At 62.2% G+C, this 50,783-nt stretch carries 50 protein-coding genes and 3 pseudogenes; 34 read left to right on the forward strand and 19 right to left on the reverse strand.

The annotated features are described in order from the left end of the window. Positions 1 to 236 precede the first annotated feature (236 nt). Entirely contained in the window at positions 237 to 710 is a 474-nt protein-coding gene (locus AC0L16_RS29435; RefSeq protein ID WP_023799250.1) for an Lrp/AsnC family transcriptional regulator, read from the forward strand. On the opposite strand, the gene AC0L16_RS29440 is transcribed toward AC0L16_RS29435, so the two are convergent. Further along, the gene (locus AC0L16_RS29440) at positions 707 to 1,366 is read right to left on the reverse strand and encodes a 5-formyltetrahydrofolate cyclo-ligase (RefSeq protein ID WP_473624918.1); all 660 of its coding nucleotides are present in this window, start codon (positions 1,364 to 1,366) and stop codon (positions 707 to 709) included. The two genes, AC0L16_RS29435 and AC0L16_RS29440, sit on opposite strands and share 4 nt — an antisense overlap. Positions 1,367 to 1,608: 242 nt before the next feature. Here AC0L16_RS29440 and AC0L16_RS29445 point away from each other — a divergent pair, with 242 nt between their 5' ends. From AC0L16_RS29445 to AC0L16_RS29455, 3 genes and pseudogenes are all read left to right on the forward strand, one after another. Beyond that, entirely contained in the window at positions 1,609 to 1,827 is a 219-nt protein-coding gene (locus AC0L16_RS29445; RefSeq protein ID WP_473624919.1) for an FAD-dependent oxidoreductase, read from the forward strand. Continuing rightward, a pseudogene (locus tag AC0L16_RS29450) lies at positions 1,823 to 2,374 on the forward strand (NAD(P)/FAD-dependent oxidoreductase); the annotation flags it as partial. The gene AC0L16_RS29445 and the pseudogene AC0L16_RS29450, both read left to right, overlap by 5 nt. 134 nt (positions 2,375 to 2,508) lie before the next feature. Continuing rightward, positions 2,509 to 2,719, forward strand: a pseudogene (locus AC0L16_RS29455) (2',3'-cyclic-nucleotide 2'-phosphodiesterase); the annotation flags it as partial. On the opposite strand, the gene AC0L16_RS29460 reads toward AC0L16_RS29455, so the two are convergent. Beyond that, positions 2,720 to 3,976, reverse strand: a complete 1,257-nt coding sequence (locus AC0L16_RS29460; RefSeq protein ID WP_473624920.1) for a class I SAM-dependent methyltransferase — start codon at positions 3,974 to 3,976, stop codon at positions 2,720 to 2,722. A 243-nt stretch (positions 3,977 to 4,219) separates the two neighbouring features. On the opposite strand from AC0L16_RS29460, the gene AC0L16_RS29465 reads away from it, so the two are divergent. The 16 genes from AC0L16_RS29465 (at position 4,220) to AC0L16_RS29540 (ending at position 17,876) form a co-directional block, all read left to right on the forward strand. Further along, positions 4,220 to 4,354, forward strand: a complete 135-nt coding sequence (locus AC0L16_RS29465; protein ID WP_274609392.1) for a hypothetical protein — start codon at positions 4,220 to 4,222, stop codon at positions 4,352 to 4,354. A gap of 124 nt (positions 4,355 to 4,478) precedes the next feature. After that, positions 4,479 to 4,769, forward strand: a complete 291-nt coding sequence (locus tag AC0L16_RS29470) for a Dabb family protein (RefSeq protein WP_473624922.1) — start codon at positions 4,479 to 4,481, stop codon at positions 4,767 to 4,769. 200 nt (positions 4,770 to 4,969) lie between these two features. Then, positions 4,970 to 5,881, forward strand: coding sequence for a VOC family protein (locus AC0L16_RS29475; RefSeq protein WP_473624923.1), 912 nt, complete (start codon positions 4,970 to 4,972; stop codon positions 5,879 to 5,881). After that, a complete protein-coding gene (gene kdsA / locus AC0L16_RS29480; RefSeq protein ID WP_473624924.1) occupies positions 5,878 to 6,708 on the forward strand; it encodes a 3-deoxy-8-phosphooctulonate synthase in 831 nt (276 codons plus the stop codon). Before AC0L16_RS29475 ends, kdsA begins: the two co-directional genes overlap by 4 nt. A gap of 102 nt (positions 6,709 to 6,810) precedes the next feature. Beyond that, positions 6,811 to 7,014, forward strand: coding sequence for a dodecin family protein (locus AC0L16_RS29485; RefSeq protein ID WP_254026191.1), 204 nt, complete (start codon positions 6,811 to 6,813; stop codon positions 7,012 to 7,014). Between the two features lie 97 nt (positions 7,015 to 7,111). Next, the gene (locus AC0L16_RS29490; RefSeq protein WP_254021018.1) at positions 7,112 to 7,477 is read left to right on the forward strand and encodes a PRC-barrel domain-containing protein; all 366 of its coding nucleotides are present in this window, start codon (positions 7,112 to 7,114) and stop codon (positions 7,475 to 7,477) included. A gap of 403 nt (positions 7,478 to 7,880) precedes the next feature. Continuing rightward, a complete protein-coding gene (eno, locus tag AC0L16_RS29495) occupies positions 7,881 to 9,155 on the forward strand; it encodes a phosphopyruvate hydratase (RefSeq protein ID WP_473624925.1) in 1,275 nt (424 codons plus the stop codon). Positions 9,156 to 9,339: 184 nt separating this feature from the next. Continuing rightward, on the forward strand, positions 9,340 to 9,663 hold the full coding sequence (locus AC0L16_RS29500) for an FtsB family cell division protein (RefSeq protein WP_128187469.1): 324 nt from the start codon (positions 9,340 to 9,342) through the stop codon (positions 9,661 to 9,663). A 172-nt stretch (positions 9,664 to 9,835) separates the two neighbouring features. After that, positions 9,836 to 10,882: a pyruvate dehydrogenase (acetyl-transferring) E1 component subunit alpha gene (pdhA, locus tag AC0L16_RS29505; protein WP_473624927.1), complete on the forward strand. Its 1,047-nt coding sequence runs from the start codon at positions 9,836 to 9,838 to the stop codon at positions 10,880 to 10,882. 15 nt (positions 10,883 to 10,897) lie between these two features. Further along, positions 10,898 to 12,283 carry a pyruvate dehydrogenase complex E1 component subunit beta gene (locus tag AC0L16_RS29510; RefSeq protein WP_473624928.1) on the forward strand — a complete coding sequence of 462 codons (1,386 nt, stop codon included), beginning with the start codon at positions 10,898 to 10,900 and terminating at the stop codon, positions 12,281 to 12,283. Between the two features lie 18 nt (positions 12,284 to 12,301). Next, a complete protein-coding gene (locus AC0L16_RS29515; RefSeq protein WP_473624929.1) occupies positions 12,302 to 13,684 on the forward strand; it encodes a pyruvate dehydrogenase complex dihydrolipoamide acetyltransferase in 1,383 nt (460 codons plus the stop codon). 146 nt (positions 13,685 to 13,830) lie between these two features. Continuing rightward, the gene (locus AC0L16_RS29520) at positions 13,831 to 14,469 is read left to right on the forward strand and encodes an SGNH/GDSL hydrolase family protein (protein ID WP_473624930.1); all 639 of its coding nucleotides are present in this window, start codon (positions 13,831 to 13,833) and stop codon (positions 14,467 to 14,469) included. 19 nt (positions 14,470 to 14,488) lie between these two features. Beyond that, positions 14,489 to 15,952 (forward strand): dihydrolipoyl dehydrogenase, encoded by a 1,464-nt coding sequence (gene lpdA, locus AC0L16_RS29525; RefSeq protein WP_473624931.1) that lies wholly within the window; start codon positions 14,489 to 14,491, stop codon positions 15,950 to 15,952. 96 nt (positions 15,953 to 16,048) lie between these two features. Next, positions 16,049 to 16,306, forward strand: coding sequence for a GlsB/YeaQ/YmgE family stress response membrane protein (locus AC0L16_RS29530; RefSeq protein WP_254026183.1), 258 nt, complete (start codon positions 16,049 to 16,051; stop codon positions 16,304 to 16,306). Between the two features lie 133 nt (positions 16,307 to 16,439). Further along, positions 16,440 to 17,405 carry a lipoyl synthase gene (lipA, locus tag AC0L16_RS29535; protein WP_473624932.1) on the forward strand — a complete coding sequence of 322 codons (966 nt, stop codon included), beginning with the start codon at positions 16,440 to 16,442 and terminating at the stop codon, positions 17,403 to 17,405. A 12-nt stretch (positions 17,406 to 17,417) separates the two neighbouring features. Continuing rightward, positions 17,418 to 17,876: a type II toxin-antitoxin system RatA family toxin gene (locus AC0L16_RS29540; protein WP_473624934.1), complete on the forward strand. Its 459-nt coding sequence runs from the start codon at positions 17,418 to 17,420 to the stop codon at positions 17,874 to 17,876. On the opposite strand, the gene AC0L16_RS29545 is transcribed toward AC0L16_RS29540, so the two are convergent. Together AC0L16_RS29545 and AC0L16_RS29550 are read right to left on the reverse strand one after the other, a co-directional pair. Next, entirely contained in the window at positions 17,852 to 18,361 is a 510-nt protein-coding gene (locus AC0L16_RS29545; protein WP_473624935.1) for a CinA family protein, read from the reverse strand. The genes AC0L16_RS29540 and AC0L16_RS29545 overlap by 25 nt on opposite strands. Continuing rightward, positions 18,358 to 19,587 carry a bifunctional 2-C-methyl-D-erythritol 4-phosphate cytidylyltransferase/2-C-methyl-D-erythritol 2,4-cyclodiphosphate synthase gene (locus tag AC0L16_RS29550; RefSeq protein ID WP_473624937.1) on the reverse strand — a complete coding sequence of 410 codons (1,230 nt, stop codon included), beginning with the start codon at positions 19,585 to 19,587 and terminating at the stop codon, positions 18,358 to 18,360. The genes AC0L16_RS29545 and AC0L16_RS29550 overlap by 4 nt, the downstream gene beginning before the upstream one ends. Positions 19,588 to 19,804: 217 nt before the next feature. Here AC0L16_RS29550 and dusB point away from each other — a divergent pair, with 217 nt between their 5' ends. The 8 genes from dusB to hflX all read left to right on the forward strand — a co-directional run bounded on the left by dusB (position 19,805) and on the right by hflX (position 30,066). Next, complete coding sequence (gene dusB, locus AC0L16_RS29555) at positions 19,805 to 20,833, forward strand: tRNA dihydrouridine synthase DusB (protein ID WP_473624938.1); 1,029 nt, start codon at positions 19,805 to 19,807, stop codon at positions 20,831 to 20,833. Beyond that, complete coding sequence (locus tag AC0L16_RS29560) at positions 20,830 to 21,972, forward strand: two-component system sensor histidine kinase NtrB (RefSeq protein WP_023799225.1); 1,143 nt, start codon at positions 20,830 to 20,832, stop codon at positions 21,970 to 21,972. Before dusB ends, AC0L16_RS29560 begins: the two co-directional genes overlap by 4 nt. Next, complete coding sequence (ntrC, locus tag AC0L16_RS29565; protein ID WP_473624939.1) at positions 21,969 to 23,429, forward strand: nitrogen regulation protein NR(I); 1,461 nt, start codon at positions 21,969 to 21,971, stop codon at positions 23,427 to 23,429. The genes AC0L16_RS29560 and ntrC overlap by 4 nt, the downstream gene beginning before the upstream one ends. Positions 23,430 to 23,552: 123 nt before the next feature. Continuing rightward, positions 23,553 to 25,883, forward strand: coding sequence for a sensor histidine kinase NtrY-like (locus tag AC0L16_RS29570; protein ID WP_473624941.1), 2,331 nt, complete (start codon positions 23,553 to 23,555; stop codon positions 25,881 to 25,883). Then, positions 25,873 to 27,234 carry a nitrogen assimilation response regulator NtrX gene (ntrX, locus tag AC0L16_RS29575; protein ID WP_254021031.1) on the forward strand — a complete coding sequence of 454 codons (1,362 nt, stop codon included), beginning with the start codon at positions 25,873 to 25,875 and terminating at the stop codon, positions 27,232 to 27,234. The genes AC0L16_RS29570 and ntrX overlap by 11 nt, the downstream gene beginning before the upstream one ends. A 188-nt stretch (positions 27,235 to 27,422) precedes the next feature. Continuing rightward, entirely contained in the window at positions 27,423 to 28,283 is an 861-nt protein-coding gene (locus tag AC0L16_RS29580; protein WP_473624942.1) for a D-amino-acid transaminase, read from the forward strand. A 145-nt stretch (positions 28,284 to 28,428) separates the two neighbouring features. Continuing rightward, on the forward strand, positions 28,429 to 28,674 hold the full coding sequence (gene hfq, locus AC0L16_RS29585) for an RNA chaperone Hfq (protein ID WP_006202172.1): 246 nt from the start codon (positions 28,429 to 28,431) through the stop codon (positions 28,672 to 28,674). Next, entirely contained in the window at positions 28,675 to 30,066 is a 1,392-nt protein-coding gene (gene hflX, locus AC0L16_RS29590) for a GTPase HflX (protein ID WP_473624944.1), read from the forward strand. It abuts the gene before it with no gap. A gap of 6 nt (positions 30,067 to 30,072) precedes the next feature. Here the strand turns inward: hflX and mazG are convergent, their stop codons facing one another. The 3 genes from mazG to AC0L16_RS29605 form a co-directional block, all read right to left on the reverse strand. Beyond that, positions 30,073 to 30,897, reverse strand: a complete 825-nt coding sequence (gene mazG, locus AC0L16_RS29595; RefSeq protein ID WP_473624946.1) for a nucleoside triphosphate pyrophosphohydrolase — start codon at positions 30,895 to 30,897, stop codon at positions 30,073 to 30,075. 87 nt (positions 30,898 to 30,984) lie between these two features. Continuing rightward, on the reverse strand, positions 30,985 to 32,169 hold the full coding sequence (locus AC0L16_RS29600; RefSeq protein ID WP_473624947.1) for an amino acid aminotransferase: 1,185 nt from the start codon (positions 32,167 to 32,169) through the stop codon (positions 30,985 to 30,987). Positions 32,170 to 32,351: 182 nt separating this feature from the next. Beyond that, a complete protein-coding gene (locus AC0L16_RS29605) occupies positions 32,352 to 33,503 on the reverse strand; it encodes an OpgC family protein (protein ID WP_473624948.1) in 1,152 nt (383 codons plus the stop codon). A gap of 365 nt (positions 33,504 to 33,868) precedes the next feature. On the opposite strand from AC0L16_RS29605, the gene AC0L16_RS29610 reads away from it, so the two are divergent. The 4 genes from AC0L16_RS29610 to AC0L16_RS29625 all read left to right on the forward strand — a co-directional run bounded on the left by AC0L16_RS29610 (position 33,869) and on the right by AC0L16_RS29625 (position 36,594). Beyond that, positions 33,869 to 34,387, forward strand: coding sequence for a sigma-70 family RNA polymerase sigma factor (locus AC0L16_RS29610; RefSeq protein ID WP_287220868.1), 519 nt, complete (start codon positions 33,869 to 33,871; stop codon positions 34,385 to 34,387). An 8-nt stretch (positions 34,388 to 34,395) separates the two neighbouring features. Then, complete coding sequence (locus AC0L16_RS29615; RefSeq protein WP_473624975.1) at positions 34,396 to 35,169, forward strand: anti-sigma factor family protein; 774 nt, start codon at positions 34,396 to 34,398, stop codon at positions 35,167 to 35,169. Positions 35,170 to 35,190: 21 nt separating this feature from the next. Continuing rightward, complete coding sequence (locus AC0L16_RS29620) at positions 35,191 to 35,907, forward strand: Bax inhibitor-1/YccA family protein (protein WP_473624950.1); 717 nt, start codon at positions 35,191 to 35,193, stop codon at positions 35,905 to 35,907. A gap of 123 nt (positions 35,908 to 36,030) precedes the next feature. Beyond that, positions 36,031 to 36,594: a DUF2076 domain-containing protein gene (locus tag AC0L16_RS29625; protein ID WP_473624951.1), complete on the forward strand. Its 564-nt coding sequence runs from the start codon at positions 36,031 to 36,033 to the stop codon at positions 36,592 to 36,594. Between the two features lie 101 nt (positions 36,595 to 36,695). Here AC0L16_RS29625 and AC0L16_RS29630 read toward each other — a convergent pair. Beyond that, a pseudogene (locus AC0L16_RS29630) lies at positions 36,696 to 36,902 on the reverse strand (arginase family protein); the annotation flags it as partial. Positions 36,903 to 37,054: 152 nt separating this feature from the next. Continuing rightward, positions 37,055 to 38,002 (reverse strand): homocysteine S-methyltransferase family protein, encoded by a 948-nt coding sequence (locus AC0L16_RS29635; RefSeq protein ID WP_473624953.1) that lies wholly within the window; start codon positions 38,000 to 38,002, stop codon positions 37,055 to 37,057. 243 nt (positions 38,003 to 38,245) lie between these two features. Between AC0L16_RS29635 and AC0L16_RS29640 the strand changes: the two genes are divergently transcribed. After that, the gene (locus tag AC0L16_RS29640) at positions 38,246 to 38,899 is read left to right on the forward strand and encodes a TetR/AcrR family transcriptional regulator (RefSeq protein WP_473624954.1); all 654 of its coding nucleotides are present in this window, start codon (positions 38,246 to 38,248) and stop codon (positions 38,897 to 38,899) included. 80 nt (positions 38,900 to 38,979) lie between these two features. Here AC0L16_RS29640 and AC0L16_RS29645 read toward each other — a convergent pair whose 3' ends face one another. The 8 genes from AC0L16_RS29645 to AC0L16_RS29680 all read right to left on the reverse strand — a co-directional run bounded on the left by AC0L16_RS29645 (position 38,980) and on the right by AC0L16_RS29680 (position 47,030). Then, entirely contained in the window at positions 38,980 to 39,450 is a 471-nt protein-coding gene (locus AC0L16_RS29645) for a YbaK/EbsC family protein (RefSeq protein ID WP_473624956.1), read from the reverse strand. A gap of 15 nt (positions 39,451 to 39,465) precedes the next feature. After that, positions 39,466 to 40,284, reverse strand: a complete 819-nt coding sequence (locus tag AC0L16_RS29650; RefSeq protein ID WP_473624957.1) for an MBL fold metallo-hydrolase — start codon at positions 40,282 to 40,284, stop codon at positions 39,466 to 39,468. A 3-nt stretch (positions 40,285 to 40,287) separates the two neighbouring features. Then, complete coding sequence (locus AC0L16_RS29655) at positions 40,288 to 41,082, reverse strand: TatD family hydrolase (RefSeq protein ID WP_473624959.1); 795 nt, start codon at positions 41,080 to 41,082, stop codon at positions 40,288 to 40,290. Then, a complete protein-coding gene (metG, locus tag AC0L16_RS29660) occupies positions 41,082 to 42,635 on the reverse strand; it encodes a methionine--tRNA ligase (protein WP_473624961.1) in 1,554 nt (517 codons plus the stop codon). Before metG ends, AC0L16_RS29655 begins: the two co-directional genes overlap by 1 nt. Before the next feature lie 81 nt (positions 42,636 to 42,716). Next, positions 42,717 to 43,772: a DNA polymerase III subunit delta' gene (locus AC0L16_RS29665; protein WP_473624963.1), complete on the reverse strand. Its 1,056-nt coding sequence runs from the start codon at positions 43,770 to 43,772 to the stop codon at positions 42,717 to 42,719. Beyond that, positions 43,769 to 44,440, reverse strand: coding sequence for a dTMP kinase (gene tmk, locus AC0L16_RS29670; protein WP_473624964.1), 672 nt, complete (start codon positions 44,438 to 44,440; stop codon positions 43,769 to 43,771). The genes AC0L16_RS29665 and tmk overlap by 4 nt, the downstream gene beginning before the upstream one ends. 64 nt (positions 44,441 to 44,504) lie before the next feature. Further along, entirely contained in the window at positions 44,505 to 45,671 is a 1,167-nt protein-coding gene (locus tag AC0L16_RS29675; RefSeq protein WP_473624965.1) for a D-alanyl-D-alanine carboxypeptidase family protein, read from the reverse strand. A gap of 129 nt (positions 45,672 to 45,800) precedes the next feature. Then, positions 45,801 to 47,030, reverse strand: a complete 1,230-nt coding sequence (locus AC0L16_RS29680; protein WP_473624967.1) for a septal ring lytic transglycosylase RlpA family protein — start codon at positions 47,028 to 47,030, stop codon at positions 45,801 to 45,803. 667 nt (positions 47,031 to 47,697) lie between these two features. Here AC0L16_RS29680 and AC0L16_RS29685 point away from each other — a divergent pair. After that, a complete protein-coding gene (locus AC0L16_RS29685; protein ID WP_473624969.1) occupies positions 47,698 to 48,150 on the forward strand; it encodes a hypothetical protein in 453 nt (150 codons plus the stop codon). A gap of 98 nt (positions 48,151 to 48,248) precedes the next feature. Here the strand turns inward: AC0L16_RS29685 and AC0L16_RS29690 are convergent, their stop codons facing one another. Both AC0L16_RS29690 and gltS read right to left on the reverse strand, forming a co-directional pair. Continuing rightward, positions 48,249 to 48,542, reverse strand: coding sequence for a hypothetical protein (locus tag AC0L16_RS29690; RefSeq protein WP_473624971.1), 294 nt, complete (start codon positions 48,540 to 48,542; stop codon positions 48,249 to 48,251). 391 nt (positions 48,543 to 48,933) lie between these two features. Then, entirely contained in the window at positions 48,934 to 50,148 is a 1,215-nt protein-coding gene (gene gltS / locus AC0L16_RS29695; RefSeq protein WP_473624973.1) for a sodium/glutamate symporter, read from the reverse strand. Positions 50,149 to 50,783: the final 635 nt, after the last annotated feature.

A 50,783-nucleotide genomic window follows, 5' to 3' on the forward strand; every position in this document is an offset into this window, starting at 1 on the left:
TATTCGCGGACCGATCCCGGCGTCAGGCCGACGCGGTATTCGTGGTTCTTGATTTCCCGGGGGCAGCCGACGCGCATCTTCTTCTCCTCCTGATCCAGCCTTTTGGGGCATGTTCGCTGTTGACAGACAGTGAACCACGAATCGTCGCGTAGGTGTTTGCGAATGCGCTTGCGCAAGACGGCACGGTTCGATAATTGTTGCGCAAAACAGCTGGATTGTCGCAGGAATCCCGAAAAATGCCGCTCGACAGGATTGATATCGCCATCCTCGAAACGTTGCAACGGGATGGGCGGATACCCAACGCGGCGCTTGCCGAGAAGGTCGGTCTGTCGCAGTCGGCCTGCTCGCGGCGGCTCGACAATCTGGAGAAATCCGGAACCATCCGCGGCTACCACGCCCGGCTTTCCAATGCCGCTCTTGGCCACCAGATGACGGCGATCGTGCATATATCGCTGTCGGGGCAATTCGAGAAGACACTGTCGGATTTCGAGGCGGCGATAAAGCGCTGCCCGAATGTGTTGTCCTGCCACCTGATGTCGGGTGAATACGATTATATCCTGCGCATCGCGGCAAAGGACCTCGTCGACTATGAGCGCATCCACAAGGAATGGCTGTCGGCGATGCCGCATGTGACGAAGATCAACTCGTCGTTCGCCTTGCGCGAGATCGTCGACCGGACGGCGGTCGGGATGAAGCCGGAACTTGCCTAGGCTTTGAAAGCCTCCGTTACCACGCCGTCCATCGGGATATCATGCGGCTGCGGGTAGATGGTGGCGATGCGCTGCAGTTCGTAGCCGACACCGATGACCAACGGTTTGAACGGCATCGCCGCCAGCGTGCGGTCGAAGAAGCCGCCGCCATAGCCCAGCCGATACTGTCTCGGATCGATGCCGACGACAGGCGAAATGACGATGTCGGGCAGCACCGGATCGCCTCCAGCCGGGATCGGGATGTTCCAGACGCCCTTCTCAAGCCGGTCGCCCGGCGCGTAGGCGCGAAAGATGAGCGGGCGGCCTTTTTCGACGACAACAGGCAGCGCGGTACGGCCGCGGCGCTCATTGACAGAAGCCATCCAGGCCCGCAAATCCGGCTCGCCGCGGAACGGCCAGTAGAGGCTGACCATGCGGCCGGCAATGTCGCCGATCACCGCGTCGAGGCTTTCGCCGATGCGCTTCGACATTGCCGACCGCACGTCAGCCGGGACAGCGAGGCGCGCCGCAATCAGCCGCTCGCGCTCGGCCTTGCGCCATCGTTTCACGTCGTTCCAATCGGCTAGGGGCGCCCGGAATTCCGGGTCGAGCTCGTGCATGAAGCAAGGCGGCGAGGAATATTGTCCCGGACCGTCGTCGTCATGATCGCTAGCCAACTTTCACTCCTGTCGTCTGCTTCGATGAAATTATACTCGGCGGCAGGATGGGGCATGTGCAACAGCGACATCTCTTGGCGGGCAGTCAGCAAAGTCGGAAGTTGTTGCGGTGCACAAAGTAGCTACATCAGCCTTGGCGAAATTGCTCCCCAGCCTGCTCTCGTGGCCAACTGCCCTCGCGGCCCAGCCTGCTCTCCCGGCCCACCTGCTCTCCCGGCCAACCTGCTCCCGGAGTGAATGAGATGAACAAATCCAGCCATCATGTCGTCGTCGTCGGAGCCGGCTTTGGGGGTCTCGAATTCACCCGCGCGCTTGACGGTGCGCCGATGCGCATCACCATGATCGACAAGCGCAACCACCATCTTTCCAGCCGCTGCTCTATCAGGTGGCGACCACCGCACTGGCGACCTCGGAAGTCGCCTGGCCGATCCGCCATCTCCTGCGCAAGCGCAAGGATGTGACGACGCGGAGGGTGTCGTCTTCGGCGAAACGTATCTGCCGGCCAGGACGATCCTGTGGGCAGCAGGCGTCGCCGCTTCGCCGGCCGCCGAATGGCTGGGGGCGGCAGCGGACCGCGCCGGCAGGGTGCTGGTCGAGCCCGATCTGACCGTGCCGGGCAGCCCGGAGATTTTCGTCGTAGGTGACGCTGCGCACGTCCTGCGGCCGGATGGCCGCATGATGCCCGGCGTAGCACCCGCCGCCAAGCAGCAGGGCCGGCATGTCGCCGCGACGATAAAGGCCCGACTTGCCGGCGACGCAACCCCGCGGCCTTTCCGCTATAAGCATGACGGCGATCTGGCGACGATCGGCAAGCGCGCCGCCGCGATCGACTTCGGCTGGATCAAGCTCACCGGCCGGCTGGCCTGGTGGCTTTGGGGCCTGGCGCACATCTATTTCCTGATCGGCTTCCGTAACCGGCTTGCGGTTTCGCTGAGCTGGCTATGGATCTACCTGACAGGGCAGCGCAGCGCGCGGCTGATCACCCAAGGCGACGACGACAGGCGCTGACGTTTCCGCCGGCGCGCATTCATCCGCACGTCATCTGTTCCTTGTGGACTCGACCGGATTCAGGCGCGAAGCTCTGCTTCGGGCAGGACCTGGTACGCTGTTGAAGGCTGGCGCGTCGTTGAACAGGAGCCGGCTCGAACCGCATCATCGACTTGATGTTCGACGGAGAACCAATTGTTCCCATGCGGAAACTGGTCGTCGCCACCAACAACTACCGCGCCGGCGGCGCGGCAATTTCCCGGAGACCATCACCTCGAAGATCATCTGCAAGGGCGCCGGACACCAACCGCGACGTGATTGTGCTACCGCATCAGCCAGGGCACGATCAACCCGTCGGCGGTTGCCCTAAGCCCTGTAAACCACCTGGCGGACATCGATATAGCTGGCGCGGAAGCCGGCTTCGCAATAATGCAGGTAAAACTCCCAGAGCTTCTTGAAGCGGTCGTCGAAACCGAGCGGGACAATCTTTTCCCATGACCCCCAAAAGCGGTGGCGCCATTCGGCGAGCGTGCGGGCATAGTCGTCCGGGAAAATGCGCTCGCGCAGATGATCAAGACCATGGTCTCTGCCGAGCGTTTTCAGGATCGACGGCGTCGGCAGCATGCCGCCCGGGAAGACGTAACGCTGGATGAAATCCGGCCGGGCGCGATAGGTATCGTAGGCTTTCTCGTTGATGGTGATGATCTGCAGGCCGGCAGTGCCGCCAGGCCGCAGGCAGTCCTTCATCTTGCCGAAAAACACAGGCCAGTACTTTTCGCCGACCGCCTCGAACATCTCGATCGAAGCGATGCGGTCGTAGGAACCGGTTTCGTCGCGGTAGTCCTGCAGCTTGATGTCGACCTTGTCGGCAAATCCAGCCTTCTGGACGCGTGCTCTGGCGAAATCATGCTGTTCGTGGCTGATCGTCAGCCCGGTGACGCGGCAGCCGATCTCGCGCGCCGCGAATTCGGCAAAGCCGCCCCAGCCGCAGCCGATTTCAAGCACGTGGTCGTTCGCGCCGATGCCCGTGTCCTTGGCCAGCGCGCGATATTTGGCGGCTTGCGCGCTTTCCAGATCGTTGGCGCCAGCCGCATAGAGCGCCGACGAATAGGTCATGCTCGGATCCAGCCATTCCTTGTAAAAGGCGTTGCCGAGATCGTAATGGGCCGAAATGTTGCGCTTCGAGCCGGTGCGGGTGTTTTGGTTGAACCAGTGGCGGACACGCTGGATGGCGTTGATCAGCCAGCTGGCGCCGCCGGCGATGCGCTCTCCGATTTCTGAATTGACCACGAACAGTTCCAGGAAACTGGTCACATCGGGACTGTCCCAATCGCCGTCGATGTAGGATTCGGCGATGCCGATGGTGCCGCCGGTGAAGGCACGGCCGGGCAAACGCCAGTTCTTGAGCACCAGTTCGGCGTCCGGACCCGGGCCCTTGCCGCCGACGAGGACGGCGCGGCCGTCCGGCAACCTCACCTTGAGCGAGCCACGCGGCAGGTTCATCGCCGCCGACAGCACCATGCGCGCCTTGGCCGGCAGGCCTTTGACGGTCTCGGCGAAATTGAATTCGTCCAATTTGACCGCGTCGCCCGACGCAACGCCGGTGTCTTCCTTGTGAGCCATGTCATGCCCCCGGGACTTCTGCGGCGCCGGCGCAAAATCGCCGGTTTCCAACTCTCGCAGTTCATTCGGCAGGGCGCGAACGCCGCTTCCCGATGAATCCCCGCAGCAATCTCTCACGCCATCAAAGGGAACTTCAAGAGCCAAGGCAAGCGAACACGGATCAATGGATAGATTTTGGGGGAGGGCGCTGATCAACGCCGGAATCACTATGGTTGCAGCCACCCGGATGCAGTAGTTTTAGCCATGCGTTATGTCATTGTCATCTGCGCCGTCACGTTCTTCCTGATCTGGGATGGGCTCTACAATCAGGGCAGCTATCTCGACACCACGGTCAGGGAGATAACGCGCATCGTGCGCTACATCACCAGTATGATGTAGTTTCCTCTCCTCGCCCAACGCGTTGTTGCCGCGACATCATTGCCGGTTGACGCGCCCGTGTTGCCCACACAAAACACGGTCGCCCACACAAAACACGCTTGCACATCGATCGAGGAGGCTGGGGTTGATCCGGCATATCGTTTTCTTCAGCGCACGGCATAAAGAGGATGTCGAGGCCGTACGCACCGGCTTGCTGGCACTGGGCAACATCCCCCATTCTCGTCGGTTCGAGGTGACGCTCAACAACAAGGTCGACCCGCTTTCGGACGAGATCGACGTGGTCGTTTATGCCGAGTTCGAGGATGACTCCGCTCTGGCCGCCTACAAGGCGCATCCGCTCTATGCCGAGACGACCAGCCAGGTCAAACCGCTGCGCGAATTGCGCTATTCGGCGGACATTGTGGCTGCGACTTGAAGTGAAACTGACCGAACAGGAGCGCACCCGTCTGCGGCGGTTGGTTCGGTCGGGGCGGCCGCTTTGGCGCGCCCCAAGCCAGCATGGCGAAGAGCAGCCATCGGCGACGACCGCTGCCGCTATGAAATCCCTTCGCGTCAGGCGAGGGCACTTGAACCAACTTCCGGAATGATGCACACCGCGCCGGCATGATCGAGACGATGCCAGCACGCCCTCCTTCGCCCGGCGCTTGTCCGCCCGGAGCTTATCGGCTTGACCATCTTGTGCTGCCGACCGCGAGCCTCGACGTGGCGCGGGCGCGGCTGGTTTCGCTTGGCTTTGTTGTGGCGCCGACGGGCATCCATCCTTTCGGCACGGAAAACTGCTGCGTCTTCCTTGAGGACGGCAGCTATCTCGAGCCGCTGGCAGTGGGCAATGCGCAAGCGGCGGCGAAAGCAATCGCTGACGGCAACGTCTTCGTCGCGCGCGATCGCGCCTATCGCGACAGCTGCGGCAATGAGGGATTTTCCGCCCTTGTCCTGGGCACCCAAAATGCGGATGCCGACCACGCGCGCTATGTCGAAGCCGGCCTGTCGGCTGGAGACATGCTGAGCTTTTCGCGCGCCTTCACCGACGCGGCGGGAAACAGCGACACGGCATCGTTCAAACTGGCCTTCGCCTCCGGCACCGGGGCGACGGACGCATTCCTGTTTGCCTGCGAGCGGATCAATGCGCCGAAAGTGGACCGCGGTGCGCTGCAGGTCCACGCTAATGGCGCAACCGGCATTGTCGAAGTCGTGGCGGTCAGCACCGAGCCATCCGAACAGCGCCGATTGATTTCGATCGCGACGCGCAGTCCGGCGACCGGGCAGGGGAGCGGCACTGCGCTTGACCTGCCGAACGCGACCTTGACCCTGCGTGACCCCGTCGCTTTCGAAACGCGCTTCGGCATACCTGCCGGCGCGCCATCGGAACTCCGCTTCGCGGCGATCGTCTTTTCAGTTGGTTTCGCCGACACGGTCGCCAAGCTGCTTGCAGCAAATTCCGTCGAACACGACATACGCGGCGATGATATTGTCGTGCGGCCGGCATCCGGGCAGGGTGCGGCCTTGGTTTTCCAGGAGAAAGCATGAGCAAGCCCAATTCGTCCGTAACCGTCGGCAATGTCGTCTTCGGCAACACCGCGCCGCTGTCGCTGATTGCCGGCCCGTGCCAGCTTGAATCGCGCCAGCACGCCTTCGACATGGCTGGCGCGCTGAAGGAACTGACCGAGAAGCTCGGGCTGGGCCTCGTCTACAAGACCAGTTACGACAAGGCCAACCGCACCTCGCTTGGCGGCACGCGCGGCGCCGGGCTCGATGCGGCACTGCCCGTCTTCGACGATTTGCGCAAGGCGTTTTCGCTGCCGATCCTGACCGACGTTCACACCGAGGAACAGTGCGCGCTCGTGGCGCCGCATGTCGATATCCTGCAGATTCCGGCTTTCCTCAGCCGCCAGACCGATCTGCTGATCGCGGCGGCAAGAACCGGCAAGGTCGTCAATGTGAAGAAGGGCCAGTTCCTCGCACCGTGGGACATGAAGAACGTCGTCGCCAAGGTCACCGGCTCCGGCAACGCCAATGTGCTGGTCACCGAGCGCGGCGCGTCCTTCGGTTACAACACGCTGGTGTCCGATATGCGCGCCCTGCCGATCATGGCCGAGATCGGCGCGCCGGTGATTTTCGACGCCACGCATTCGGTGCAGCAGCCGGGCGGGCAGGGCGGCTCCTCGGGTGGCGATCGGCGCTTCGTCGAGACGCTGGCGCGCGCCGCGGTTGCGGTCGGTGTCGCCGGCGTCTTCATCGAGACGCATCAGGATCCCGACAACGCCCCCTCCGACGGTCCCAACATGGTGCCGCTGAAACACCTTCGGCCGCTGCTTGAAAGGCTGATGGCATTCGATCGCGTCGCCAAGGGCTGAGCAAGTTCAGCGGTCCAGCCCTAATTCCGACCCCGAAACTTGTGATCAACAGGCGCCGGTTGTACGCTGCCCGGGCAACCGAGTGCCTTGGAGGAGGAAGCCATGTCCGTCGCCCGCGTCACCGAAATCACATCATCGTCGAATAACAGCTTTCAGGACGCCATCGAACAGGGGATTGCCCGCGCCGCAAAGACATTGAAGAACGTCGAAGGCGCCTGGATCCAGGACCAGAAGGTCGTCGTCGAGAACGGCAAGATCTCCGCCTACCGCGTCAATATGAAGGTCACCTTCATCCTCGCTGAGTGATCAGCCCTGCACGTATGATCGCGTCCATAAAAGTCTGGAACCTTCGCAGCCCTTTCCTCATTGTCGAACCTGAAGTGAACGACAAAAGGAGCACATCATGACAACCCAGACAGGACACACTGAAGCCATCGCTGCCTCGCGGGTGATCGGCACTTCCGTCTACAACACGGAAGGCACGCACATCGGCGACATCGAGGATGTCATGCTCGACAAATTATCGAATGGAATCATGTTTGCCGTGATCGGCTTTGGCGGATTTCTCGGCATCGGCGAGAAGTACCACGCCATTCCGTGGGCGAGCCTCGACTATGACGAGGACAAGGGCGGCTATGTCGTGCCGTTCACGAAGGAGCAACTGAAGGCAGCTCCCGCCTATTCGATCAACGAATTGACGGGCGCCGACGGCCAGGCCGCGCGTGATGCGTCATACAGTTACTACAAGGTCGAGCCTTACTGGCATTGATCTTGCTCTGCCGGAATCAAAAAGGCCCCCGGTTGAACCGGGGGCCTTTTCCGCAGGATAACTACTCCGCTGCAAGGGTCGACAACTCTACCGCGCCCTGTTGAGGCTGCTGAGTGTCACACGACGTCAAAAACGCCGCCGCGATCAGGAACAAACTCACGATACCGCTCAACTGAGACATGGCGAAACTCCTCCTGTTTCGCCCCGCGCAGCTGTGAGCATAACCAGAAAGCCGCACGCCGCCAAGACCTCTGGCTGACATGACTTATGATGACAGCAATTTGTGCTTCGTGATTCGATGTGGTGGAAGTGGCGGCAATATTTGCGGACGCCACGATTGCGTTTTGCAGCACTTTGGCTAAGACGTGCGCGACGCTTCGTCAGATCAATCGGGGACATCGCAATGACTGCCATCATCGACATTGTCGGGCGTGAAATCCTGGACAGCCGCGGAAACCCGACCGTCGAGGTCGACGTCGTGCTCGAAGACGGCTCGATGGGCCGCGCTGCGGTGCCTTCCGGCGCCTCGACCGGCGCGCATGAGGCGGTCGAACTGCGCGACGGCGGCGCCCGCTACCTCGGCAAGGGCGTCCTGCGGGCGGTAGAGGCCGTCAATGGCGAGCTGTTCGAAGCTATCGGCGGCATGGAAGCCGAGAACCAGATCCACATCGACCAGACCATGATCGAGCTCGACGGCACGCCCAACAAGAGCCGCCTCGGCGCCAATGCGATCCTTGGCGTGTCGCTGGCGGTGGCCAAGGCTGCGGCGGAAGCGTCTGGCCTGCCGCTCTACCGCTATGTCGGCGGCACCAAGGCGCACGTGCTTCCGGTGCCGATGATGAACATCATCAACGGTGGCGCCCATGCCGACAACCCGATCGATTTCCAGGAATTCATGATCCTGCCGATCGGTGCGCCGACACTGCGTGACGGCGTGCGCTGGGGTTCGGAAATCTTCCATACGCTGAGGAAGCGGCTGAAGGACGCCGGCCACAACACCAATGTCGGTGACGAGGGTGGCTTCGCTCCCAACTTGAAAAGCGCGCCCGCCGCGCTCGATTTCATCATGGAATCGATCGAGAAGGCCGGCTTCAAGCCGGGCGAAGAGGTTGCGCTCGGCCTCGACTGCGCCGCGACCGAATTCTTCAAGGACGGCAACTACGTCTATGAAGGCGAGAAAAAGACCCGCGATCCGAAGACCCAGGCCAAGTATCTGGCCAAGCTCGCAGCGGACTATCCGATCATCACCATCGAGGATGGGCTGGCCGAAGACGACTGGGACGGCTGGAAAACGCTGACCGAGCTCATCGGCAACAAGACCCAGCTGGTCGGCGACGATCTGTTCGTCACCAATACGGCGCGGCTGCGCGACGGCATCCGCATGGGCGTCGCCAATTCTATCCTGGTCAAGGTCAACCAGATCGGCTCCCTGACCGAAACGCTCGACGCCGTCGAGACCGCGCACAAGGCCGGCTACACCGCGGTCATGTCGCACCGCTCGGGCGAAACCGAAGATTCGACCATCGCCGATCTCGCCGTCGCCACCAATTGCGGGCAGATCAAGACGGGTTCGCTGTCGCGCTCGGATCGCATGGCCAAGTACAACCAGCTCATCCGCATCGAGGAAGAGCTCGGCAAGCAGGCGCTCTACGCCGGCAAGTCGATCGTGAAGGGCTGAGCCGCAGAAAATCCGAAAACGAAAGGGCGGGGCATTCTCGCCTTTTTTGTTTCAGCACCGCCAGATCCGGTCGTCCGTAACCGTCCATTAAGCACAATCGGGCGAGAAAGGGTGAGGTCGCAGAATGGTTAGAGCGCCCCTTGCGCATCCAAGCGGGCGCCCGGCGCTCTAAGGGATTTGGATCATGTGGACACGTCAGCACAAGCAGAGAAATACCGGTCGGCTGATCATCCCGTCGCTCTGCGTGGCGTTCCTCGCCTATTTCGGCTTTCACGCCTATCACGGCGAATTCGGCATCTATTCCAAATACCGGTTGGAAGCCGAAGCCGTCGACCTGCAAGGTAAGCTCGACGCCGTCAAGGCCCGCCGGCTCGACCTGCAGCGGCGTGTTCAGCTGATGCATCAGGGCACGCTGGAGAAGGACATGCTCGACGAGCAGGCGCGCAAGGCGCTCAATGTGTCCCACGCCGACGAAATCACCATCATGTTGCCGGCTACGGCAAGATAACCAAATTCAAGTTAATCGCCGATATTTTCAACGATTTCAATCGCTTAGACGCATGTCAGCCATGCATTTTTCAGCATGGCGAAACGCTTTCCCGCGTGTTAGCCTTTGCCAAATCGGTGGGGAGAACTGATCTCCCTCAGTGTCCGCAAGAGACGCCAACAGGGAGTGATGCATGGCCACCGCCGCCAGAAAAGCGCCTGCCAAAACCAAACCCAAATCCGACGGCAAATCGGCAGGGCTTTCAGCCCCCAAGCCTGTCGACTTCACCAAGGATGAGGAGCTTGACGCCTACCGGCGCATGCTGCTTATTCGCCGCTTCGAGGAAAAGGCCGGCCAGCTCTACGGCATGGGCTTCATCGGCGGCTTCTGCCACCTCTATATCGGCCAGGAAGCAGTTGTCACCGGCATGAAGATGGCGCTGATCGACGGCGACCAGATGATCACCGCCTACCGCGACCATGGTCATATGCTGGCGATGGAACTGTCGCCGCGCGGCGTCATGGCCGAATTGACCGGGCGCCGTGGCGGCTTGTCCAGGGGCAAGGGCGGCTCCATGCACATGTTCTCCAAGGAGAAGCATTTTTACGGCGGCCACGGCATTGTCGGCGCGCAGGTTTCGCTCGGCACCGGCCTCGCCTTCGCCAATCGTTATCGTGGCAACAACAATGTGACACTGACCTATTTCGGCGACGGCGCCGCCAATCAGGGCCAGGTCTATGAGAGCTTCAACATGGCCTCGCTGTGGAAGCTGCCGGTGATCTTCATCATCGAGAACAACCGCTATGCCATGGGCACCTCGGTAACGCGTTCGTCGGCCGAGACGGATTTTTCGCACCGCGGCGCCTCCTTCAAGATCCCCGGCATCCAGGTCGATGGCATGGACGTCCGCGCGGTCAAGGCAGCCGGTGATCTCGCCACCGAATGGTGCCGTGACGGCAAGGGGCCGCTGATTCTCGAAATGCAGACCTACCGCTACCGCGGCCACTCGATGTCCGATCCGGCAAAATACCGTTCCAAGGAAGAAGTGCAGAAGATGCGCTCCGAGCGCGACCCGATCGAGCAGGTCAAGGCGCGCCTGCTCGACAAGAAGTGGGCTGATGAGGACGAGCTCAAGACAGTCGATAAGGAGGTTCGCGACATTGTCGCCGACGCCGCCGAATTTGCCCAGAACGACGCAGAGCCGGATCCGTCCGAGCTCTGGACCGACATCGTACTGTAACGAGAGGGCAAAGACATGCCGATCGAAATTCTCATGCCCGCTCTCTCGCCGACCATGGAAGAGGGCAATGTTTCCAAATGGTTGAAGAAAGAGGGCGATAAGGTTGTCGCTGGTGATGTCATCGCCGAGATCGAGACCGACAAGGCCACGATGGAAGTCGAGGCCGTCGACGAAGGCACGCTAGCCAAGATCGTTGTTCCTGCCGGCACCGAAGGTGTCAAGGTCAACACGCTGATCGCCGTGCTCGCCGTTGATGGTGAAGACATCGGCAAGGCAGGCGAAGGCATCGGCGAGGAACCTGCCAAGGCTGAAACAGCAGCGCCAGCGCCTGCTGCGGCCAAAAGCGAGGGCGCAGCACCTGTCGCCGCGGCGCCGAGAACCGAAATCGCCGCCGATCCCGACATCCCGGCCGGCACGGAAATGGTCTCGACCACCGTGCGCGAAGCGCTGCGTGACGCGATGGCCGAGGAGATGCGCCGTGACGATGACGTCTTCGTGATGGGCGAGGAGGTCGCCGAATACCAGGGCGCTTACAAGATCACGCAAGGGCTGCTGCAGGAATTCGGGCCGCGTCGCGTCGTCGACACACCGATCACCGAGCACGGTTTTGCCGGCGTCGGCGTTGGCGCGGCGATGGCCGGCCTGAGGCCGATCGTCGAGTTCATGACCTTCAACTTCGCCATGCAGGCGATCGACCATATCATCAACTCCGCCGCCAAGACGCTCTACATGTCCGGCGGCCAGATGGGCGCTCCCATCGTCTTCCGCGGGCCAAACGGCGCGGCCGCACGCGTCGCCGCCCAGCATTCGCAGTGCTATGCCGCCTGGTACAGCCACATTCCAGGCCTGAAAGTGGTGATGCCCTACACTGCCGCCGACGCCAAGGGGTTGCTGAAGGCTGCGATCCGCGACGCCAACCCGGTCATCTTCCTCGAGAACGAAATCCTCTACGGCCAGTCCTTCGATGTGCCGAAGATCGACGATTTCGTGCTGCCGATCGGCAAGGCGCGCATCCACAAGTCGGGCAAGGATGTCACCATCGTCTCCTTCGGCATCGGCATGGCCTACACGGTGAAGGCCGAGGCCGAATTGCGCGGCATGGGCATCGATGCCGAGATCATCGACCTCAGGACCATCCGCCCGCTCGATTTCGACACCATCATCGCCTCGGTCAAGAAGACCAATCGGCTGGTGGTGGTGGAGGAAGGGTTTCCGCAGAGCTCGGTCGGCGACCATATCGCCAGCCAGGTGTCGCAGCGCGCCTTCGATTTCCTCGACGCGCCGGTCATCACCATTGCCGGCAAGGACGTGCCGATGCCCTATGCGGCAAACCTCGAAAAGCTGGCGCTGCCCAATATCGGCGAGGTCGTCGGGGCGGTCAAAGCCGTCACATATCGCTGAGCAGGGCGGGAGGACAAAATGCCGATCAACATCACCATGCCGGCCCTGTCGCCCACGATGGAAGAAGGCAACCTTGCCAAGTGGCTGGTCAAGGAGGGCGACAAGGTTTCGCCGGGCGACGTGATAGCCGAGATCGAAACCGACAAGGCGACGATGGAAGTCGAAGCCGTCGATGAGGGCACGGTAGCCAAGCTGGTGGTTCCGGCCGGCACCGAAGGCGTCAAGGTTAATGCGCTGATCGCTGTTCTCGCAGCCGAAGGCGAGGATGCGGCGGCTGCCGCCAAGAGCGGTGACGGCGCTGCCGCTTCGGCAAAAGCCGAGGCAGCAAAAACAGAAGCCCCCAAAATTGAAGCGCCAAAGGCGGAAACCTCAAAGCCGGAAGCGCCGAAACCTGCGGCCGCACCGGCGCCCCAGGCGGCTCCGATTGCCAATGGCCATGCAGTCGGCGAACGGGTCTTCGCCTCGCCACTGGCCCGTCGCATCGCCCGGGAAGCCGGTGTCGATGTCTCCGCGGTGACCGGCTCCGGTCCGCACGGCCGCGTGGTCAAGGCCGATGTCGATGCAGCGATTTCCGGTGGCGGCGCCAACGCGGCACCAGCCGCGAAAGCCGCACCTGCCGGCGCCCCGGCACCGGCGGCCGCAGCCAAGCCAATGTCGGACGACCAGGTGCTGAAACTGTTTGCCGACGGCTCCTACGAGCTTGTCCCGCATGACAACATGCGCAAGACCATTGCGCGCCGGCTTGTCGAGGCCACGACCACCATCCCGCATTTCTACCTGACGCTCGACTGCGAGCTTGATGCGCTTCTGGCCCTGCGCACGCAGATCAACGGTGCCGCCCCGGTGAAGAAGAGCGACAAGGGCGAGGCGCCGGCCTACAAGCTGTCGGTCAACGACATGGTCATCAAAGCGATGGCAATGGCGCTGATGGCGGTGCCGGATGCCAATGCGTCATGGACCGAGAGCGCCATGGTCAAGCACAAGCATGCCGACGTCGGTGTCGCCGTGTCGATCCCCGGCGGGCTGATCACGCCGATCATCCGGCGCGCCGACGAAAAGACGCTGTCGGTCATCTCCAACGAGATGAAGGATCTTGCCAGCCGCGCGCGCAGCCGCAAGCTGAAGCCGGAAGAATACCAGGGCGGCACCACGGCGGTGTCCAATCTCGGCATGTTCGGCATCAAGGACTTTGCCGCCGTCATCAACCCGCCGCATGCGACGATCCTGGCGGTCGGCGCCGGCGAGGAGCGCGCGGTGGTCAAGAACGGTGAGATCAAGATCGCCACCATCATGTCGGTGACATTGTCGACCGATCACCGCGCTGTCGACGGCGCGCTCGGCGCCGAACTCCTCGGCGCCTTCAAGCGCATGATCGAAAACCCGATGGGCATGCTGGTCTAGAGGGGAAACAAGGCGGTGCGGGAACTCTTCACCAGCCTTTTTGCCTTCAGCCTTTCCAGCGTTGCAACGATCGTCGTGCATTGGCTGTTCGTGGGCTGGCGGGTGAGGCGCGCGCCGGCGGATTTCGGCCGGAGTGGGGCAAACGCATGAAAACAGTCCTTTGCTACGGCGATTCGCTGACCTGGGGCTATGATGCGGCAAGTCTGGATCGCCACCCGCTCAAGGACCGCTGGCCGAGTGTGCTGCAGGCGACGTTGGGAGCCAGCGTCGAGGTCATAGCCGAAGGCTTGAACGGCCGCACAACGGCTTTCGACGACCATCTCGCCGGGGCCGACCGTAACGGCGCAAGAGTGCTGCCGACGATCCTGATGACGCATGCGCCGATCGACCTGGTCATCATCATGCTCGGCGCCAACGACATGAAGCCGTGGATTCACGGCAATCCGGTCGCCGCCAAGCAAGGCATGCAGCGCCTGATCGATATCGTGCGCGGTCACGACTACCCGTTCGATTGGCCGTCGCCGCAGATCTTGATCGTCGCGCCGCCCGCCGTCAGCCGCACGGAAAACGCCGAATTCAAGGAAATGTTCGCCGGCGGCGATGAAGCGTCGAAGCGGCTGGCACCGCAATATTCCGCCCTTGCCGACGAGGTCGGCTGCGGCTTCTTCGATGCGGGCTCGGTGGCCGAGACCACGCCACTCGACGGCGTCCATCTCGACGCAGAGAACACGCGCAAAATCGGGCAGGCATTGGCGCCAATCGTGCGCGTCATGCTGGAACTCTAGAGAATCAGAGGAGAAATCCGTGGCTGAGAACTACGACGTCATCATCATCGGCTCCGGCCCCGGCGGCTATGTCACGGCGGTGCGTTCCGCCCAACTCGGATTCAAGACAGCGATCGTCGAGCGCGAGCATCTCGGCGGCATCTGCCTCAACTGGGGTTGCATCCCGACCAAGGCGCTGCTGCGTTCGGCCGAGATCATGCACTATTCGGATCATTTGAAGGACTACGGCTTGAAGATCGACGGCAAGGTCAGCGTCGATACCGCTGCCGTGGTCGACCGCTCGCGAAAGGTCTCGCTGCGGTTGAACGGCGGCGTCGCCTTCCTGATGAAGAAGAACAAGGTCGATGTCATCTGGGGCGAAGCCAAGCTGTCCAAGGCAGCTTCCAGCGATAGACCGGGCGAGATCGTCGTGTCGAAATCGTCGAAGAAGCCGATGGAGCCACAGCCGCCGGCGCCCAAGGGCGCCAAGGGCGAGGGCACGTACACTGCCAAGCACATCATCCTGGCGACCGGCGCCAGGCCGCGGGCGTTGCCCGGCATCGAGCCCGACGGCAAGCTGATCTGGACCTATTTCGAAGCGATGGTGCCGAAGGAGGTGCCGAAATCGCTGCTGGTGATGGGTTCGGGCGCAATCGGCATCGAATTCGCCTCATTCTACCGCACCATGGGCGCGGAGGTGACTGTGGTCGAGTTGCTGCCGGCGGTGATGCCGGTCGAGGACGCAGAGGTCTCGAAATTCGCGCAAAAGCAATTCGAGAAGCAAGGCATGAAGATCATCCTCGATGCAAAGGTCACCAAGGTCGAAAAAGCTGCGAACTCGGTAACCGCGCATGTCGAGATGAAGGACGGCAAGGTCGAGAAGATCACCGCCGACCGGATGATCTCGGCCGTCGGCGTGCAGGGCAATATCGAGAATCTCGGCCTCGAAGCGCTCGGCGTGAAGACCGATCGCGGCTGCGTCGTCGTCGACGGCTACGGCAGCACCAATGTGCCCGGGATCTATGCCATCGGCGACGTTGCCGGCCCGCCTATGCTCGCCCACAAGGCCGAGCATGAAGGCGTGGTCTGCGTGGAAAAGATCGCCAATGTCCCCGGCGTGCACGCCACTGACAAACTGAAAATTCCGGGCTGCACCTATTGCAACCCGCAGGTTGCCTCCGTCGGGTTGACCGAAGCGAAAGCCAAGGCCGAAGGCAAGGACATCCGCGTCGGCCGCTTTCAGTTCGCCGCCAATGGCAAAGCCATTGCGCTCGGCGAGGACCAGGGTTTTGTCAAGACCATCTTCGACAGCAAGACCGGGCAGTTGCTCGGCGCGCATATGGTCGGCGCCGAAGTGACCGAGCTGATCCAGGGCTTTGTCATGGCGATGAACCTGGAGACCACCGAGGAAGAACTGATGCACACGATCTTCCCGCATCCGACGCTGTCGGAGATGATGAAGGAAAGTGTGCTCGACGCCTATGGTCGCGCTCTGAACGCATGATAAATTGACCGCGTGAGACTCGGCACGTGAGAGCCAAGGAACTCAACGGCAAGGTAATTCGTTTCCGAATGCATTCGTCACCAGAGGAGAGGGCATATGGACGTGAATGGCGTGGGCTGGATCGCAGCCATCATCATCGGCGGACTGGCAGGCTGGCTTGCCGAGATGTTCATGAAAAGCAACATGGGCGTCTTGATGAACATCGTTCTGGGCATCGTCGGCGCGATCGTGCTGAATGCCATCCTGCAGGCGCTCAACATCGGCGCCTTCGGCGCCGGCTGGATCGCCTATTTGATCACCGGTTTCATTGGCGCCTGCCTGCTGATCTGGGTAGGGCGCCTGGTGCGCCGTTAGTTGCTGAACTCTTGCCATGCGAAAATGGCTGTGGCGGCATGCGTCGCGGCGGCCTTTTTCTTCGCAGCGAAAAGTCCTAGATGACTTGTGAAAGCGAACGCCGGAAGGCGATCGCGAATGAACTGGATTTCTGATGGTCACCGTCCTCGACACGATCGCCAATGCGCCGCGCCTGCGGCATCCTGAAAAGGCGCACAAGCCTGACCAGGATGTGCTGCGCAAGCCCGACTGGATTCGCGTCAAGGCGCCGATGTCGAAAGGCTATGCCGAGACGCGCGACATCGTGAAGTCGCACCGACTGGTGACGGTGTGCGAAGAGGCCGGGTGCCCTAATATCGGTGAGTGCTGGGAGAAGAAGCACGCCACCTTCATGATCATGGGCGAGATCTGCACGCGCGCCTGCGCCTTCTGCAACGTCGCCACCGGCATTCCGACCGCGCTCGATCCCGATGAACCGGCGCGCATCGCCCACGCCGTCAAGCAAATGGGTCTAACCCATGTCGTCATCACCTCAGTCGATCGCGACGATCTCGCCGATGGCGGAGCTCAGCACTTTGCCGAGGTCATCGGCGCCATCAGGGCGGCAACGCCTTCGACGACAATCGAAATCCTGACGCCCGACTTCCTGCGCAAGGAAGGCGCGCTGGAGGTCGTGGTGGCGGCTAAGCCGGATGTGTTCAACCACAATCTGGAGACCGTTCCGTCGAACTATCTGACAGTCCGGCCGGGCGCCCGCTATTTCCATTCGATCAGACTGCTGCAGCGGGTCAAGGAACTCGATCCCTCGATCTTCACCAAATCCGGCATCATGGTTGGCCTTGGCGAGGAGCGGAACGAGATCCTGCAATTGATGGACGATCTGCGTTCGGCCAATGTCGACTTCATGACCATCGGCCAGTATCTGCAGCCGTCGAAGAAACACCACCCGGTGATCCGTTTCGTCACGCCGGAGGAATTCAAGTCCTTTGAGACGATCGGCAAAACCAAGGGCTTCCTGCTGGTGGCATCGAGCCCGCTGACGCGTTCGTCGCATCACGCCGGCGACGATTTCGCCAAGCTGCGCGCGGCACGGGAAGCGTTTCTCAGGAAGTCCGCCTAACACACTGGTTTCATGCCACAATTCGAAGCCCATCGCCGCGTTGCGCATACGCCGGAACAGATGTTCGCCCTGGTCGCCGATGTCGAATCCTATCCGCAATTCCTGCCGCTTTGCGAGGCGCTGACGGTTCGCTCGCGCAAGCAACGCGACGGACGCACCCTCCTCGTCGCCGACATGAGCATTGGCTACAAGGCGATCCGCGAGACGTTCACCACGCAGGTGCTGCTAAAGCCCGACGACAAGGCCATCGACGTCAAATATATCGACGGTCCGTTCAAATATCTGAGCAATGCCTGGCGTTTCGAGCCGGCCGACGGCGGTTGCAATGTCTGCTTCTTCATCGACTACGAATTCAAGAGTCGTATTCTGGGTGCGGTGATGGGAGCGATGTTCGATCGCGCCTTCCGCATGTTCTCCGAGGCGTTCGAGAAGCGCGCCGACGTCATCTATGGCGCAGCGCCGGCAGCCTGATCCGCAGCGAGCGCGCGCAAGCCCAGTTCAAGCGCATGCCTGACCGTCTCCTGGCGGATGAAATTGCGGCCTTTGTCGTCAAACAACTGGCATTCGCTGACGACCGGCCGGCCGGTCAAGGCGATACCGAACCAGACCAGGCCGACGGGCTTTTCCGTCGAGCCGCCGCCCGGACCGGCAATGCCGGTGACGGCAAGGGTTAGCCCGGCGCGCGAATGGTCCAAGGCGCCGGCTGCCATCTCGACCGCCGTTTCCCGTGAGACCGCGCCGTGCGCCTCGAGCGTGGCGGCGGAAACGCCAAGCATCTCAGTCTTGGCCTCGTTGGAATAGGTGATGAAACCCCGGTCGACCACTGTCGAAGAGCCGGCGATGTCGGTCAGGGCGGCGATGATCATGCCGCCGGTGCAGCTCTCGGCCGTCGCCAGCATGATTCCGCGCTGTTGGCAGGCTTGAAGCAGGGCATCTGCGAGATCGCTGTTGCTCATTCGGGGACATCCCCTGGAAACACCACGCTGGCGGTCGCGATGGCGGCTATGCCTTCCTCGCGTCCGACAAAGCCGAGCTTTTCGTTGGTTGTCGCCTTGATCGAGATGCGATCCCGGGAAATTGCCAGTATTGCCGAAAGGATTTCGGTCATCGCTTCGCGATGCGGGCCGACGCGCGGCGCCTCGCAGATCAGCGTGATGTCGGCATTGGCGATGCGCCCACCGCGCGCGCGCACCAGTTCTGCCGCATGCTCGACGAAGATCCGCGAGGCCACGCCTTTCCACTGCGGGTCCGATGGCGGGAAATGCGTGCCGATGTCGCCGGCGCCGCAAGTGGCGAGCAGCGCGTCGGTCAAGGCGTGCAGGCCGACATCCGCATCCGAATGGCCGGACAGTTTCTTGTCGTGCGGGATGGAGACGCCGCACAGGACGACATGATCGCCGGGCTCGAAGGCATGAACGTCGTAGCCATTGCCGGTGCGGATGTCCGGAAAACGCGGCCGTTTGCCGGAAAGCCGCTGATCCGCCATCGAGATATCCCTTGCCCAGGTGAGTTTGACATTGTCCGGCGAGCCCGGAACGATTTTCACCGGAATATTCGCCCATTCGGCAATCGCGGCGTCGTCGGTGAAGTCCGCCTTGCCCAGATGATGGGCCTTTTCATGGGCGGCCAGGATCGGCCAGAACGGAAAGCCCTGCGGCGTCTGGGCGGCATGAAGCCCGTTCCTGGAAACCGTCTCGCCGATCATGCCGGCGGCCGATTCACGTTTCAGCGTATCGGCGACGGGCAGGGCAGGCAGCGCTGCCTGGCGCTCGCCGATGGCGGCGACCGTGCGGTCTATCAATTCCGCGTCGACGAACGGGCGGACGGCGTCATGGACCAGAACCCGGCGCGGCGCATGGCCTCTCAGCGCAAGCAATCCGAGCCGGACGGAGTCCTGCCTGGACGCCCCACCCGTCACGGTGACCACCCGATCGGCATTGGCGCCCGCGGCGCTGCGAAAAAGCCCGCTGTCGTCGGCATGAATGGCGACGACGACAGGACCGATTCTCGGATGCGCCAAAAACACGTCCAATGTGCGCGCGATGACGGCACGGCCGCCGATCCTTTGGTATTGTTTAGGCCCGTCGGCCTGACCGGCGCGCGCGCCGCGGCCGGCGGCGACGATAACGACAGCAACCTTGTCGTCTGCAGCCAAAGCCGGCTTTTCGCTTGCGTCTGTCATGCCGAGACGCTTAGCGCATCATCCCGAAAAGTGGAATCGCTTTTCGGAACAGATCATGCGCAGATGCAAAGTGCCAAAGCGCCCCAAGCACGCACGGCGCTTTGGCTAGTGCCGGCATTTTTCCCAATGCGCCTTAATGTGACGTCATTGCGCGTTGCACATTGCCGCCATACTGGCTAGAGAATGTGCAGATACTAAAAATGCTTGGTTTTTGTGCATGCTCGACCTGACCAAATTGGCATCTCCGCTGGACGTAGGTCGCGTGAGAATCCGCAATCGCGCTTTTCTCGCGCCCATGTCGGGCATAACAGATGAGCCGTTCCGGCAGCGCGCCTATGCGCATGGCGCCGGGTTGGTGGTGTCCGAGATGGTGGCGAGCGGCGAACTTGCCAGGGGCAGAGCCGGTTGCGGCCTGCGCATCCGCCATTCCGGGCTGCCCGTGCACATGGTCCAGCTTGCCGGCCGTGAGGCGGCGCATATGGCAGAGGGCGCCCGTATAGCCGCGGGCGAGGGCGCCGACATCATCGACATCAACATGGGCTGCCCGGCCAAAAAGGTGACGGGCGGCTATGCCGGTTCGGCGCTGATGCGCGACCTCGATCACGCTTTGTCGCTGATCGAGGCGGTGGTCGGCGCCGTCGAGGTGCCGGTCACGGTCAAGATGCGGCTCGGCTGGGATGAAAGCGCGCTCAATGCGCCTGTTCTGGCGCGCCGCGCCGAGCAGGCGGGCGTCAAGATGGTGACGGTGCATGGCCGAACGCGCTGCCAGTTCTACCAGGGCAAGGCCGACTGGCGCGCCATCGCACGCATAAAGCAGGCTGTTTCGATCCCGGTCGTTGCCAATGGCGATGTCGGCTCGCCGGCGGAGGCAGCAATGATCCTCGATCAGTCGGGCGCCGACGCCGTGATGATCGGCCGCGCGCACTACGGCGCGCCCTGGACGGCAGGCAGCATCGCGGCAGCCGCGGCAAAAGAGGCGATGTCTGGTGTGCCGGAAAGCCCGCAAGCGCTGGCCGACTACGTCGTTGCCCACTACCAGGACATGCTATCGCTCTACGGCATCGAAAGCGGCGTGCGCCAGGCGCGCAAGCATCTTGGCTGGTATCTCGACCGCCACGCCGCTGGCGTCGTCGATGAGCAGCGAAAGGCCATCCTTACCTGCTTCGAGCCCGTCCGCGTCGTTGCCGCGTTGTGCGAGGTGTTTTCAAGCGCTGCCGAGGCGACGAACCTGCGGAACGCAGCATGAATGCCACCGTTGCACAGAACATGGACATGGCGGACGCCGCACACATCGTGCTCAACACCATCCGCCGCCCGGTGATCATGCTCGATGCGGAAGGATTCATCACCTTCGCCAACGCCGATGCCGAGGATTTCTTCCGCTCGAGCGCGACCATGCTCGCCCGCAATACATTACCCAAGCTCATTCCCTTCGGCAGCCCGTTGCTGACGCTTGTCGACCAGGTGCGCGAGCGCCGGGCACCGGTCAACGAATACCGGGTCGACGTATCGTCGCCGCGCCTCGGCATTGAGAAGGTCGTCGACCTCTATGTCGCGCCGGTGTCGGAATTCCCGGGCTCCGTCGTGGTGATGTTCCAGGAACGGTCGATGGCCGACAAGATCGATCGTCAGATGACGCACCGCGGTGCGGCACGCTCGGTGACCGGCCTTGCCGCGATGCTCGCCCACGAGATCAAGAACCCGCTATCCGGGATCCGCGGTGCTGCCCAACTGCTCGAACTATCGGCTTCCGACGAGGATCGCGCGCTGACCCGGCTGATCACCGACGAGACCGACCGCATCGTCTCGCTGGTCGATCGCATGGAGGTGTTTTCCGACGAGCGGCCCGTCGATCGCTATCCGGTCAACATCCATGTCGTGCTCGACCATGTGAAGGCGATTGCCAAGAACGGTTTTGCCAAGCGGATCAAGATATTGGAGGATTATGATCCATCATTGCCTCCGGTTTTCGCCAACCGCGACCAACTCATCCAGGTGTTCCTCAACCTGGTCAAGAATGCGGCCGAGGCCATTGGCGGCGATCCGCAAGGCGAGATCACCCTGTCGACCGCGTTCCGGCCGGGCATCCGTGTTTCCGTTCCGGGATCGCAGGGCCGCGTGTCGCTGCCGCTGGAATTCTGCGTGCGCGACAACGGTTCTGGCGTCTCCGAAGACATCCTGCCGATCCTGTTTGATCCCTTTATCACCACCAAGCCTAACGGGTCGGGGCTTGGTCTGGCGCTGGTCGCGAAAATCGTCGGTGAGCATGGCGGCATCATCGAATGCGATTCGACACCGCGCGCAACCACTTTCCGCATCCTGATGCCGGCCTGGAAAGAAACGCCGTTCGGCACAGACGACGATGGCGAAGGAGACCGCAAATGACGGTTCGCGGCAATATTCTCGTCGCCGACGACGATGCGGCCATCCGCACCGTCCTCAACCAGGCGCTTTCGCGCGTCGGCCACGAGGTGCGCGTGACGTCCAACGCCTCGACGCTGTGGCGCTGGGTGGCGGCGGGCGAGGGCGATCTCGTCATCACCGACGTGGTCATGCCGGACGAGAACGCCTTCGACATGCTGCCGCGCATCAAGAAGGCGCGACCGGAACTGCCCGTCATCGTCATGAGCGCCCAGAACACGTTCATGACCGCGATTCGCGCCTCTGAAACCGGCGCCTACGAATATCTGCCGAAACCGTTCGACCTGACCGAGCTTCTCAACATCGTCAACCGGGCGCTTTCCGAGCCCCGACGGCCGAAGATCGATGCGCGGGCGGACGAGCCGCCGGAAACGATGCCGCTGGTCGGCCGCTCTGCCGCCATGCAGGATATCTACCGCATGCTGGCGCGCATGATGCAGACCGACCTGACGGTGATGATTTCAGGCGAATCGGGCACCGGCAAGGAACTGGTGGCGCGCGCGCTGCACGAGTATGGCCGCCGCCGCGGCGGCCCCTTCGTCGCGATCAACATGGCTGCGATCCCGCGCGACCTGATCGAATCGGAACTGTTCGGGCACGAGAAGGGAGCCTTCACCGGCGCGCAGAACCGCTCCACCGGCCGTTTCGAGCAGGCCGAAGGCGGCACGCTCTTCCTTGACGAGATCGGCGACATGCCGATGGAGGCGCAGACCCGCCTGCTGCGTGTCCTGCAGCAGGGCGAATACACCACCGTCGGCGGCCGAACGCCGATCAAGACCGACGTGCGCATCGTCGCCGCCACCAACAAGGATCTGCGCACGCTGATCAATCAAGGGCTTTTCCGCGAGGATCTGTTCTATCGCCTGAATGTCGTGCCGCTAAGGCTGCCGGCGCTGCGCGAGCGGTCCGAGGACGTTCCGGATCTCGTCCGGCACTTCTTCAAGCTTGGCGCCAGCGAAGGCCTGCAGACCAAGCGTATTTCCACGGGCGGCATCGAGCTGATGAAGCGCTATCCGTGGCCGGGCAACGTGCGCGAGCTCGAAAACCTTGTCCGCAGACTTGCCGCGCTCTATTCGCAGGACGAGATTTCCGCCGATGTCATCGAGGCGGAACTGAAGACCGGCGAGCGGCCTGTCGTTCCCGGCGGCGGCAATCTCATTCCCGACGATCTGTCCATCGGCCAGGCGGTGGAACATTTTCTGCAGCGCTATTTTGCGTCGTTCGCCGGCGACTTGCCGCCCGCCGGCCTCTATCAGCGCATTCTTTCCGAGGTCGAATATCCGCTGGTGCTCGCGTCGATGACGGCAACCCGCGGCAACCAGATCAAGGCTGCGGAGCTCCTCGGGCTCAATCGCAACACGCTGCGCAAGAAGATTCGCGAACTCGGCGTCAACGTCTACAAATCGACCAGACAAGCTTAGAGCGCCGTTTTCTTTCAACAAATCGATCCCGATTTCGGGCCGGTGTGACAGAGCGAAGCCTTTTCCGGGGATCGACCGCCGAAACAGTTCCGTCCAGGCCACACTTGTTGCATAATCGCCACAATGCGTTGCATACATCCGACGCAATCACTGGCTCTAGACGGCGACATGGCTCCACGGGCATCGAGACTGAGCGAAACGCTTTTCAGCGAACCCGGCACAAGGGACGGGCGCCGGCTGCTTGCGCTGCCCGGCGTGGTGGCAATTGCCGGTGCGCTGGTTACGGCGGCGATCTCCTTCGCCATCCTCGTCGGCGCCATGCCGATCACGCCGGACGAGAGGACGACGCTGGCGCTTATCGCCCTTAATGCGGCGTTTATCCTGGTTCTGATCGCGCTGGTCGGTCGCGAAGTGCATCGTATCGTGATGGCGCGCCGGCGCGGCAAGGCGGCATCGCGGCTGCATGTGCGGATCGTCGCGATGTTCGCACTGGTCGCCGCGATTCCCGCCATCATGGTGGCGATCATCGCCTCGATCACCCTCGACATCGGCCTCGATCGCTGGTTCGAGATCCGCACCAAGGCGATCGTCAATTCGTCGCTGTCGATCGCCGATGCCTATGTGCAGGAGAACGCGCGCAATCTCCAGGGAACGACCCTGTCGATGGCCTACGATCTCGACGCCTCCCGCACGCTCTACGGCCTCGACCGAACCGGCTTTCTCGATCTGATGAACAAGGAAGCCGTCGGACGCTCGCTTGCCCATGCGGCACTGGTCAAGCCCGACGGTTCGTTTGTCATGAGCGCCAAGACCGACGCCGATTTTGCCATGCCGGAGCCGCCGGAAGGCGCCATGAGCAGTGCCGCTGACGGCAGGCCGGTGCTGATCGAGCCGAAGACGCGCAACATCATGGGCGCCATCGTCAAGCTGCGCGAGATCGAAGGGCTCTATCTCTACACGATCAAGCTCGTCGACCCCGAGGTGATCAAGGCGCGGCAGATTGTCAGGTCCAACAGCGACGAATATCGCGGTCTGGAAGCCAATCGCCGCACCTCGCAGGTGGCCTTTGCACTTCCCTATCTGTCGCTGACGCTGATCATCGTCCTGTCCGCCATTTGGACCGGCATCGCCGTGGCCGACCGCCTGGTGCGGCCGATCCGCCAGCTGATCGGCGCGGCCGACGAGGTCGCGACCGGCAATCTCGACGTTGCCGTGCCGGTTCGGCCCTCCGACGGCGACGTCGCCTCGCTCGGCGACACCTTCAACAAGATGCTGCTGGAACTGAAATCGCAGCGTAACGAAATTCTGTCCGCCAAGGATTTGATCGACGAGCGGCGGCGCTTTTCGGAAGCCGTGCTTGCCGGTGTCACCGCCGGCGTGATCGGCGTCGATCCGTATGGCATCGTCACCATCGTCAACCGGTCGGCCGAAACGATGCTGGCCATATCCGCCACCGCCGCACTCGGGCAAAACCTCTCCGCCGTGCTGCCGCATGTCGGCCGCGTCTTCGAGATCGGCCGCAAGTCGGGCAAGCCTGTCCATCGCGAGCAGGTGACCTTCTATCGCGCCGGTGCGGAGCGCACCTTCAACGTGCAGATCACGGTCGAGGCCGGCGACGACGGTTCGGAGGAGAAATCCTATGTCGTGACGGTGGACGACATCACCGATCTGGTCCAGGCGCAGCGTTCCTCGGCTTGGGCGGATGTGGCGCGGCGCATCGCCCACGAGATCAAGAACCCTCTGACACCGATCCAGCTTTCCGCCGAGCGCATCAAGCGCCGCTACGGCAAGGTCATCACCGAAGACCGCGAGGTTTTCGATCAGTGCACCGATACGATCATCAGGCAAGTGGAGGACATCGGCCGCATGGTCGACGAGTTCTCCGCTTTCGCACGCATGCCCAAGCCCGAAATGAAGGCCCTCGATTTGCGCGAATCGTTGCGCGAAGCCTCGTTCCTCATCGAAGTGAGCCGCTCCGATATCACCTTCGAGCGCGTATTCGGCAACGAACCGCTCAAAGGCACTTTCGACAGCCGCCTGATGGCGCAGGCTTTTGGCAATGTCATCAAGAACGCAGCCGAGGCGATTGACGGACTTGATCAGAATGACCGCTCGCACGGCATAATCCGGATTCAAGCCGGTCGCCAGAATGGTGCGGTTCGCATCGATGTCATCGACAACGGCAAGGGCTTGCCGCGCGAGAACCGCCAGCGATTGCTCGAGCCTTACATGACGACACGCGAGAAGGGCACCGGGCTCGGCCTCGCTATCGTCAAGAAGATAGTGGAGGACCATGGCGGCCGGCTCGAACTGCATGATGCGCCGGCGGATTTCCACGGCGGGCGAGGCGCGATGATCAGCATCATCCTGCCGCTCGCCGCCACTGTGCCGTCGCGCGGCGAAGGCAGGACGGAACCCGAAAGAGAAACTGAAAAGGTCGGTAATGGCGTCTGACATTCTCATCGTCGATGACGAGGAAGACATCCGCGAGCTTGTCGCCGGTATCCTGAGCGACGAAGGTCACGAAACCCGCACGGCATTCGATGCCGACAGCGCCCTGGCGGCGATCGCCGACCGGGCGCCGAGGCTGATTTTCCTCGACATCTGGCTGCAAGGCTCGCGCCTGGATGGACTGGCGCTGCTGGACGAAATCAAGACGATGCACCCGAGCCTGCCGGTGGTGATGATCTCGGGCCACGGCAACATCGAGACCGCGGTCTCGGCCATCCGCCGCGGCGCCTATGACTTCATCGAAAAACCGTTCAAGGCCGACAGGCTGATCCTCATCGCCGAACGTGCCATTGAAACCTCGAAACTGAGACGTGAGGTTTCTGATCTCAAACTGCGCAGCGGCGAAACCTTCGACCTGATCGGCATGTCGTCCGCGATGAGCCAGTTGCGCCAGACCATCGAGCGCGTCGCGCCGACCAACAGCCGCGTCATGATCATCGGGCCGTCCGGCTCGGGCAAGGAACTCGCGGCACGCGCCATCCACACGCTGTCGGCGCGCAAGAACGCCCCGTTTGTCACGCTGAGCGCCGCCAACATCACGCCCGAACGCATGGAGGTCGAGCTGTTCGGCACCGAATCCAACGGTGTCGAACGCAAGGTCGGCGCGCTTGAGGAAGCCCATCGCGGCATTCTCTATATCGACGAAGTGGCCGACATGCCGCGCGAAACGCAAAACAAGATCTTGCGTGTGCTGGTCGAACAGCAGTTCGAGCGGGTAGGGGGCACCAAACGGGTCAAGGTCGATGTCCGCATCATTTCGTCGACCTCGCAGAACCTGGAGGCGATGATCGCCGACGGTCGTTTCCGCGAGGATCTCTATCACCGCCTGGCGGTGGTTCCGGTCATGGTGCCGGGATTGGCCGAGCGGCGTGAGGACATCCCCTATCTTGTCGACAATTTCATGAAGCAGATCGCCCGCCAGGCCGGCATCCGGCCGCGGCGCATCGGCGACGACGCGCTGGCGGTGCTGCAGGCGCACAACTGGCCAGGCAACGTTCGCCAGTTGCGCAACAACGTCGAGCGGTTGATGATCCTGGCGCGCGGCGACGATATCGACGCACCGATCACCGCCGATCTCTTGCCTGCCGAGATCGGCGATGTCATGCCGCGCACGCCAAACCAATCCGATCAGCACATCATGGCGCTGCCGTTGCGTGAAGCGCGCGAACAGTTCGAGAAGGACTATCTGATCGCCCAGATCAACCGTTTTGGCGGCAACATCTCGAAGACGGCCGAGTTCATCGGCATGGAGCGCTCGGCGCTTCACCGAAAGCTGAAGTCGCTCGGCGTCTGACAGCCAATCCAGTCGTGGCTTACGCAATTATCGGTTACGGCGGCGGTGGAATCGCATAAGAAGCGCTACAGCGCCGCGCGTCTTTTGGGACGCGCAACGGACGCTGTAGCATTTTGATTTTCGCGCATGATCCCGAAAATCGATTCCGATTTATCGGGGTCATGCGCTGACTTCTTCAGGGGTGACCCATGCCGCGCATTGCCTATGTGAACGGGCGCTATGTCGCTCACGCCGACGCCTTCGTGCATATCGAGGACCGTGGCTATCAGTTCGCCGACGGTGTCTACGAGGTCTGCGAGGTGGCGCGCGGCTTCATCGTCGATATGCCTCGTCATCTCGGACGGCTGAACCGCTCGCTGACCGAATTGTCGATCGACTGGCCGGTCACGCCGGGCGTGTTGCCGATTATCCTGCGCGAGGTGGTCCGCCGCAACCATGTCGCCGATGGCCTTGTCTATCTTCAGGTGACGCGCGGCGTCGCTAGCCGTGATTTTGTTTTTCCTGCGGGCACGAAGCCGTCGCTGGTGGTTACCGCCAGGAAAGCCGATCCCGCTGCGGCCGCCAGGAGGGCCGAAAGCGGAATCAAGGTCATCACCGTGCCGGAGAACCGTTGGGACCGGGTCGATATCAAGTCGGTCGGCCTGCTGCCAAATGTGCTCGCCAAGCAGAAGGCCAAGGAAGCCGGCGCCCAGGAAGCCTGGTTCATCGATGCCGACGGCATCGTCAAGGAAGGTGGATCGTCGAACGCCTGGATCATCACCAGGGACGGCGTGCTGGTGACGCGTCCGGCCGAGCACGGCATCCTGCGCGGCATCACCCGCACCACGCTGTTCGATGTGGCCGCCAAGCTCGGCCTGAAGATCGAGGAGCGGGGCTTTTCGGTCGCCGAAGCCAAGGCCGCGCGCGAGGTCTTCATCAGCTCCGCGACCACAATCGCCATGCCGATCGTCGCGATCGACGGTGCTCCGGTCGCCTACGGCCATCCGGGCTCGATAACACTTTCCTTGCGGCACGCCTTTTTTGACGTTGCGGAAAAAAGTCCAGCCTGATAACCGCTCAGGTGGAATGAACATCAATATATCTCGTTCTGCTTGTCGTTATTGACGGCAAGGCGGTGTTTGCGCGCTTGACATGTGCCAGGTAATTTGGCGCATTGGCCTGCAAACCGAAGGGGATCGGCGAAAGACAAGAACAATGGCGGAACGATCGCAAAATCTTCAGGACCTGTTCCTGAATTCAGTTCGCAAAAGCAAAAACCCACTCACCATCTTTCTCATCAACGGCGTGAAGCTGACCGGTGTGGTCACTTCCTTTGACAATTTCTGTGTTCTGCTGCGTCGGGACGGCCATTCCCAGCTCGTCTACAAGCACGCCATTTCCACGATCATGCCGAGCCAGCCGGTTCAGATGTTCGATGGCGAGGAAAGCCAGGGCGCCTGATTGGCACGTAAGAAAGACGCGGACCGCGGCGTTCGCGAAAAACCAGCATATCAGCCGGGGGCGGAAGTCGAAGGCCCGACCCGGGCCGTGGTCATCGTGCCGGTGCTTACCCGCCAGCCGCGCGGCGACGAAGACACCAATCGCCCGCGCCTGACGCGTTCTGCCGAGGCCCGCCACGACGAGGCGGTTGGTCTTGCCCAAGCCATAAACCTCGACCCGATCCATACCGCGGTTGTGACCGTCAACGATCCCCGGCCTGCAACCCTGCTCGGCAGCGGCAAGGTCGCGGAGTTCGCCGAGATCGTCGAAGAGGGCCGTGCCGAACTGGTCATTGTCGACCATCCGCTGACGCCGGTGCAGCAGCGCAACCTGGAAAAGGAATTGAACGCCAAGGTGCTGGATCGCACCGGCTTGATCCTGGAAATTTTCGGCGAGCGCGCGCGGACCAAGGAAGGCACGCTGCAGGTCGATCTGGCGCACCTCAACTATCAGAAGGGCCGGCTGGTGCGAAGCTGGACTCACCTCGAGCGCCAGCGCGGCGGTGCCGGTTTCCTCGGCGGCCCTGGCGAAACGCAGATCGAGTCGGACCGCCGTGTCCTGCAGGACAAGATCAACAAGCTCAAGCACGAGCTGGAAACAGTGCGACGCACCCGTGACCTGCACCGCGCCAAGCGCAAGAAGGTGCCGTTCCCGGTTGTGGCCATCGTCGGCTATACCAACGCCGGCAAGTCGACGCTGTTCAACAGGCTGACCGGAGCAGGGGTGCTGGCCGAGGACATGCTATTCGCCACGCTCGACCCGACACTGCGTCGGGTGCGGCTGCCGCACGGCACGCCGGTCATCCTTTCGGATACGGTCGGTTTCATTTCGGACCTGCCGACGCATCTGATCGCGGCCTTCCGGGCAACGCTCGAAGAGGTGGTCGAGGCCGATCTCGTCATCCATTTGCGCGACATTTCGGACCCAGACACGGCCGCCCAGGCCGAGGATGTCGAGCGCATCCTCGCCGATCTCGGCGTCGATGCCGGCGACGGCAGGCGCGTCATCGAAGTGTGGAACAAGATCGACCGGCTCGATGAGGGCAACCGGGAGCGGTTGCTCGCCGACGGCATCGACGGCAACAAGGCACCGCCGATAGCCATATCGGCCGCCACCGGCGAGGGCATCGATGTGCTGAAGGCGATCATCGAGACACGAGTTTCAGGCGAACTGGAAACGCTGACCGTCACGCTCAAGCCTGACCAGCTTGGGCTCGTCGACTGGCTCTACCGCAATGGCGACGTCGTTTCGCGTACCGACAATGAAGATGGCGGTATAACCGTGTCGCTCAAAGCGACGCGAAGCGCACACGAAGAGATAGAAACAAGATTGCACCGTAAAAACAACGGGTAATCGCCGTTACTTCGCGCTTTTGGCTTGCTGCCAAAGCGCCTCCATCTCGTCGAGCGTCGCCCCTTCCAACGTGTTTCCGGACGCTTCCAGCGCTTGCTCGACATAGTGGAACCGCGATCGGAATTTCTCGTTGGTGCCGCTGAGCGCCGCTTCGGAATCAACCTTGAGATGACGCCCGAGATTGACGACGGCAAACAGCATGTCGCCGAACTCGTCCTTGATCGAAGCCGTATCGCCCTTGGCAAGGGCCTGGCGCAGCTCGCCGATCTCTTCCTCGATCTTGTCGAGGATCGGCGTGGCCTCGCTCCAGTCGAAGCCGACGCGGGCCGCTTTTTCCTGCAGCTTGAGCGCCCTGGTCAAAGCGGGCAGGGCAACCGGTACGCTGTCCAGAAAACCCTTGCCATGATCCTCCGGATCGTGCCCGCGGGCGAGGCGGGCATTTCGCTTTTCCGCTTTTTCTTCGGCCTTGATCCTCTCCCACATGCCCTTGGCCATGCCGGCGCTGCGCGCCTCATCGTCGCCGAAGACATGCGGATGGCGGCGGATCATTTTTGTGGTGATGGCCTGGACCACGTCGCCAAAGGCGAATTCACCGGCCTCCTCGGCCATCTGCGCATGGTAGACGACCTGCAGCAGCAGGTCGCCAAGCTCGTCGCGCAGATCGTCCAGGTCGCCGCGCGCGATGGCGTCCGCCACCTCGTAGGCTTCCTCGATCGTGTAGGGCGCGATGCTCGAGAAATCCTGCTCGATGTCCCACGGGCAGCCGGTTTCCGGCGCCCGCAGCGCCGCCATGATCTCGATCAGCCGGGAAATGTCTTTCGAGGGTTTCATCGGTCGAATGCTAGCCTGCGTCCGACGGTGTAGCCAACGCCGTCGGCAGGCGAGGGGCGATTGTCCACAGCGCTGCTGCTCAAAACCTCAGTCGAGCACAGAGACGATCGCCTTGGCGAGCGCGTCCATGCCGTCCTCCGGCAGGCCGGCGACGTTGATGCGGCTGTCGCCGACCATATAGACGCCGTGCTCGGCGCGCAGCCGCTCGACCTGCGCTTCGGACAGGCCAAGCCGGGAAAACATGCCGCGATGGCTGGCGACGAAATCGAAGCGATCGGAATTGGACTGCCGCCGCAGCGCTTCGGCGAACTGCACCCGAAGCCGCAGCATGCGCAGGCGCATCTCCTCGAGCTCCGCTTCCCAGTCGGCGCGCAGCGTGGCGTCTTCAAGCACGATGCGCACCGCGGCCGCGCCGTGGTCCGGCGGCATCGAGTACATGGCGCGTGCCGCCGACAGCATCTGGCTCATTGCGACATCCGCCTGGGCGCTGTCTTTTGCCAGGATCATCGCCGCGCCGACGCGATCACGATATACGGCAAAGTTCTTCGAGCAGCTCGAGGCAACGACCATTTCCGGGACTTTTGCTGCCAGCAGGCGCAAGCCGGCGGCGTCAGCGTCTAGGCCCTCGCCAAACCCCTGATAGGCAATGTCGACAAAGGGCAGCAGGCCGCGCTCGACGACGAGGTCGGCTATTTCAGCCCACTGCGCGGTGTCCAGATTGGCGCCTGTCGGATTGTGGCAACAACCATGCAGCAGCACCACGTCGCCGCTCCTGGCGGTCGCCAGTGCGCTCATCATGTCCGCGAAGCGAACAGCACCTGAGGCTGCGTCGAAGTAGGGATATTCGCGTATCTGCAAGCCGGCGGCGCGCATCACCGGCATGTGGTTCGGCCAGGTCGGATCCGACAGCCAGATCGTCGCGTCGGATCGCGTCCTCTTGAGCAACTCGGCCACCAGCCGCAGCGCGCCCGAGCCGCCGGGCGCCTGCGCCGCACGGATGCGCGAAAACTCGGCCGCAGGGCCAAAAACCAGGCTCGCCATCGCCGTGTTGAAGCCGATATCGCCGGCAAGGCCGAGATAGGTCTTGGTGTCCTGGCTCTGCAGCAATCGCTTTTCCGCTTCGCGCACGGCGCGCATCACCGGCGTCTTGCCATCGCGATCCTTGTAGACGCCAACGCCGAGGTCGACCTTGCCGGGGCGGGGATCGGCCCGATAGAGGCCGATCAAGGCGAGGATCTTGTCGGCAGGGGCAGGCTGCAGCTTTTCGAACATCGGCGCGGCTCCGTTGGCGGCGGAGTGATACGCAAATCGGCTGTGCTGCGCCAGCGGTTTTCAGTTGCGCCAGGCTGAAAACCGCCAACCGGGAGACTGGACACAGAAATCCGCAGCGTGGCCTTGAGGCGAGGCTCGCACCGGCGAAAGGCCTTTGTCGCATGGTGCGTCGCGCCGTTCTATCATGCCGGTTTGAGAGCAGCAGACGGCAAGGCGGCTCCAGATTGCTGCTTCTTGCCGCCCCAACCGATCCGCGGCAACCATTCGAGGTAGTAGGCGAAGCCGAACTGCAGCGCGATGCCTGTCGAGATCAGGATCGCGTCGTAGAGGAGGCCGCCCGGGCTGACGACTTTCATGACCTGGGCGATCATGGCGAGGATCGTTCCGGCGACGAAGACCGACAGCGAATGCCTGCCGAGAACCGCGAGCGGGTGTCCGGGCCTCGTCCTCGCCAGGTTGGAAAGCGCCGGGATTGCCACGATCAGGTAGGCGATCGCCAGAATGTGCATGAGGCGCGACAGCGACAGGAATGTCTTGTCGAAGCCGGTCAGCACGGTAGGCAGGCCGGAGGCCGTCTCGATGCCCCACAGCGGCAACCGCACCCAGATCAGCGCGCCGACCAGATACAGGACGGCCGCGCTCGCCATCATCCAGTTGAAACGGATTTCGCCGCCGCGCTTGATATGCAGCATGCCGGCGATGCCGATGACGAAAAGAAATTGCCAGGAGAGCGGGTTCAGGAACCAGAAGCCGTCGCCGGGAAAATTCGAAGGCGCGATCTGGAAAATGCCGGCGATGAGCCAGAGGAGCGCGGACGCAGCAAGCATCAGTCGCAAGCTGAAAGTGCCGATCCACAGGAAAAGCGGCATCATCAGAAGCACGACGGCATACATGGAGAGAATGTTGTTATAGCCGATCTGATGCCCGAGCGCTGCGATGCCGAGCAGCGCTTCCGGCGTGTCCTCGATGATCAGCTGGATGTTGATCAGCTTCAAAAGGTCGGGCCGCGAAAAATGCAACGCAGCCGCCGAGAAGATCGCCAGCGTCGCGACAGTGGTCATGACGTGGGTGACGTAGAGAACACCGGCACGCCGCCAGGCCTTCAGGGTGATGAGCAACCGATTCCTCGGCTGGAACTTCAGTCCGTAGGCGAGCCCGACGGCAATCCCCGAAATCAGCACGAAGGCTTCGGCCGAATCGGAAAAGCCGAGATTCTTGTGCGTGACATACTCGAAGATCGTCCCCGGCACGTGGTTGACGAAGATCGTCAGCAGCGCTAGCGCGCGGAAGACATCGATGCGGGTATCCCGCTGGGCTGGCACATTGCCTGTCATGTCGGGGCTTGTCATGTCGGGTCGATAATTCGTTGAACAAAGCGGGCCCACAGGGCCTCGGCGAAGGGAAGATTCGACGGTGAATGTTTCCCGCCTATAACTCGCAAGTGCTCCGAAAATGATGACACCCACGCGATTTTTCGCGTCACAAATTAATTCAGCTGTAAACATCGAAATCCCCGTGGCGCTACAACCGCGCGGGGAATTGGGTCGGCTGCGGGGAGGGCTGCTCGACCGCGGACAAGGAAGCCGTAGGCGCGCTGGTGGCGTTGTACCGGTTGTGCCTGACCTTCCCGGATCGCAAAAAACTCAAGGAGCGGGATTAAAAACCTGCCATGCTACGTAAACAGGACGTGAGAGGGTCGATGCCACGCTTCGATATCATAGGACAGCTTGGTTCTCTGCGCCGCTACGCGCGTTCGCTGACGCGCGACAGCGCAGAAGCAGAGGATCTGGTGCATGACGCGCTGGTGCGTGCCTATGAGCGGCGCGGCACCTTTCGATCCGGCGGAAACCTGCGCGCATGGCTGCTGTCGATCGTCCACAACGCTTTCATTGACGGCTTGCGGTCTCGCAAATCCGAAGCGGTGCGGGTCGAGCAGGCCGGATATCTTGCCGACGCCAGCATGCAGGCACCCCAGGAGCATTCCGTCCGCCTGGCACAGGTGCGCGAAGCTTTTTTCAAATTGCCGGATGAGCAGCGTTCGGCGCTGCATCTCGTCGCCATCGAGGGACTTACCTACAGCCAGGCGGCCGAGGCCAGTGGCGTGCCGCTGGGAACGCTGATGTCGCGCATCGGCAGGGCGCGCGCAGCGCTCCGCGAGATGGAGGATAAATTGCCGGCACATGCGAAAAGCCACCTCAAGATCGTGGGAGGCCCGTGATGTCCATGATGAGCGAACTGCGCGACCCGGTGACCGATGCCGACCTCGACGCCTATGTCGACGACCAGCTGGACGTTGCCCGCCGCATTGAGGTCGAGGCGTTTCTTTCCGCCCGTCCCGAGGCTGCCGCCCGCGTCATGTCCGACCTCAGGACGCGCGACGAACTGCGCGTGGCGCTTGCCGGATGCAAGGGCATGGCGCGGCCGGCGACGGCCGATGCGGCACGGCGGCTGGAACGGGGACTGGCTCGAGGCCGCGCCTTGCGCACGTTGCAGCGGGCTGCGGCGGTTGCAGTCCTGGTGGCTGCGGGCTGGTTTGCCAACGGCATCGTCGGGCCGATATCGGTGACGAAAGTCGTCGCCTCGACCCAGCCGCCCGTCTATCTGGAGGAGGCGATCCGGGCACACAGGACGACGATCATCCGCGAGGCCATGTCATCCCAGCCCGAAGCACCGGATTACGATGCGGACGAAATCCGCGCCGCCACGGCGATCGTCATGCCGTCGCTGCCGAAGGACTGGAAGGTCCGTGACGTCCAGCTCTATCCATCGCAGTTCGGCCCGAGCGTCGAGATGGCTGTCGAAACAAGAGAGCTGGGACTGGTCTCGCTGTTCGCGATCAGGCCCGGAACGTTCGACGTCGTCCAGCCGACCGCCGCCCCGTCGGGCGAAATTTCCTCGGCCTATTTCCAGATCGGCGAAGTTGCTTACGCAGTCGTCGCCCGAAGCGGTGTCCGCGATCTCGATCGCACCGCTGAAATGCTCGCCAACACGCTTTACTGACCATCACAAAGGAGAACCCGCATGAACACCCCCAATCTAGGTTACCGCACCGGCGTCGGAGCCCAAACCGGCGCCGTCTATGACGAAAGCCTGCGCCAGCACATGCTGCGCGTCTACAACTACATGGGCGTTGGCCTCGTCGTTACCGGCGTGATCGCCTTCGTCGTGGCTTCGACGCCAGCCCTCTACGTGCCGATCTTTTCCACTCCGTTGAAGTGGGTGGTGATGCTGGCACCGCTCGCCTTCGTGCTTTTGTTCTCGTTCCGGATACAGACGATGTCAGCGGCCAGCGCTCAGGCGATGTTCTGGGCATTCTGTGCGGTCATGGGCCTGTCGCTGGCGTCCGTGTTCCTGGTGTTCACCGGGACCAGCATCGCCCGCACCTTCTTCATCGCCGCCACCATGTTCGGCGCAACCAGCCTTTACGGCTACACGACCAAACGCGACCTGACCCAGTTCTCGTCCTTTCTGATCATGGGTCTGATCGGCGTGGTGATCGCCAGCATCGTCAATATCTTCCTCGGCTCGACCGCGCTCCAGTTCGCCATCTCGGTGATCGGCATCGCCGTGTTCATCGGTCTCACCGCCTGGGATACCCAGACGATCAAGGAGCAGTTTGCGGAAAACTTCGGTGCGGAATCGCAACAGAAGCTCGCCGTCTTCGGTGCATTCTCGCTCTATCTGAACTTCGTCAACATCTTCCAGCTGCTGTTGAACTTCACCGGCGAGCGCGAATAGCCGCGCTCAAATCCATGCATGTCGCGGCAACGGCTTTGGAGCAGCGACATGCAAGCATGGACTTGAAGCGCGTCACGAAAATCTCTTGGAACGCGGCGCGCCTGGATATCGGAGTTGCTTCCCATGGACAGGAACGACCAGCAGGCGATCGGCAATCTTTTCGAGAAACTTGCCAACGTCGAGCGGCAGACGCCGCCGCGCGATGCCGAAGCGGAACGCTTCATCAACGATCAGATTGCCCGGCAACCCGGCGCGCCATACTACATGGCGCAGACGATCATTGTGCAGGAAAAGGCGCTGAACGCGGCACAATCCCGCATAGAGGAACTGGAGCAACAGGCACAGCAGTCTGCCGGCGGCGGATTGCTTGGCGGCCTCTTTGGCAGCAGCGGCGCCAGGCGCTCGGGTTCGGTCCCGCGGGTCGGGCGCACCGCTGCCGCTGCGCCGCAGGAGCCGCTTTCGGGCGATGATCGGCGCAGCGCAGGCGGTTTCCTCGCCGGAGCCGCGCAGACTGCTATGGGTGTGGCTGGCGGTGTGCTTCTCGGCAACGCGATCGCCGGCATGCTTGGCGGAAGCGAAGCGCAGGCAGCCGAACCGGCGGCGTCACAGCCAGACGAAGCCGCTGCCGACCAGGCAGGCGACGCCGGCTCCGATGGCGGCGGCGATTTCGGCGATGTTGAGTTTTGACACGAATGGAAGTGCGGAGGGCGGTCTGACCAGGAAATCGGCCTTCGTGGGCAAGGGACAGTCACATCCCCTGCAACTGGAAATGTCGCGGGGGGATGTTGTCAAACCTGCCGGACGATGGTGCCGATCACATTGACGAGAAGGCGCGCGGCGGTCACGGCCGGAAGGCCGTCAATGTCGGCCGGAGGATAGAACTCGACAAGGTCGAATCCTGCGATCCTGGCCCGCTTGCCGAGGCCCGCGATCAGGTCGATCACTTGCGTACTATAGGTGAGGCCGCCAGGCGTACGCCCCGCCACGCCCGGCATCTCTATAGCTGCTACATCCGAAAGTCGCATAAGATAGATTATGGAACTGAGGTGCGTTTGAATGCGTTGCTTTTCGGCCCAACCGCAGTTCCTTGTTTCCTTGGAACCAGCGGAACTGCGGTTGGTAGCGTTGCGCCTCCTGGGACAGGTTCCTACGCCGCTTGCGGCACGCAGGCTTCGCAGATCGCCGCGATGTGCCGGTGGTCGGTGCCGCAGCAGCCGCCCAGGATGCGCATCGTCGGAAACGACGCTGTCAGCCTGCTGTAGCGCCGCCCGAGATCGTCCGGGTCGCCCGCGTCGAGCGTTTCCGATTCGTCCAGTTCGGCATGGCTTTTGGTTGAAGCGTTCGCCTTCACGCCATAGACGCGATCGAGCCAGCGCTCGCCCTTGTTCAGCGCCTGCATGAAATGCGTCGGATGGGCGCAGTTGATCATATAGTAGGCCGGCGCACCGTCGGTCGCGTCGTCGACCCTGTCGATTGCCTCGCCAAGCGCCATGCCGGTCACCAGCTTCCCATCCGTCTCCACCGTGAACGAGATCATGCACGGCATGGCATGCGCCTTGGCCGCCCGCGCGATACCAATTGCCTCGTGGAAATTGGTGAGCGTATAGGCCGCAACCATGTCGGCCTCGGTCCGCGCGAAACTCTCGATCTGCGCTGCGTGATAGGCTTCCGCCTCGTTGGCGTCCATCTTGCCGGCTTTGTAGCCGTCGCCGCGCGGCCCGATCGTGCCGCTGACGACGCAAGGCGTTTCGGCGGTCTCGAACTCTTTGCGCAGGTCTAGAAGAAGCTCGATCGACGCCTCGTTGACGGCCCGCAACGCTTCCGGCCCGTAGCCGAGCAACGCTCCCCAATCCGGGTTGGCCCGCCACGTCGGCGTGTCGAGGATGAAGCCGGTCCCATTTCTGCGCGCGATGGTCAGATAGCGGACGTAATATTCCCTCAGCTTCTGCCGGCCTTCAGGCGTTGCCATCAGCGTGAATGAAGCAAAGTGCGGAAGCTCGAGGCCGTCGTGAAAGATGAAAGTCGTTTCCATGCCGCCATCGCTCAGGAATGTTCTGTTGGCGAGTTGCGGCAGATTCTGGCGGTACTTGGCCATGTTTGTCTCCAGTGGTAAGATGACAGCGTGCCGCCCTGATGGCGGCCGGTTCGCAATAGCCAAGTTTTAGCAGCACGTGCCGCCGGTGCGGTAGAAGGCTTGTGGTCCGGTACTCCACCGAAGTGGAAACCGCAGCAATTACAGACGGATAGCCGCGCTGGGCCGGTCGTAATGCTATCGGTGCCGATGGTGGCGGGTGTGAAAACCATACCGCCGGTACAGTAGATTTGAGGGCATTCGGTCATGCGCAAAGGTGCGGAAACGCGCGAACGCATTCTGGAGATCGCCGAGGCCTCGGTGCTCGCCAAGGGGTTCGGTGCGACTTCCATCGAGGAGGTGATCGCCGAAGCCGGCATCACCAAGAGCGGCTTCTTTTATCATTTCAAGGACAAGAACGAACTCGCCCGCGCCTTGATGCTGCGCTACGTCGAGGAGAATGACCGCATCTTCGATGATGTGTTTCACCGCGGCCGGCAATTGTCCGATGATCCGTTGCAATCGTTCCTGATCACCCTCAAGCTGCTTGCCGAGCTGATGGGTGATCTGCCGAACGGCCACCCCGGCTGCCTGATCGCGACGTTCACCTATCAGGAGCGCCTCTTCGACCGCACCGTTCGCGACATCGCCGCCGCCGCCATTCGCTCCTGGAACGGACGGTTTTGCGATGCGCTGAACGAGATCGCGGCCGTTTACCCTGCCCGCAAAGGTATGGACCTCGACGACGTCGCCATCATGTTCTCCTGTGTGATCGATGGCGGCATCATCATGTCGCGGGGGCTCGGCGACCCGCGTGTCCTCGAACGCCAGATCCTCGCCTTCCGCAACGTCGTAAAGATGTTGTTCGCGCCGGCGGCGCCTGAAATCATGCAGCCGCCCGCCGCCATCGCCGCCGAATAGAGTGCGCCGGGCGCGCGCTGCGGTGCCGAGGTCCCATTGCCGAGGCTGTTCGCCACGCTGCGATATCAGGCGCGTTCGATTCAGACTGCCAGCGTCGCCACGACAGCCTGCACTGCCCTGACCATTGCGTGTGGCTCGGCAGCGAACACCGCGTCGTGCGCGCCGGCCGCAGCCCAAACGCGATCGAAACCGAGCAGCGTTTCGTCGGCGAACGCCGGGATTGCAATCAGATGGCCGATCGGCGCCACGCCGCCGATGGCAAAGCCGGTCTCGTCGCGGATCTGCCTTGGGTCGGCGCGCTTCAGCGGTTCGCCGGTCAGTGCGGCAGCCTTGCCTCGATCGAGCTGATTGGAGCCGGAAACCAGGAAGAGAAACAGCTTTCCGCTGGTTTCTCCCTGGAACACCAGGGATTTGACGATCTGGGCGACTGTGCAGCCGCATTGCGCGGCGGCTTCCTCGGCGGTTCGTGTCGATGCACCCATGCGCCTGATTTCGATGTCGAGGCCGGCATCGGCCGCTGCCCTAGTCACACGATCAATGCTTCCAGCCATGAAGAACCGAACCTATCATGCAGATTCATAAGGGATTTCGATCGTCATGCCATCATAGGCCGGATCGACGTCAGCCGGCGTCTCGGCCATCACTGCAGCGTAGTTGAGCGGTACATGCATGTGCGTCAGAACGGCCTTTTTCGGCGCCAGTTTTTCGATCCAGCCGAGTGCCTGGCCGAGCGACAGATGGCTCGGATGTGTCGTGTATTGCAGCGCGTCGATGACCAGCACATCCAAGTCGCGCAACCGGTCGGCGGTGGCGTCGGGGAAATCACTGACATCGGGGCAATAAGCCAGGCCGCCGATGCGAAAACCAAGCGATATGATGTCGCCATGGATCTGCGGCAGCGGCTCGAGGGTGAGGGCACCCCCCTCGCCTTCGATCACGACCGGCCTGGCATGGTCGATGATATGGGGCTCGACAATGGGCGGATAGGAACTGCCTAACGGTGTTTCGAAACAATAGCCGAACGCTTCCCGCAACCGCAGCATGGTGGGCTGGTCGGCGTGGATATCGATCCGATGACGCTGCTCGAGCACGAAGCCGCGCAAATCGTCGATGCCGTGGATGTGGTCGGCATGCGGATGCGTATAGACGACCGCATCGATGCGCTTGACCGATGCCAGCAGCATCTGCGCGCGAAAGTCCGGCCCGGTATCGATGACGACTGTGGTCCTGTCGCCGTTTGCCACGATCCGCTCGATGAGCGCTGCGGTGCGCATGCGCCGGTTCCTCGGATTGGCCGGATCGCAATTGCCCCAGTCGCCGGTGATGCGCGGCGTGCCCGGCGATGAGCCGCAGCCGAGAATGGTGAGGCGCAGCCGGTCGCTCATGCGTCAGGCGCTCAGCGCGGTCGGGCGCGGCATCTTGCTGAACAGCCGGAAGAAATTGTCGGTGGTGACGGCGGCGATTTCGGCCCCGCTGACGCCGATGGTTTCGGCCAGCACCTTGGCCGTATGCGCGACATAGGCAGGCTCGTTGCGCTTGCCGCGAAACGGTATCGGCGCGAGGTATGGCGCGTCGGTTTCGACCAGCAGGCGGTCGTGTGGCACATCGGCGGCGATGGCGCGCAGCTCGGCCGAATTCTTGAAAGTCACGATGCCGGAAAAGGAAACATAGCCGCCGAGCGCCACGCCGATCTCGGCCAGCCTGCACCCGGACGAAAAGCAGTGCAGGACGAAGGGGAAGGCGCCCTTCCCTGTCTCGTCCTCGAGGATATCAGCCATGTCGCTGTCGGCATCACGCGCATGGATGACCAGAGGCAGGCCCGTCTCGCGCGCTGCGGCGATGTGGGTGCGAAAGCCTTGCGCCTGCGCATCGCGCGGCGCGTGATCGTAGAAATAGTCGAGCCCGGCCTCGCCGATCGCCACCACTTTGGGATGAGCTGACAGCTGGACAAGCGCCTCGACAGTCACCTCCAGCTCCTCGGCGGCGTTGTGCGGATGGGTGCCGACCGAGCAATAGACTTCGTCGAAAGATTCAGCGATCTCAAGTACTTGCTGGAACCTCTTCACCCGTGTCGAGATCGTCACCATGCGACCGACTCCGACGGCCAAAGCGCGGGCGACGATGGCCGCCCGCTCCTCGGTGAAATCCGGAAAGTCGAGATGGCAGTGACTGTCGACCAACATCAGATGTTCGCGTCCGGCTGCTCGACGTAACGCGGAAACACGCCCTCCGGCGCGGGCAAAGCAACCCCCGATACCAGTGCATAGTCCGCGTGGATATGCGTGAAATCGCGGCTGTCCGACGGTACGGCCAGCAGGTCGAGCAGCTTGGCGGCCGATCCCGGAATGAAGGGCTGGCACAGCAGCGCCACGCGTCGGACGACTTCCGCGGTCGTCCACAGCACCGTTTCCATGCGCGCCGGATCGGTCTTTCTGAGCGCCCAGGGTTCCTGCGAGGCGAAGTAGCGATCGGCCTCCGCCACGACGCCAAAAATCGCCGCCAGCGCCAGGTGGATCCCCTGCTCCGCCATCATCTTGCGTGCAGTAGCAAGCGCCTCCACCGCCTGGTCGAGGATCGCCCTGTCGGCCTCAGCCAGATCGCTGCGTTTCGGCACCACGCCGCCGCAGTTCTTGGCGATCATCGACAGCGAGCGCTGCGCCAGATTGCCAAGGCCGTTGGCGAGGTCGGCATTGGTGCGGTTGACGATGGCCTCGTGGCTGTAGCTGCCGTCCTGGCCGAACGGCACCTCGCGCATGAAGAAATAGCGTACCTGATCGAGACCGTAATGCTCGATCATCGCAAACGGATCGACGACATTGCCGACCGACTTCGACATCTTCTCGCCGCGGTTGAACAGAAAGCCATGCGCGAATACGCGCTTCGGCAGTTCGATCCCTGCCGACAGCAGGAAGGCCGGCCAGTAGACGGCATGGAAGCGGACGATGTCCTTGCCGATGACGTGGACGTTCGCCGGCCAGAAGGACCACCTGTCATCGGCCGCATCCGGATAACCGGCAGCCGTGATGTAGTTGGTCAGTGCATCGACCCAGACGTACATCACATGCTTGTCGTCGCCCGGCACCGGCACGCCCCATTTGAACGTGGTGCGCGAGATCGAGAGGTCCTTCAGCCCGGATTTGACGAAGCTGACGATTTCGTTGCGCCGCTCCGCCGGTCCGACAAATTCGGGGCTGTTCTCATAGAGCGCGAGCAACCTGTCCTGATAGGCGGAAAGGCGGAAGAAATAGCTCTCTTCCTCGGTCCATTCGACGGGCGAGCCGAGCGGTTCGCAACGCACGCCGTCGTCGCCGACCTTGGTTTCGGTCTCGTCGAAATAGGCTTCCTGCCGCACCGAATACCAACCGCTATAGCGGTCGAGGTAAATGTCGCCATTTTCCGCCATGCGTGTCCAGATCGCCTGGCAGGCCTTGTAGTGGCGCTCCTCGGTGGTGCGGATGAAAACATCATTCGAACAGCCGGTCGCTTCAAGCATCGAGCGGAAGATCGCCGAATTGCGATCGGCAAGCGCTTTCGGCGTCAGGCCTTCGGCGTCCGCCGTCTGCTGCATCTTCAAACCGTGCTCGTCGGTTCCCGAGACGAAGAAGACGTCCTTGCCGTCGAGCCGCTGAAAGCGGGCCAGCGTGTCGCTGGCGATGACATTGTAGGCATGACCGATATGCGGCTTGCCATTCGGATAGAAAATCGGCGTCGTGAGGTAGTATTTTTCGCGTGCCATGGATGAGCCGTCATGAATGTCTGAATGAAAGATGCCGGTGAGATATCGCATCGAAACGGCGATTGCCATCCCGATGGGCCGTCACATTCGCATTGCAGAATTCAGGCGGTCGATCATGGTCAAGGCATGCTGCTTCTTGTCGAGATTGTAGGTGTCGGTTTCAGATATAGCGTTCAAACCCTCGTGCCAAGTGTCCGACAGCGTTTTGGCCCGCGCCAGATCGCCCGCCAGCGCGGCCTGGCTAGCGCCGGTCGAGAGCAGGTCGAGCGCACGGCGGTTGAAAATATCGAACTGGATCGCCCGGTCGCGCCCGGCGACCGCCTCCGCGAGGCGATAGGCGCCGACAACATCGCTCTTTCCCGCTGTCGCCAGGGCGTCGAGCGTCTCGGCGATTTCCAGCCCGCCATACTGCGTCAACAGGATTGCGGTGCGCGCGCTGCCCCCTGCCCGCTTGGCCAGTGCCGCGCGCGCCGCGGGATCGTCCGGTGGCGGTGGTTCGACGCTCTCCAGGACCGTCATCAGGCTCTCGGCATCGAGCGGTGTCAACCGCACCATCTGGCAGCGCGAGCGGATGGTCGGCAACAGGCTGCCCGGCGCATGAACGATGAGGATGAACAATGTGCGTGCTGGTGGTTCTTCAAGATTCTTCAACAAGGCGTTGGCCGCATTGATATTCATGTCGTCGGCCGGGTCGACGATCACCACCCGGTAGCTGCCGTCATGCGAGGTCAGCGACAGGAAACGGCTGACCTTGCGGATCTCGTCGACGGTGACGACCGTCTTGAAACTCTTGGTCTTGTCGTTCGGCGGGCGGGTCAGATGCAGCACCGAAGGATGCGCGCCGGTGGCGATCTGGCGAAACAGCGATGACGCCGGATCGGGTACGGCAAGGACCTCCGGCGCCTGTTCGAACGCCGGATGCTTCAACAAATGATGCGCCAGATGAAACGCGAGCGTCGCCTTGCCGATGCCGACCGGCCCGACAAAGATCAGCGCATGCGGCAGCTTCCCGGAGCGATAGGCTGACGCCAGCATGTTCGCTGCCTGGCCATGCCCGACCAGACGCGGCGTCTCGGATGGCTCCGGCACGCCCTCAAGTGTGTCGTGCTGTTCTGGTGCGATCCGTTCGAAAATCATCCCGGCGCCTGCTTCCTGTGTCTCGCCGTCATCGTCTCCAGCGCCGCGAACACGGCGCCGGCGACGACATTCTCTACCGTGTCGGGGTCGGCGGACGCGTCGATGACGATGCAGCGCTCGGGTTCTGCCGCGGCGATTGCCAGAAAGGCTTCGCGGCGGCGCTGGTGGATATCAAGCGTTTCCTTTTCGAAGCGGTCGGCGCCGGCATCGCTACCCCGCCGTGCGGTGGCGCGCCGCAGTCCTTCGGCCGGGTCGATATCGAAGATCAGCGTCATGTCGGGCACCATGCCGTTGATGGCGACCTTTTCCAGCGCGCCCATGAAGGCTGGATCGAGGCCGCCGGTGACGCCCTGGTAGACGCGCGAGGAGTCCATGAAGCGATCACAAAGCACGATCGAGCCGCGCTCGACCGCCGGCCGGATGACCTGCTCGACATGGTCGGAACGCGCGGCGGCGAACAGCAGCGCCTCCATCCTCGGGCCGAATGGCTCGGCAGCGCCGGAGAGAAGGACATGCCGGACCGCCTCTGCGCCTGGCGAGCCGCCCGGCTCCCGCGTGACAACGACATCGTATTGCTTGGCGCGCATCTTGCTGGCCAGCCGCTCGATCTGCGTCGACTTGCCTGCCCCTTCTCCGCCTTCGAAGGTGATGAAGAATCCGCTCACCAAAGCCTTTTACCATGCTGCGGGACCGTAATAGTCCTGACTTGAGAAAAGGTCCACGCCACGGCTGCTAACGCAGCCAGCCGACCGCCAGTTCCTTGGCGGCATCGAGCGCGCGTTGCGGCAGCGAGCCGACGCCAACCGGCTCGGCCGCGAAAAGCGGCGTCTCCTGGCTCAGCGTGTCACCGATCCAGACCCGCAGCGCGCCCACCGGCTGCCCCTCTTCCACGGGGGCTGCAACCGGTCCCTCATAGACGATTCTGGCGGTCAGCTTGTCGCGGTTGGCGATCGGCAGGAAGATGACCACGGGCGCTTTTGCCTTCAGCGCCACGCCGGATTTCGCACCGCCGAACACCTGGACCTCGCCGACCACCTCGTCCTTGGCGAAAATCTCGGTTTTCTCAAAGGAGCGAAGGCCCCAGTCGAGCAGCTTTCGCGCTTCCTCGGCGCGCTCGCGGTCGCTTGCCAGGCCGCTCATCGCCGCAATGACCCGCCTGCCACTGTGGCTGACCGAGCCGACGATGCCGAAGCCGGTTGCATCGCTCCTGCCGATCGCCAGGCCGTCGGCGCCGATATCCATCGCCAGCAGCGGGTTGCGGTTCCTCTGGGTGATCTTGTTCCAGGTGAAATCCTTCTGGCCGTAGTAACGATAAAGGTCCGGATACTCGCGCCAGATATGCAGGGCCAGGAGCGCAAGCTCTCGAACCGTCGTCTGCTGACCGTCGGCCGGCAGACCGGTTGCATTGACGAATGTCGATTTCTCGAGGCCAATCTGCCTTGCGCGCTCGGTCATCTCAGTCGCGAAATTCGCCTCCGATCCGGCAAAACCTTCGGCGATGATGATGCAGCCGTCATTGGCTGCCTGGACCGTCACGCCCTGGATCAGGTCCTCGAGCCGGATCGTCGACTTGAGCTGGGCAAACATCGTTGACGTGCCGGATGGCGCGCCGCCGGTGCGCCATGCGTTCTCACTCACCACGAATGTATCGTTGAGCGTCACGCGGTCCGATTTGATGGCGTGGAACACCACCTCCATCGTCATCAGCTTGGCCAGCGATGCCGGCTGAATCGGCCTGTCGGCATCCTTGGAAAACAGCACCGTTCCGGTTTCGGCATCGATCATGAAGGCCTGCGCGGCCTTGGTTTCGAAAAGCTGCGCCGCGGCCGGAGCCAGCGAAAGCAGCAGGAGGCCAAAACCCAGAAGCCCGGCGAGAGGCGCGGCGAAGCGAAATTTCATGAGAAGTTCGACCTGTCAGCCGGTATTTCTGCGCAAGCTCTATCAGGCTTTGTCCCGGCCGATCAACCGCGCGACGGACAACTAACGGACAACTAACGGACAACTCGGCAAAACTTCAGGTTTTGCCGGTCAATTCCGAACCACCAGCGCGTCCGGTGCGCCACGCGACCATGCCGCCTGCAGCATGTCGTCCAGACTGCCATGGCCGTCCGGATAGAGATTGACCGAATACCAGTCCTTGCCCTCGAATTCGGAGCGCTGGATTTCGGTCTTGCCGAAGCCGGAAAGCTGGGTTGCCACCTGCTGCGCCTCGGAGGCATCCTCGAACGAGCCCGCCGCGATATAGTCCGTGGGCGAAGCGGCCGATGGAACTTGCCGCTTCCACGATTGAAGAATTTCGGCGGGCGACATGCCGGCGCCATCCAGCGCGGCAAAGACAACGGAGGCGCGCTGCACGGGTTCGTTGGCGTAAGACAGCGTCGCTACGGCGAACGGCGATTGCGGCGGCAGATTGATCTGCGGCCGTTCCGGCACGATCGGCCCGAAATCGGGCAGCGTCACGCTGCCCGCGCCCGGCGTCTGCGCCGCCACGACAGGCTGTGCTGATGCGGAATTCGTCAACTGACCGGGAAAGGGAGTGGCGGCGGCCAATGCCGCGCTCGGCGATGGTCCGTTCATGGCGATCATGACGCCGGTGGGCAGGCCGTCCGACGGATCCGGCGCCCTGTTGCCGGGATGGTAAGAGGCCATCAGATATTGTTCGTCCTTGCCGTGAAGCGGCGCCCGTCCGACATATTCGACCTTCACCTTGGCCGTGCCGATATTGGCATAGTCGAGCATTTCGGCGGCGCGCTTCGACACATCGATGATGCGCCCGTCATGGTAAGGGCCGCGATCGTTGACGCGCACGATGACCGAGCTGCCGGTCTTCAGATTGGTGACGCGCGCGTAGCTCGGCAACGGCATTGTCGGATGCGCGCCGGTCAAATGTGTCATGTCGTAGACTTCGCCGTTGGCGGTCAGCCGGCCGTGGAAGGCTTCGCCATACCAGGAGGCGAGACCCTTCTTGGCGTAGCGCTTGTCTTCCTTCGGATAATACCACTTGCCGCGCACTTGATAGGGCTTGCCGAGCTGATCGCGCCCGCCGCCACGCTGCAGGCCCGACATTTTGAAGGTAACGCGCGGGCTGGCTTTTACGCCATATTCGGATTCAGCAAAATATTCCTTTGAGCGGGGCTTCTTGTTGACCATTGCCTTCGGCTGTGGCGGCGCCGCGCAAGCCGCCAGCAAGGCAGCCGACAGGGCACACAACGCGAAAGCGGAAGCGCGACGAAGACGCGGGCGCGTCGTGCTTTGCATTTTTCGATTGTCCCCTCTCAACAAAGGCGCCGCGACTTGACCGTCGGCAAGGCCAAAACCTACCCGACAATGCCGGCGCCACCTTGATTCGCAATCCCTTGTGCACAGGAATTGTTTATCACCGTATTAACCGATTATGGTCGGAACCGGGCGAGATTGTGGCACAAGCCGCCCCGGCGATCGCTGTGAAAAATCGCGGCGTTTCGACCTTCGGTAAAGCGCTGCTCGTCCTGCTCAAGCCCCGCCGTCAAGCGCCCGTGCCCTGCCCTTGGCGGGAACCGGCGACAGCCGGTTGACAGGACTTCGTTGGGCGCACTAGAGCAATGAAGCGCGAACGACCTCCGAGGCATGCCCACAGGGTACGCGTTGAGATCAGGACGAGCATCCAAGTCATTGAAAATCACGATGGAGGGATGGCCGAGCGGTTTAAGGCACCGGTCTTGAAATTCGCTACCAGCCATCCCTGCCCATCCCGCCGCGTACCCGCAACGCCTTGTCTATCAGGCATTTGAAGACCCAGCAGCGCCGTTCGTGCCGCGTCGTCCTGTCCGATACCGTAGCGTTGCGTTGCAAAAAGCGTAGCAACTCGTTCACCGGCTGTTCTGGGCTCGCGCTCCCAAGGATTTCCTGCGACTATCGGCAGGTCCGGGCGGTGGGGGGACTAACAATGGTTTGGGTGATCGGAATAGGAATTGGGCTGTTCCTGCTTTTCGCGTTTCCTCGTCAGGTTTTCATGCTCATCGGCGTGATAGTTGCGGTCGGTTGCGCTGGCGGAGCCTATTGGTGGATCAACAACCGGATCGATGAGCGAGTGAAGGCCGCTGTCATCACGGACGCTCGCTGGGCGGCAGGAGTTTGTTCGGAAACGAACCCCGTAAAGATCATCTTCCAGAACAATTCTGACAGGATCATAACAAGAATCTGGTTCAACCTTCTTGGCCATAGGCAAGGTTTCAGCGAACCAGTTTCCACGTCATCCTACCTTAGCACCGACAAGATTTTGGTGCGCGGCGAGACCTACTCCGCGTGCTGGTCGTACAGGCAATCCTATGGAGAAGCGATTGCTGATGCTGCAGCGCTTGACTGGACAGCAGAGCTTTCAGAGGTCCGGTATAAGTGAACGCGCTGAAAAGCCCGCCACCATGAGGCAGCGGGCTAACTGGCCGGCGCCCTACAGGCAATCTACCCCAACGCCCCCCCAAGCGGCGTCGGCCACTTTCAGCCCCTTCGTTCGAAAGTTGGCTTCCAGTCGCGATTGCGCGCCCGCTGCTGGCCTTCGTAGTCAGGAATGCACGTGAAGAACACCTGCCGGCGGTCACGGCCAGCAGCCTTGCAATTTGAGCAGACAAAGAGCCCGACCAAGTCGTCATGCATCGAGCCGTGGCCACGGCCGAGCCTGTCAATCAGCGCCTGGATGTCGAGTTTCGTCGATTTGCAGCACATCGGGTGCGCACAATTCACATAGATGGTTTCGCGGGCGGCCAGAGTGTCGGCGAGGGTCTTTCGAGGCATGCGAATCTCCGTTGAAGGGCTCGCCGCAACGAGAGGATTATATTCCTGAATGCTGATCCCTTGCCACTGGTCGCTAACTCTCATCCCAAAAATCCTGCAGCGAGGCGTGCCGAAGGTCTTCCTCCCCACGTAGGTGCTTCACGCGGGCTTTGATACCCGGGTTGACCCACTGCGTTGCCGGCCGCTTTGGCATTTCTACAGGGGAGGATCTCTCCAATGCCATGAACATGCTTAACGGCCCATCACCGGCGGGCGCGGTTTCTAGCGTCAATGAGGTTTTTTGGTGGTGCTGCCTTCACCGTCAGTCTGCTCCTCGCCCAGAGACATTACGAACGCTCATTCCACGCGTCGCTGTCAGCGTTTTCCGCCCGCCCAGTGGTTGGTCGCAGGGTCAGAGTCGCAGGAACAGGGTGATTACTGCCATGTTGACCAAATCAACGAAGAAGGCGGAAACCAGAGGCAGCATGATGAAGGCGTTCGTTGCCGGCCCGTAATGCCGCGTGATAGCCGACATGGAGGCGATGGCGGTAGGAGTCGAGCCGAGCGACAGCCCAGTGAACCCTCCAGACAAGACCGCCGCCTGATAGTCGCGGCCGAGGCTCGGGAAGACCACCAAAAGGATATAGGCCGCAGCAACCACCGTCTGCACAGCCACGATGACGAGCAGCGGCCCGGCGACGCCGGCCAGCGTCCAAAGCTGCATGCTCATTAGCGACATCGCAAGAAAGATCGACAGCGCGTAGCTGGAGATCAGATCAAGGGAGGCTGTGCGCGCCGGCCAGTTGAGCCGCGGCAATAGGATCGGCACCGTATTCGACAGAACGATGCCCATTATCAGGCAAGGCACAAAGAGCGGCAGCTTGATCGAGCCAAAGCTCGAGATCCAGCTGTGCACCAGATAGCCGAGGAGGACCGCTACGTTGACAACGAGCATCGCGCGCATGATCCCCATCTTGTCTATCGGCGCCGCATCTGCCTCCGGCGGCAATTCCCCGCGCGGCGAAACTTCTGGCGAAGGCGCGAGGCCGTGGCGCTCGATCAACAGCTTCGCGATAGGCCCTCCGAGGACGCTGGCGATGATCAGCCCAAGAGTTGCGACAGCGATGCCCATCTCGAGTGCGGCAGGAAACCCGTGATCGGCAGCGATCGTAGGCCCCCAGGCAATTGCGGTGCCGTGTCCCCCAACAAGCGAGACCGAGCCGATCACAACCCCTGCCGACAACGGCAAGCCGAACGCCATTGCCCCGATCGTGCCGACGCCGTTCTGCAGAAAGACAAACACGACCGTGATCAGGCAGAGCGTCGCTAGCACCCGCCCACCGGCCGCCAAATCGGTCAAGCGTGCGTTCACCCCGACGGTGGCGAAAAAGATCACCAGCAGTCGGTCGCGGGTCGTCATGTCGAAGCCGATCTCCAAGCCGAAGACCTCGTAGACCGCCCAGAAGGCCAAAGCGGCGACAAACCCGCCAGTGACCGGCTCGGGAATGTTGTAGGTGCGAAGGAACGATACGCGCTGCGTGATCAGCACACCGACGAAGAAGACGACGATGCCGACCGTGAGAGCCAAGAAGTCCGGTGCGACCAAGCTCGCTACCTTCTCCGGCATGTCAACCTCCTTCGTTCCCGCGGTGCAACACACTCTATCCGATCACCAACGTTTTGTTTGCGTCGTCGATGAGCGGGCGGGCCGTTCGACTTGTTCGAGGCCGCAGATCCCCATCTATTGGCTGTCCATTTCCCTTTCACGGCGGTAACAGGGGTTCGGATTCCCCTTGGGCGTACCAGCAATTTCAATAACTTAATGATAATTCGAGATCTGCGGTCCCGATAAGTGACCCGAAATGCACTGCTGGCCGGGCCATTTCTGTGCCTAATCCGGCCCAGACGAGCCCAATGTTTGGTGCAGGACTCGAAGGCAGATCTTCGCCCCATTGCCGTCGCGGGGGTGCAAAATCCTCCCACATCAATCCGACTGTGGATGGGGAGGCGGAGGCGTGCGAACCGCTAAGGCCTCCTTGCAGCTCTTTAGCATCAGTTCGTGCAGAAATGGGTCGGCTTCAACCATAGGGAGGTCCGCAGCGTCGAAACTCAGTGCGTCTACATGAGCGTCAACAGCTTTCGTACCCGCTGCGTATTGTCTGACCTATGGTGGACGAAACTCACTTGCGGATTGCTCTGGCTTGCCTTTGCGCCAGATCGGCGCGATGCTGCCCTTGGGAGTTGTCAAAGGAGAGATCTCCA

The organism is Mesorhizobium sp. WSM4848, assembly GCF_055811375.1.

Bases quoted from the DNA above. Each gene is read 5' to 3' on its own strand.
- AC0L16_RS29460 (WP_473624920.1), bottom strand. From the start codon at position 3,976: ATGGCTCACAAGGAAGACACCGGCGTTGCGTCGGGCGACGCGGTCAAA.
- lipA (WP_473624932.1), top strand. From the start codon at position 16,440: ATGGTCACCGTCCTCGACACGATCGCCAATGCGCCGCGCCTGCGGCAT.
- AC0L16_RS29510 (WP_473624928.1), top strand. From the start codon at position 10,898: ATGCCGATCGAAATTCTCATGCCCGCTCTCTCGCCGACCATGGAAGAG.
- AC0L16_RS29600 (WP_473624947.1), bottom strand. From the start codon at position 32,169: ATGTTCGAAAAGCTGCAGCCTGCCCCTGCCGACAAGATCCTCGCCTTG.
- AC0L16_RS29465 (WP_274609392.1), top strand. From the start codon at position 4,220: ATGCGTTATGTCATTGTCATCTGCGCCGTCACGTTCTTCCTGATCTGG.
- AC0L16_RS29485 (WP_254026191.1), top strand. From the start codon at position 6,811: ATGTCCGTCGCCCGCGTCACCGAAATCACATCATCGTCGAATAACAGC.
- AC0L16_RS29620 (WP_473624950.1), top strand. From the start codon at position 35,191: ATGAACACCCCCAATCTAGGTTACCGCACCGGCGTCGGAGCCCAAACC.
- dusB (WP_473624938.1), top strand. From the start codon at position 19,805: ATGCTCGACCTGACCAAATTGGCATCTCCGCTGGACGTAGGTCGCGTG.
- AC0L16_RS29625 (WP_473624951.1), top strand. From the start codon at position 36,031: ATGGACAGGAACGACCAGCAGGCGATCGGCAATCTTTTCGAGAAACTT.
- AC0L16_RS29545 (WP_473624935.1), bottom strand. From the start codon at position 18,361: ATGAGCAACAGCGATCTCGCAGATGCCCTGCTTCAAGCCTGCCAACAG.
- AC0L16_RS29610 (WP_287220868.1), top strand. From the start codon at position 33,869: ATGCCACGCTTCGATATCATAGGACAGCTTGGTTCTCTGCGCCGCTAC.
- mazG (WP_473624946.1), bottom strand. From the start codon at position 30,897: ATGAAACCCTCGAAAGACATTTCCCGGCTGATCGAGATCATGGCGGCG.
- AC0L16_RS29520 (WP_473624930.1), top strand. From the start codon at position 13,831: ATGAAAACAGTCCTTTGCTACGGCGATTCGCTGACCTGGGGCTATGAT.
- eno (WP_473624925.1), top strand. From the start codon at position 7,881: ATGACTGCCATCATCGACATTGTCGGGCGTGAAATCCTGGACAGCCGC.
- gltS (WP_473624973.1), bottom strand. From the start codon at position 50,148: ATGCCGGAGAAGGTAGCGAGCTTGGTCGCACCGGACTTCTTGGCTCTC.
- AC0L16_RS29680 (WP_473624967.1), bottom strand. From the start codon at position 47,030: ATGCAAAGCACGACGCGCCCGCGTCTTCGTCGCGCTTCCGCTTTCGCG.
- AC0L16_RS29675 (WP_473624965.1), bottom strand. From the start codon at position 45,671: ATGAAATTTCGCTTCGCCGCGCCTCTCGCCGGGCTTCTGGGTTTTGGC.
- ntrC (WP_473624939.1), top strand. From the start codon at position 21,969: ATGACGGTTCGCGGCAATATTCTCGTCGCCGACGACGATGCGGCCATC.
- AC0L16_RS29490 (WP_254021018.1), top strand. From the start codon at position 7,112: ATGACAACCCAGACAGGACACACTGAAGCCATCGCTGCCTCGCGGGTG.
- AC0L16_RS29500 (WP_128187469.1), top strand. From the start codon at position 9,340: ATGTGGACACGTCAGCACAAGCAGAGAAATACCGGTCGGCTGATCATC.
- AC0L16_RS29540 (WP_473624934.1), top strand. From the start codon at position 17,418: ATGCCACAATTCGAAGCCCATCGCCGCGTTGCGCATACGCCGGAACAG.
- AC0L16_RS29560 (WP_023799225.1), top strand. From the start codon at position 20,830: ATGAATGCCACCGTTGCACAGAACATGGACATGGCGGACGCCGCACAC.
- AC0L16_RS29570 (WP_473624941.1), top strand. From the start codon at position 23,553: ATGCGTTGCATACATCCGACGCAATCACTGGCTCTAGACGGCGACATG.
- AC0L16_RS29615 (WP_473624975.1), top strand. From the start codon at position 34,396: ATGAGCGAACTGCGCGACCCGGTGACCGATGCCGACCTCGACGCCTAT.
- AC0L16_RS29435 (WP_023799250.1), top strand. From the start codon at position 237: ATGCCGCTCGACAGGATTGATATCGCCATCCTCGAAACGTTGCAACGG.
- AC0L16_RS29690 (WP_473624971.1), bottom strand. From the start codon at position 48,542: ATGCCTCGAAAGACCCTCGCCGACACTCTGGCCGCCCGCGAAACCATC.
- AC0L16_RS29515 (WP_473624929.1), top strand. From the start codon at position 12,302: ATGCCGATCAACATCACCATGCCGGCCCTGTCGCCCACGATGGAAGAA.
- kdsA (WP_473624924.1), top strand. From the start codon at position 5,878: ATGAGCAAGCCCAATTCGTCCGTAACCGTCGGCAATGTCGTCTTCGGC.
- AC0L16_RS29685 (WP_473624969.1), top strand. From the start codon at position 47,698: ATGGTTTGGGTGATCGGAATAGGAATTGGGCTGTTCCTGCTTTTCGCG.
- AC0L16_RS29645 (WP_473624956.1), bottom strand. From the start codon at position 39,450: ATGGCTGGAAGCATTGATCGTGTGACTAGGGCAGCGGCCGATGCCGGC.
- AC0L16_RS29475 (WP_473624923.1), top strand. From the start codon at position 4,970: ATGCCAGCACGCCCTCCTTCGCCCGGCGCTTGTCCGCCCGGAGCTTAT.
- AC0L16_RS29640 (WP_473624954.1), top strand. From the start codon at position 38,246: ATGCGCAAAGGTGCGGAAACGCGCGAACGCATTCTGGAGATCGCCGAG.
- metG (WP_473624961.1), bottom strand. From the start codon at position 42,635: ATGGCACGCGAAAAATACTACCTCACGACGCCGATTTTCTATCCGAAT.
- ntrX (WP_254021031.1), top strand. From the start codon at position 25,873: ATGGCGTCTGACATTCTCATCGTCGATGACGAGGAAGACATCCGCGAG.
- hfq (WP_006202172.1), top strand. From the start codon at position 28,429: ATGGCGGAACGATCGCAAAATCTTCAGGACCTGTTCCTGAATTCAGTT.
- AC0L16_RS29605 (WP_473624948.1), bottom strand. From the start codon at position 33,503: ATGACAGGCAATGTGCCAGCCCAGCGGGATACCCGCATCGATGTCTTC.
- pdhA (WP_473624927.1), top strand. From the start codon at position 9,836: ATGGCCACCGCCGCCAGAAAAGCGCCTGCCAAAACCAAACCCAAATCC.
- AC0L16_RS29655 (WP_473624959.1), bottom strand. From the start codon at position 41,082: ATGTTGGTCGACAGTCACTGCCATCTCGACTTTCCGGATTTCACCGAG.
- AC0L16_RS29635 (WP_473624953.1), bottom strand. From the start codon at position 38,002: ATGGCCAAGTACCGCCAGAATCTGCCGCAACTCGCCAACAGAACATTC.
- AC0L16_RS29650 (WP_473624957.1), bottom strand. From the start codon at position 40,284: ATGAGCGACCGGCTGCGCCTCACCATTCTCGGCTGCGGCTCATCGCCG.
- AC0L16_RS29665 (WP_473624963.1), bottom strand. From the start codon at position 43,772: ATGATTTTCGAACGGATCGCACCAGAACAGCACGACACACTTGAGGGC.
- AC0L16_RS29550 (WP_473624937.1), bottom strand. From the start codon at position 19,587: ATGACAGACGCAAGCGAAAAGCCGGCTTTGGCTGCAGACGACAAGGTT.
- AC0L16_RS29445 (WP_473624919.1), top strand. From the start codon at position 1,609: ATGAACAAATCCAGCCATCATGTCGTCGTCGTCGGAGCCGGCTTTGGG.
- AC0L16_RS29580 (WP_473624942.1), top strand. From the start codon at position 27,423: ATGCCGCGCATTGCCTATGTGAACGGGCGCTATGTCGCTCACGCCGAC.
- AC0L16_RS29530 (WP_254026183.1), top strand. From the start codon at position 16,049: ATGGACGTGAATGGCGTGGGCTGGATCGCAGCCATCATCATCGGCGGA.